Annotated in this window: 41 protein-coding genes and 1 pseudogene; 15 read left to right on the forward strand and 27 right to left on the reverse strand. The window is 36.3% G+C overall.

Annotation, left to right across the window (positions count from 1 at the left end):
• The first annotated feature begins 190 nt into the window (after positions 1-190).
• Positions 191-643 carry an HIT family protein gene (locus HNR27_RS17455; protein ID WP_429340641.1) on the forward strand — a complete coding sequence of 151 codons (453 nt, stop codon included), beginning with the start codon at positions 191-193 and terminating at the stop codon, positions 641-643.
• A 115-nt stretch (positions 644-758) separates the two neighbouring features.
• Here HNR27_RS17455 and murB read toward each other — a convergent pair whose 3' ends face one another.
• From murB to fni, 9 genes are all read right to left on the reverse strand, one after another.
• Positions 759-1,676 carry a UDP-N-acetylmuramate dehydrogenase gene (gene murB / locus HNR27_RS17460; protein WP_429340642.1) on the reverse strand — a complete coding sequence of 306 codons (918 nt, stop codon included), beginning with the start codon at positions 1,674-1,676 and terminating at the stop codon, positions 759-761.
• A gap of 779 nt (positions 1,677-2,455) precedes the next feature.
• Positions 2,456-3,145 (reverse strand): SurA N-terminal domain-containing protein, encoded by a 690-nt coding sequence (locus tag HNR27_RS17465; protein ID WP_429340643.1) that lies wholly within the window; start codon positions 3,143-3,145, stop codon positions 2,456-2,458.
• A 155-nt stretch (positions 3,146-3,300) separates the two neighbouring features.
• Positions 3,301-4,266, reverse strand: a complete 966-nt coding sequence (locus tag HNR27_RS17470) for a siderophore ABC transporter substrate-binding protein (RefSeq protein WP_429340644.1) — start codon at positions 4,264-4,266, stop codon at positions 3,301-3,303.
• A 382-nt stretch (positions 4,267-4,648) separates the two neighbouring features.
• Positions 4,649-5,404 carry an iron ABC transporter ATP-binding protein gene (locus tag HNR27_RS17475; protein ID WP_212920682.1) on the reverse strand — a complete coding sequence of 252 codons (756 nt, stop codon included), beginning with the start codon at positions 5,402-5,404 and terminating at the stop codon, positions 4,649-4,651.
• Positions 5,398-6,348 carry an iron chelate uptake ABC transporter family permease subunit gene (locus HNR27_RS17480; RefSeq protein ID WP_212920683.1) on the reverse strand — a complete coding sequence of 317 codons (951 nt, stop codon included), beginning with the start codon at positions 6,346-6,348 and terminating at the stop codon, positions 5,398-5,400. Before HNR27_RS17480 ends, HNR27_RS17475 begins: the two co-directional genes overlap by 7 nt.
• The gene (locus HNR27_RS17485; protein WP_212920684.1) at positions 6,338-7,291 is read right to left on the reverse strand and encodes an ABC transporter permease; all 954 of its coding nucleotides are present in this window, start codon (positions 7,289-7,291) and stop codon (positions 6,338-6,340) included. The genes HNR27_RS17480 and HNR27_RS17485 overlap by 11 nt, the downstream gene beginning before the upstream one ends.
• Before the next feature lie 216 nt (positions 7,292-7,507).
• Positions 7,508-8,221, reverse strand: a complete 714-nt coding sequence (locus HNR27_RS17490; protein ID WP_429340645.1) for a DsbA family oxidoreductase — start codon at positions 8,219-8,221, stop codon at positions 7,508-7,510.
• A gap of 84 nt (positions 8,222-8,305) precedes the next feature.
• Positions 8,306-9,148, reverse strand: a complete 843-nt coding sequence (locus tag HNR27_RS17495) for an MBL fold metallo-hydrolase (RefSeq protein WP_429340646.1) — start codon at positions 9,146-9,148, stop codon at positions 8,306-8,308.
• Between the two features lie 130 nt (positions 9,149-9,278).
• Complete coding sequence (gene fni / locus HNR27_RS17500; protein ID WP_429340647.1) at positions 9,279-10,337, reverse strand: type 2 isopentenyl-diphosphate Delta-isomerase; 1,059 nt, start codon at positions 10,335-10,337, stop codon at positions 9,279-9,281.
• Positions 10,338-10,475: 138 nt separating this feature from the next.
• On the opposite strand from fni, the gene HNR27_RS17505 reads away from it, so the two are divergent.
• Positions 10,476-11,015, forward strand: a complete 540-nt coding sequence (locus tag HNR27_RS17505) for an HD domain-containing protein (RefSeq protein WP_212920688.1) — start codon at positions 10,476-10,478, stop codon at positions 11,013-11,015.
• A gap of 130 nt (positions 11,016-11,145) precedes the next feature.
• On the opposite strand, the gene rsgA is transcribed toward HNR27_RS17505, so the two are convergent.
• The 3 genes from rsgA to HNR27_RS17520 form a co-directional block, all read right to left on the reverse strand.
• Positions 11,146-12,201, reverse strand: coding sequence for a ribosome small subunit-dependent GTPase A (rsgA, locus tag HNR27_RS17510; RefSeq protein WP_429340648.1), 1,056 nt, complete (start codon positions 12,199-12,201; stop codon positions 11,146-11,148).
• Between the two features lie 442 nt (positions 12,202-12,643).
• Positions 12,644-12,967 (reverse strand): hypothetical protein, encoded by a 324-nt coding sequence (locus tag HNR27_RS17515; protein ID WP_429340649.1) that lies wholly within the window; start codon positions 12,965-12,967, stop codon positions 12,644-12,646.
• A 156-nt stretch (positions 12,968-13,123) separates the two neighbouring features.
• Complete coding sequence (locus HNR27_RS17520) at positions 13,124-13,948, reverse strand: aldo/keto reductase (RefSeq protein ID WP_429340650.1); 825 nt, start codon at positions 13,946-13,948, stop codon at positions 13,124-13,126.
• A gap of 150 nt (positions 13,949-14,098) precedes the next feature.
• On the opposite strand from HNR27_RS17520, the gene HNR27_RS17525 reads away from it, so the two are divergent.
• On the forward strand, positions 14,099-14,881 hold the full coding sequence (locus HNR27_RS17525) for a helix-turn-helix domain-containing protein (RefSeq protein ID WP_429340651.1): 783 nt from the start codon (positions 14,099-14,101) through the stop codon (positions 14,879-14,881).
• A 50-nt stretch (positions 14,882-14,931) separates the two neighbouring features.
• Positions 14,932-15,684, forward strand: a complete 753-nt coding sequence (locus HNR27_RS17530; protein WP_429340652.1) for a DUF899 family protein — start codon at positions 14,932-14,934, stop codon at positions 15,682-15,684.
• Between the two features lie 303 nt (positions 15,685-15,987).
• Here HNR27_RS17530 and HNR27_RS17535 read toward each other — a convergent pair whose 3' ends face one another.
• Positions 15,988-16,500 carry a GNAT family protein gene (locus HNR27_RS17535; protein ID WP_212920694.1) on the reverse strand — a complete coding sequence of 171 codons (513 nt, stop codon included), beginning with the start codon at positions 16,498-16,500 and terminating at the stop codon, positions 15,988-15,990.
• A 172-nt stretch (positions 16,501-16,672) separates the two neighbouring features.
• Here HNR27_RS17535 and HNR27_RS17540 point away from each other — a divergent pair, with 172 nt between their 5' ends.
• Entirely contained in the window at positions 16,673-18,451 is a 1,779-nt protein-coding gene (locus tag HNR27_RS17540; RefSeq protein WP_429340653.1) for a methyl-accepting chemotaxis protein, read from the forward strand.
• A gap of 44 nt (positions 18,452-18,495) precedes the next feature.
• Here the strand turns inward: HNR27_RS17540 and HNR27_RS17545 are convergent, their stop codons facing one another.
• Both HNR27_RS17545 and HNR27_RS17550 read right to left on the reverse strand, forming a co-directional pair.
• Entirely contained in the window at positions 18,496-19,062 is a 567-nt protein-coding gene (locus tag HNR27_RS17545) for a DNA-3-methyladenine glycosylase I (protein WP_429340654.1), read from the reverse strand.
• A complete protein-coding gene (locus tag HNR27_RS17550; RefSeq protein WP_429340655.1) occupies positions 19,062-19,904 on the reverse strand; it encodes a sulfurtransferase in 843 nt (280 codons plus the stop codon). Before HNR27_RS17550 ends, HNR27_RS17545 begins: the two co-directional genes overlap by 1 nt.
• 146 nt (positions 19,905-20,050) lie before the next feature.
• Between HNR27_RS17550 and pepT the strand changes: the two genes are divergently transcribed.
• Positions 20,051-21,280 carry a peptidase T gene (gene pepT / locus HNR27_RS17555; RefSeq protein WP_212920698.1) on the forward strand — a complete coding sequence of 410 codons (1,230 nt, stop codon included), beginning with the start codon at positions 20,051-20,053 and terminating at the stop codon, positions 21,278-21,280.
• A gap of 17 nt (positions 21,281-21,297) precedes the next feature.
• Here the strand turns inward: pepT and HNR27_RS17560 are convergent, their stop codons facing one another.
• The gene (locus HNR27_RS17560; protein WP_429340656.1) at positions 21,298-22,485 is read right to left on the reverse strand and encodes an MFS transporter; all 1,188 of its coding nucleotides are present in this window, start codon (positions 22,483-22,485) and stop codon (positions 21,298-21,300) included.
• Between the two features lie 67 nt (positions 22,486-22,552).
• Complete coding sequence (locus HNR27_RS17565; RefSeq protein WP_429340657.1) at positions 22,553-23,566, reverse strand: serine hydrolase domain-containing protein; 1,014 nt, start codon at positions 23,564-23,566, stop codon at positions 22,553-22,555.
• 195 nt (positions 23,567-23,761) lie between these two features.
• Here HNR27_RS17565 and HNR27_RS17570 point away from each other — a divergent pair, with 195 nt between their 5' ends.
• Positions 23,762-24,817: a D-alanyl-D-alanine carboxypeptidase family protein gene (locus HNR27_RS17570; RefSeq protein ID WP_429340658.1), complete on the forward strand. Its 1,056-nt coding sequence runs from the start codon at positions 23,762-23,764 to the stop codon at positions 24,815-24,817.
• 26 nt (positions 24,818-24,843) lie between these two features.
• On the opposite strand, the gene HNR27_RS17575 is transcribed toward HNR27_RS17570, so the two are convergent.
• Positions 24,844-25,410, reverse strand: a complete 567-nt coding sequence (locus HNR27_RS17575; RefSeq protein ID WP_429340659.1) for a histidine phosphatase family protein — start codon at positions 25,408-25,410, stop codon at positions 24,844-24,846.
• Between the two features lie 96 nt (positions 25,411-25,506).
• Entirely contained in the window at positions 25,507-25,959 is a 453-nt protein-coding gene (locus HNR27_RS17580) for a DUF2269 family protein (protein WP_429340660.1), read from the reverse strand.
• A gap of 268 nt (positions 25,960-26,227) precedes the next feature.
• Between HNR27_RS17580 and HNR27_RS17585 the strand changes: the two genes are divergently transcribed.
• The gene (locus tag HNR27_RS17585) at positions 26,228-26,785 is read left to right on the forward strand and encodes a nitroreductase family protein (protein ID WP_429340661.1); all 558 of its coding nucleotides are present in this window, start codon (positions 26,228-26,230) and stop codon (positions 26,783-26,785) included.
• Between the two features lie 867 nt (positions 26,786-27,652).
• Here the strand turns inward: HNR27_RS17585 and ddlA are convergent.
• Positions 27,653-28,753: a D-alanine--D-alanine ligase gene (ddlA, locus tag HNR27_RS17590; RefSeq protein ID WP_212920704.1), complete on the reverse strand. Its 1,101-nt coding sequence runs from the start codon at positions 28,751-28,753 to the stop codon at positions 27,653-27,655.
• Between the two features lie 225 nt (positions 28,754-28,978).
• Between ddlA and HNR27_RS17595 the strand changes: the two genes are divergently transcribed.
• From HNR27_RS17595 to HNR27_RS17605, 3 genes are all read left to right on the forward strand, one after another.
• A complete protein-coding gene (locus HNR27_RS17595) occupies positions 28,979-29,521 on the forward strand; it encodes a hypothetical protein (protein WP_212920705.1) in 543 nt (180 codons plus the stop codon).
• 274 nt (positions 29,522-29,795) lie between these two features.
• Entirely contained in the window at positions 29,796-30,305 is a 510-nt protein-coding gene (locus HNR27_RS17600; protein WP_429340662.1) for a CotY/CotZ family spore coat protein, read from the forward strand.
• A 113-nt stretch (positions 30,306-30,418) separates the two neighbouring features.
• Positions 30,419-30,754, forward strand: a complete 336-nt coding sequence (locus HNR27_RS17605; RefSeq protein ID WP_429340663.1) for a thioredoxin family protein — start codon at positions 30,419-30,421, stop codon at positions 30,752-30,754.
• A 21-nt stretch (positions 30,755-30,775) separates the two neighbouring features.
• Here the strand turns inward: HNR27_RS17605 and HNR27_RS17610 are convergent, their stop codons facing one another.
• From HNR27_RS17610 to HNR27_RS17635, 6 genes are read right to left on the reverse strand one after another with little or no spacing between them, the layout of a single operon-like run.
• Complete coding sequence (locus tag HNR27_RS17610; protein ID WP_429340664.1) at positions 30,776-32,107, reverse strand: ABC transporter permease; 1,332 nt, start codon at positions 32,105-32,107, stop codon at positions 30,776-30,778.
• Complete coding sequence (locus tag HNR27_RS17615; RefSeq protein ID WP_429340665.1) at positions 32,104-32,796, reverse strand: ABC transporter ATP-binding protein; 693 nt, start codon at positions 32,794-32,796, stop codon at positions 32,104-32,106. The genes HNR27_RS17610 and HNR27_RS17615 overlap by 4 nt, the downstream gene beginning before the upstream one ends.
• Positions 32,797-32,810: 14 nt before the next feature.
• Positions 32,811-34,097 (reverse strand): hypothetical protein, encoded by a 1,287-nt coding sequence (locus tag HNR27_RS17620; protein ID WP_429340666.1) that lies wholly within the window; start codon positions 34,095-34,097, stop codon positions 32,811-32,813.
• Positions 34,098-34,101: 4 nt separating this feature from the next.
• The gene (locus tag HNR27_RS17625) at positions 34,102-34,932 is read right to left on the reverse strand and encodes a hypothetical protein (protein WP_429340667.1); all 831 of its coding nucleotides are present in this window, start codon (positions 34,930-34,932) and stop codon (positions 34,102-34,104) included.
• Entirely contained in the window at positions 34,929-35,618 is a 690-nt protein-coding gene (locus tag HNR27_RS17630; protein ID WP_212920712.1) for an ABC transporter ATP-binding protein, read from the reverse strand. Before HNR27_RS17630 ends, HNR27_RS17625 begins: the two co-directional genes overlap by 4 nt.
• The gene (locus tag HNR27_RS17635; RefSeq protein WP_212920713.1) at positions 35,615-36,004 is read right to left on the reverse strand and encodes a GntR family transcriptional regulator; all 390 of its coding nucleotides are present in this window, start codon (positions 36,002-36,004) and stop codon (positions 35,615-35,617) included. Before HNR27_RS17635 ends, HNR27_RS17630 begins: the two co-directional genes overlap by 4 nt.
• Before the next feature lie 255 nt (positions 36,005-36,259).
• Between HNR27_RS17635 and HNR27_RS17640 the strand changes: the two are divergent.
• The 3 genes and pseudogenes from HNR27_RS17640 (at position 36,260) to mnmH (ending at position 39,170) form a co-directional block, all read left to right on the forward strand.
• Positions 36,260-37,015 (forward strand): annotated as a pseudogene (locus HNR27_RS17640) (exodeoxyribonuclease III).
• A 31-nt stretch (positions 37,016-37,046) separates the two neighbouring features.
• Positions 37,047-38,093: a selenide, water dikinase SelD gene (gene selD / locus HNR27_RS17645; RefSeq protein WP_429340668.1), complete on the forward strand. Its 1,047-nt coding sequence runs from the start codon at positions 37,047-37,049 to the stop codon at positions 38,091-38,093.
• Positions 38,094-38,108: 15 nt separating this feature from the next.
• Entirely contained in the window at positions 38,109-39,170 is a 1,062-nt protein-coding gene (mnmH, locus tag HNR27_RS17650) for a tRNA 2-selenouridine(34) synthase MnmH (protein ID WP_429340669.1), read from the forward strand.
• Positions 39,171-39,220: 50 nt separating this feature from the next.
• Here mnmH and HNR27_RS17655 read toward each other — a convergent pair whose 3' ends face one another.
• On the reverse strand, positions 39,221-40,168 hold the full coding sequence (locus tag HNR27_RS17655) for an MBL fold metallo-hydrolase (protein ID WP_429340670.1): 948 nt from the start codon (positions 40,166-40,168) through the stop codon (positions 39,221-39,223).
• A 199-nt stretch (positions 40,169-40,367) separates the two neighbouring features.
• Here HNR27_RS17655 and HNR27_RS17660 point away from each other — a divergent pair, with 199 nt between their 5' ends.
• Positions 40,368-40,991: a spore coat protein gene (locus HNR27_RS17660; RefSeq protein ID WP_212920718.1), complete on the forward strand. Its 624-nt coding sequence runs from the start codon at positions 40,368-40,370 to the stop codon at positions 40,989-40,991.
• Positions 40,992-41,085: the final 94 nt, after the last annotated feature.

Raw genomic sequence — 41,085 nt, forward strand, 5'->3', positions numbered from 1 at the left:
TATTGAAAACAAACCAAAAAAAATGGTTCCAAGCACCAGTTTTTAGATGATTGGAACCATTTCTATTTATTTTTGGCTAGTTATGTCCCAGCCTCTTTCTGTATAGATAGATAAAAAATGAAGATACTTATTCCAATATCAGACTGATTATACTATAATTTTGGAAATATTTAAAAAGGGTGATGCATAAATGGAAGATTGCTTTATTTGTAATAAACACGTAGGGAATATTCAGACTTCTGGTGCAGTGATTTATGAGGATGAATATGTATATGTTGGCCATATTGATAGAAATGGAAACCCAAACTATTTGGGCCATATCATGATTGATTTAAAGAGACATGTTCCAACACTTGGGGATATGAATATGGAAGAAGCAATGGCATTTGGCAAAGCAATGGCTAGAATGAGTAGAGCGTTAATGGAAGTTGAAAAGGCAGAACATATCTATTCCTATGTCACAGGGCACGCAGTCCCCCATCTTCACATGCACTTAGTTCCGCGGTATCCAAATACTCCCAAAGAATTTTGGGGACCATTTGCTGTATATGATTGGAGCGATGCACCATTTGGAGATAACAACGAAGTCATTACTCTTTGCAATCGTATAAAATCACACCTTGAGAATAATCAAAGTGAGTAACCTTTTCGACGATTTCAGTTGGGCTGGCAGCCAGACTATAAATAAAAATAAAAGAGATGCATTGGTACTGCACCTCTTTTATTTTTATTTGTCTTGCATTAAACAACGCGGTTTTCTATTCTAGATCCTCGCCAATAATTCGTACTTCTCGCTCTAAAGCAACACCAAATTTTTCCTTAACAGTCGCTTGGACATGATGAATCAGACTTATATACTCTTCTGCAGTTGCATTGTCTTTATTCACAATAAATCCTGCATGTTTTAAGGATACTTGCGCCCCACCAATTTGCGTTCCTTGTAAACCACTATCCTGGATTAACTTACCTGCAAAGTATCCGGGCGGTCGTTTAAACACACTTCCACAGGAAGGGTACTCAAGAGGTTGCTTGGACTCTCGTTTAAATGTCAAATCATCCATAACAGCTTTTATTTCGTCATAATTGCCTTCCTTTAATGCAAACGTTCCTTCTAAAACAATATATCCTTTATCCGGAATATTACTTCTTCGGTATTCTAAATCTAACTCCTCCGCACGTAACGTTAATAAATTTCCATTTGGTTCTACAAGGATTGCGCTTTCTAAAACATCCTTAATCTCTCCACCATAAGCACCTGCATTCATATAGAGGGCTCCACCAACTGAGCCAGGAATCCCACAAGCAAATTCAAGGCCAGTAAGTTTTACGTCTAAGGCAGCCCTTGATACATCAATAATACGGGCACCACTTTGGGCAGTGATTTTAGTATCTGTTGTTCGAATGTCATTTAATTTATTCAAATTCATGATGATTCCGCGAATACCGCCGTCTTTAACTATTAAATTGGATCCATTACCTAGCAAGGTAAAAGGAATCTCTTCTCGATTCGCCAGTTTAACAATGAGTTGAACTTGTTCATAAGTCTCTGGAGTTACAAGAAAATCTGCATTTCCACCAAGACGTGTATACGTATGATTCTTCAAAGGCTCATTAACCATTACATTTTCCTTTGATGTAATGTTAATTAGTTCCTCGAATACATGATGATTGTTCACTTAAATCATTCCCTTAATCAAATTCCTATACATCGTTCCCATCTGTTTCATTTTAAGTTATTTTCCACTTTCTTGCCACTTATTAAGAATATAATAATCTAAATAAATCCATACCTTTTTATTCCAGCGTTTTTATCATTGTATATACTTTCGGACAAAACATATAAGATGTGCTACCGGGTAACAGGTTTTTTAATTTAGTCTTCCAGAGTCGTCTATTGGACTCGTTGCCGTGTTTTTCTTTGGTTTAGTCTTTTAGAAACGTTCTATTAGACTAAATGCTGCGGTTTTCTGCAACTAAGTCCATTAGAAGCATTCTATTAGACTAAATGCTGCGATTTTCTGCAACTAAGTCCATTAGATTCGTTCTATTAGACTGAACACTGCGGTTTTCTGCAACTTAGTCTATTGGATATGTTCTATTAGACTGAACACTACGATTTTCTGCAACTTAGTCCATTAGATATGTTCTATTAGACTAAATGCTGCGGTTTCCCGCAATTTAGTCCATTAGAAGTGTTCTATTGGACTAAGTGCTGCGGTTTTCTTTAACCGTGTCTATTAGAGCACTATGCTTCAGCATAAATTCACCAACTTGTATCGAAACCAACGAAAAATAGTACATATAGAAGCAGCCCCCAACAAAACTACATCAATTACTTTTGCAGACAATCGAATTCCTTTACCATAAACACGTATATGAGCGATTCTAGTCAACCAAAAAACAAAATAGAAGCACATGATTTCACTGTCATGTGCTCCTTTGACCTATAGGAAATTTATATATGTTTTTCGATAGTTGCCGTCTCTTTTAATTCTTCCACTTTCACCTGTAAAGCATCTGCTTCACGTTGTTGTTTAAGATTAGCTTTTATAGTGGATTCTGCATCCTCATACTTTGGAATATCATCCATTTCTTTTTTCAGCTTGTCATAGGCTTCTTTTGCGTCTTCCTCCGTTACCTCATCAATTTGGATTTCCTTATCCACATATTGATTAAGGATATGAGTAAACAGTATTTGTTCCTTGACAATTTTCTCTGTTAATTTATATTGCTTTAAATACTCTTTAAACTTCTTTTCATCCTCTGACTTTAAGTCATCATATTCCTTCTGAATATCTTCCTCTGAGACTGTTATACCTTGCTTATTGGCATCTTGTTTAATCAACTCTTGAGCAATTATTTCGTTCAATGCTAATTCCTTCATCTTTTCCTTCTCACTTATGTCTTGTCCAAATTGTACAGCGCGTAGCTTACCTTGTAGGTAGACGGCATTATATAAATCTCCAGTTATATCCTTGTCATTTATACGAACAACTACTTTATTGTTATCTACAACCTCGTCTTTATCCATTGTTACTTCTTCTGGCTTTACTTCTTTATTTGCATTTTCTTCCTTATCTTCTTTTCCACACGCAGCAACAAGTAAGAGAAGGGCTATTGCAAGGATGGCTATTACTTTTTTCATGTTATTCCTCATTTCCTAACGTAGTATTTCTATTCAAACATAATTGATACTGCCAATGCAAGAATAGGGTACATGTCTATATCGAGACTCGGGCATTTCCATTGAAAAAAGAGCAATTCACAACAATGCGAATTGCTCCCACCCTTACGATAAGATTATTTTAGACTTGCATCAATCTCATCAATCATTTCTTGGACTGACTCAAGTCCACCACCAGAAAGATACCAGTAATCTGGGTTTAAATAAACAATATTATCATTTTTATAGGCTTTTGTATTTTCCATTAGCTTATTTTCAACTAATTGTTTGGCAGAAGATTCTCCTCCCACAACTGCACCACGGTCAATAACATATAATAGATCTGGATCATTTTCCAATACGTATTCGAAGGACACATTATTACCATGGGTTGAAGCTTCGATGTTCGGATCCACTGGTGTTACTCCAAATACATCATGAATAATACCGAATCGAGAATTAGGGCCATACGCACTAATTTTGTCATCATTAGCTAAGATGATTAAAGAATTTTTCCCACTAGCTTCTGCTTTTTCTTTTAAGTTAGCAATAGACTCTTCAATTGTAGAAAGCACTGTTTTGATTTCATCTTCTTTATTGAAAATTTTACCAATTACATCCAAGTTTTCTTTAAAAGAATCCATATATCTTGTAGTATCTACGCCAAGGTAAATAGTCGGTGCTAACTCAGTGAATTGATCATAAAGCTGTGATTGTCTTCCAGAAATGATAATTAAATCTGGATCAATCTCTGCTAGCTTGTCAAAGTCTGGCTCCTTTAGTGAACCAACATTCTCGTATTGATCACTTTCATATTTCTCAAGATATGAAGGGATATTATCTTGCGGTAGACCAGTTACCTCAATCCCTAATTTATCCAAAGTATCTAATGTACCAAAGTCGAACACAACTACTTTTTTAGGATTTACAGGGACATTGTCAGTAGTCCCTAGTTCATGCTTAACTGAAATTGTTTTTGATTCTTCAGAAGATGACTTATCGGATGAAGCATTGTCTGTGGAATTCTCATTATCAGAGTTACCACAAGCTGCAAGAAATAGCAGTAACATGGCTATACTAAAAAACAGTGTAAATTTCTTCATATGATAGTACTCCTTTATAGATGATATATTTTAAGCTAGTGTTATCTTTCATCGATATAGTCGTTAACTACTTTCCCCTCAATATGTAATCGAGTTCATTCCTTTCCATCAACCAGCAAATGAGCTGTTCTATTGGTTTGAGCGCTCCAAAACCATGTCGAATATACAGGCTTGAATGAACATAAAAAATGGGCATAATCATTTACCTACCAAACGTTATAAGGTAAGATAAGAATGTGAGTACCCTTTATAATGGTTTGGTAATGTAATTATTGCCCCATTATGAAGGGGTTTTTTTTATGGTGTTTTTATTTATTTAAACCGCCATAATATTGGGTATCTAAGACTATATCTGCTCATGACACCACTAGTTCTTAAACAATTAGTAATAGACACAGATACGTTTATCGCCAACTTCTTGAATTTCAATATCCATGTCATATAATTCCTTCAGGACACATGCATCTATAACATCACAAGCGCGTCCTTGTTTTACAATCTTTCCATCCTTTAATGCAACAATATTATCGGAATAGCAGGATGCAAAGTTGATATCATGAATAACGATTAGAATAGTTTTTCCTAATTCATCCACTAATCGTCGCAATATCTTCATGATTTGTGTGGAATGCCGCATATCTAAGTTGTTAAGCGGTTCATCCAGGAAAATATACTCGGTATCCTGAGCGATTACCATTGCTATATGTGCTCGTTGCTTTTGACCACCACTAAGCTCATCAAGGAACTTATTCTCCATATCCTTTAGTTCCATATATTCCAAAGCTTCATCTATTTTCTTCTCATCTTCCTTTGAAAGCTTCCCTTTTGAATAAGGAAAACGTCCAAAGGAAACTAATTCGCGAACCGTTAGCTTCAGATTGATTGTATTTGACTGTTTTAGTACAGATATTTTTTTAGCCAATTCATTGCTATCTGTTTTCAACATATCTTGCCCATCAATTTGAATTTCTCCGGAATCTTTTGCTATTAATCGAGTGATTATAGAGATTAACGTACTCTTTCCAGCACCATTGGGGCCGATAAATGATGTCATGGTTCCTTTTTCAATTTTTAAGGTAACATCATCAACGACATTTTTATGGTTGTATGTCTTTAACAGGTTTTTTACCTCTACCATGATCGATTCTCCTTTAACAAAAGATATAAAAAGTAAGCACCACCGATGAAGTTGATGATAACACTAATAGTAGTTTGAAATGTAAATATCTTTTCCACTATAAACTGCCCACCAACTAGTGCAATAATACTTATAAATACTGACGCTAGCAGTACATATAAGTGGCGGTAAGTCTTCATAAATTCATACGTTATGTTCACAACCAACAAGCCTAGGAAGGTTATTGGACCTATTAGAGCTGTCGCAACGGCAGTTAAAATAGAGACAATGATTAGTAATCGTTTGACCACATAATCATAGTTTACCCCTAAATTAATAGCGTCATCTTTTCCTAGAGCTAAGACATCAAGATATTTGTAAAAACGCATAAAGTAAATAAATACAATTGCGATTACTCCTAAGGATAGATAAACAAGATTCTTGTTAACATTATTAATACTTGCAAAGCTTCTATCCTGGGCAACCATAAACTCATTTGGATCAATTAGTACCTCCATAAAAGAGGTAAAGCTATTAAAGAATGTACCTAAAATCATTCCTATAAGTAATAGAAAATAAATATTATTTTTCTCTCCCTTAAAGAGGAAACGGTACAGAATTAATGAAAATAAGACCATTGCTCCAATGGAAAGCAAATAATTTATACTACTGTTCATCATTACAATAGATGTTGAGCCGAAAATAAAAATGATAAACGTTTGGATCAACATATATAAAGAATCAAGTCCTAAAACACTAGGAGTTAGGATACGGTTATTGGTTATCGTCATAAATACCGTAGTCGAGAAGGCTATAGCCCCACCTGTTAATATAATGGCAAGAACCTTAATTATTCTTCTAGGCAGAATATAACCGATATTTCCCTTTAAATCATATAACAGATACAGTAATGTAAGAGCGACTGCAACACTAGCAAGAATGATTGTTTTTTTCTTATAGCCCATATTTCTTTCTCCTTAATAATAGGTAGATAAAGATAGCACTACCTATTACACCAACCGTTAAGCTAATCGGGATTTCATATGGATAGATAATCGTTCTGCCGATAATATCACATAACAGGACAAACACCGCGCCAAGCATGGCTGTATGCATAAGCGTTTTCTTCAAATGATCTCCCTGATAGATGGTTACAATATTTGGAATAATTAATCCTAAAAACGGAATCATACCAACGGTTAGTACGACAGAGGCAGTCACTAGTGCTACGATAACAAGCCCTAAATTGACAACCTGCCGGTAATTTAGTCCCAAGTTCTTAGAAAAATCTTCTCCCATTCCTGCAATTGTAAATTTATTCGCATAAAGAAATGCAATTGCTAGTATTGGTATACTAAGATAAATTAATTCGTAGTTGCCACTCATAATCATGGAAAAATCGCCCTGCATAAAAGAAGACATATTTTGAATTAAATCTTCTTTATACGCTATAAAGGTAGCCATGGAGCTGATAATATTCCCAAACATTAGACCTACTAAAGGGATAAATATAGCATCTTTAAATTTAATGCGATCTAGTACCTTCATAAAGACCATTGTACCTGCTAAGGCAAATAGAAAAGCAATCACAATTCGTAAAAGTGGACTTGCTGCAGTAAAAAACAATAAGGACACCAATACACCTAATCTAGCAGAATCTAATGTACCTGCTGTTGTTGGTGACACGAATTTATTTCTGCTTAGTTGCTGCATAATCAATCCAGCAACACTCATGCTCATACCCGCTACCAAAATACTAATTAATCTTGGAATTCTACTAATAAACAGAATCTGCGCCTGTTCTTCGGTAAGATTGAAAATATCAAGAGGAGAGACATTGGAAACCCCAATAAAAACCGAAACAAATGATAGAATTACAAGGACGATTACCATATAACGTAATTTCATTATGAAAATTCCCTTTTTACTATTAATAATAATCATTATTAACTTTAATTTATTCTAAATAAGAATGAGATTCATTATCAATTAACTTTCTAACACGAGTATAGCATATTTGACAGTCTCGTCAATATAAATAAGTATACAATTTTCAACAATTTATTAGCTGCAAAAGAAAAAGCTTGCACGGAATTCTACTTTCCTAGCAAGCTTTCATTCATATTATTCATTCATTTCACAGCCTTCACCCGTGCAATAGGATGTTTTAGCCTTGGATTTAGAAGGGTTCTTAGAATTGTCACATTCTTCTTTCCATACTTTATTTAATATGCTTATAAAGACCTCTTTAGGTTGTGCACCAGATATGGCATGTTTTTCATTGAAAACGTAAAAGGGCACAGCTTCTATCCCTATTTGCATTGCAATATCCTCATCTTCTCTAACGCGCTTACCATATCTGTTTGTAGTTAATAGTTCCTCAACGTCCTCTTTCATTAGACCAATCTCAGTGGCTATATTCAATAACGTATGAAAATCACTAATTAACATTGAATCAGTGAAATAAGCCTGTAAGAGTTTTTCTGTTATTTCCAATCCAAGCTGCTGTGTTTCTGCATATTTCGCTAGTCGATGAGCATCGAAAGTATTCGTATGCTGCATTGTATTAAAATTAAAAATTAATCCAATTTCGTTTGCTTGGCTTTTCAGTTTTTCATTCATTTGTCTCGCATATTCTATCGGTATTCCATTTTTGGTAGCGAGATATTCATGGATATCTTGATTAGGATCCTTTTTAGCTTTTGGATCAAGTTCATAGCTTTTATAGACAATTTGCACATAATCCTTGTGTTCAAATTCATCTAGTGCCAACTCTAACCTACGTTTTCCGATATAGCAATATGGACAAACAAAGTCAGACCACACTTCTATCTTCATGTAGTTGCACCCCACTATCTTATAAATATTTTAGCACAACATTAGATTGCCGAGGTAATGTTGTGCTTTAGATAGACTTAATGCTTACACGTATTTTCCATAGTCTGGTACTGCAACTTCATCGAAATGATCTACTAAGTGGGAGAGACCGTGTTCCAATTCGTCCCCTTCCATATAAATGCCATGACCTGATATCATGGTCTTAGGGCGGAGCTCATAGAGAGCAGTAACCGATTGCCTTGCTGCATTCCAGTCCGGGGTTAAGTATCGTGGTGGTCCACATACCTCTGGTTTCTGAGTAAGGACTTTGTAAAAAGAATCTTGCTTTACAGTAATAACTGCGTCTCCTGAAATTAGAAGCCCATCCTTTTCCCGATAAAAGGAAACATGACCTTCAGAATGCCCTGGGGTATGAATCCACTTCCATTCTTCTAATCCTGGTACTTGGTGATCCTTTGGAAGTGCCTTTAAATACCTTCCAATAGTAATGGGTTCATTTGGGTAGATGGAAGAAATCTTGGCTAGCATTCCCCCTTCTACTGTTATATCTGGCTCTGGATAACTCTTTTCACCTGTTAAATATGGAAATTCTGCTTCATGAGCAAATACCGGAACATCCCAGTCAACGAGTAAATCAACAAGTCCTCCTACATGATCGAAATGACCGTGGGTTAAAATAATTGCTTCTGGCTTTGCACCTTGGCCAAAACGTTCTTCAGCCTGTCGTCTTATCTCAGAAGCAGAATTAGGCATCCCAGCGTCAATTAAATACCATTTATCATCTCCGGCTTTACCAATGAAAATGATATTTACTATTTGAGTAGTATAATAATACACATCCTCTGCCACTTCCTGACCCATCATGTTTTGAATAGATGTCATCGGAATAAACCGTGAATCCTTCATATCATGTATTTCCTTATCCATGCAATAACCCCTTTCTAATTTGTTATGTTTATTATTGGTTAAAGAAATCTATCTAATGATGGAAATTTTTATGTCATAGGAAAATATTCTACGTTTCCATATAAAAAAGAACAAGGCTAAGCTTTTTACTTTAGCCCTGTTCTTCTAATAAAGACCTACCCATAATGGTTACTCGGTTTGTATTCTTTAATGCTTGTAAGTCCTTTACCCCTATACCGAACATTGTGATTTTCAATTCGAATTCAATTTGTTCCATTACTTGTAGCACAGCTTCTACAGAATCGGTTGCTGCCTTTAATAAAGAGCGAGCAAAACCAATAATATCAGCACCTATCGTAATGGCTTTTGCAGCATCTAATCCTGTCTTCATTCCACCACTTGCAACTAATGGAACTCCTGGCAATTCACTTCGTACGGAGACGATACAATCCTTTGTCGGGATGCCCCAGCTATTAAATGCTTCTGCTGCTGCTTTGCGTAGTGGGTCTTTGGAGCGTAGCTTTTCCACTTGACTCCATGATGTTCCCCCTGCCCCAGCAACATCGATAAAGGCTACACCGGCTTCAGATAATTTTTTCGCAACAGTTCCATCAATCCCAAAGCCCACTTCCTTAACACCAACTGGTACCGTTAATGCTTTACAAACAGCCTCTATCTTAGGGAGCAGCTGGTCGAAATTTAAGTCCCCCTCATCTTGAATAACTTCTTGAAGGGTATTTAAATGAAGATAAAGTGCATCTGCTTCTGTTAAATCAACAATTCTTTGTGCATGCTCTGGACCATAGCCATAATTTAATTGAACTGCACCAAGATTTGCAATTAAGGGGACTGTCGGTGCTTGATTTCGGATTAAGAATGATTCCTGATGTTTGTCACCTTCAAGCAATGCTCTAGTTGATCCTAAGGCTATCGCCCAGCCTCTCTGTTCAGCAGCCTCTGCTAAATTTTGATTAATCTCTGTTGCTAATTCTGAGCCACCAGTCATGGAGCTTACAAGAAATGGAGCTTTTAAAGGTTTCTTAAGAAAGCTTGTATCAATCGTAATATCATTAAAATTAATTTCTGGTAGTGCATTATGAATAAAGGAAATTCCTTCTAAACCAGTACTCTTATTGACACCCTCTACTTGGTCTGTCAAACATAAGCGAATATGCTCTGTCTTGCGTTTATTAATTCCTTGCTCAGCCATGTTCACACTTCCAATCCTTATGTCCTACCTATAGTTTACTTGTTTCCCTTATCAAATGAAAGTAAAGTGATAGGTTTTCACTATGTATTCAATTCTATATAATAAAGTAAAAATAAGTGTAGAAGGAGAGAGCTATTCTTGAAAACAGAAGCCAAAGAATTTGCCACGAAGGCACATACAGGTCAAAAGAGAAAAAATTCTAATGATGAATATATTACACACCCGATTCGTGTTGCTGAACGACTTGAAAGAGAAGGGTTCTCAGAGGAGTTAGTCTGTGCAGGCTACTTACATGACGTAGTAGAGGATACGATATATGAATTAGAGGATATTAAAGAGAGGTTTGGAGAAAGAGTAGCTTTTCTTGTTGCTGCGCATACGGAGGATAAATCAAAGTCATGGAAGGAGCGTAAACAACATACCATTGATACTATCAAACATGCTGACAAAGAGGTAAAATATTTAATCGTTGCAGACAAGCTCGATAATTTATTAGGACTCGAATTAGATTTGAAGCTTCATGGTGACTCTGTTTGGAACAACTTCAATGCTGGTAAAGAAGATCAAAAATGGTATAACACATCTATTGTCGAGAACATGAAAGTTGGATTACAAAAGCAAGAGGTTCCAATGTATTTTGATGAATACGAGAATTTAGTGAAGCGAATTTTTAACTGATTTCTCTATAGAAAGTATATTACTTATAAAGCCAAAATAGTGATGTAGGTAGTTTTTGGTAACAATCTGGCTATTATTAATGATCCCCATTGAAAAAGGCACGTACATCCTATACGTGCCTCGCCTTTTATTATACTCTATATTTATAATTTTCCTTTTGTTGCTTTGAAATCTTTTTCCATTTGTTTTTCTCTTCCATTTTTGCTTTCAAATTTTGTTTGCGCTCTTCATAAGCTAATTCTTTCTGAAGCTTTAAATAGCTTTGGAATCTTTCTTCGGATAATTCTCCAGTTGAAAGCGCCTCTTGCACGCGACATCCAGGTTCTGTAGTATGGCGACAATCCGAGAATCGACAATCCTTTTCAAGTAATTCGATATCCTGAAAGGTTGTTTCTATGGCAGTTCCCCCATCCCATAATTGAATCTCCCTCATCCCAGGAGTATCAATAAGCATGGAGCCGTTTGGCATCATGAACATTTCACGATGTGTGGTTGTGTGTCGACCTTTACTATCATCTTCTCGGATATCTTTTGTTTCCTGAACCTCCTGGCCTAATAGGGAATTTATTAGTGTAGATTTCCCCACGCCAGAAGAACCTAATAGTGCAGCAGTCTTTCCATCTGACAAATAGCCTAACAATTCCTCTATTCCCTCTCCATTCAAGCTACTGATAGGAATAATCGGAACACCGATTGCTACTTCACTGACAGATGCTATAGCATCTTCTATCTCATCGATAGTGGATTGATCTCTTTTCGTTAATAAAATAATCGGTGTCGCACCACTTTCATATGCCAATATCATGTAACGCTCTATTCGTCTCAGATTTAAATCATGATTAAGTGAGTTAACGATAAAAACTATATCAATATTTGCTGCAACTATTTGTGCTTCTGTTCGGTTCCCTGCTGCTTGTCTGACAAATTGACTTCTTCTTGGTAAAACACGTTTAATAACTGCTTTGTTCTCCTCAGGTATCTTTTGCACCTCAACCCAATCCCCAACAGAAGGGAAATCTAGCGGGCTGTTGGATTCATTTAAGAACTTGCCACTTAAGTGGGCTAAATACTCCAAATCACCGTCTGATATACGGTAGCTATTTTTCTGCACACTAATAACTCGTGCAACATTATCTTCTAAAACATCATATTCCTTTTTCCAACCTAATTTTTCTAAATTATGCAAGTATTTTCCTCCTTGATATTAGCGGAGGAAACGCTCTATTATGCCGACCGTTCCTCCATTTTAACTGTTTTATACGGATTAACTGAATTTGTTTTCATTTCTCTCATAAAACATCACTCCTTTAAAATGGATGAACCATATATTTTCTTTTATAGTTTACTACAATTTTTCTGAAAAGCTACACTTATTTTAAAGAATCGGAAATTTTTAGAGCCTTTTTAATTGTAATAGATGAAAAATGCTTAAAGAAGAATATTCCAAGTACTATTCCCTTAATTAAAAAATATATACCAGTGGGTACAGAAGTTATCATAGATTGTCATAAAATTTTTGAAGTATCCGGTAAAAGATACATATGTTATTTCAAGGATATAGACTCAAAAGGGAAAGAATAGGATAGTAGTTTTTAAACCAATAAATGGACGAATGAAAAGTAAAGGACTCATTCAATATTTTGGTTAAATAATTGATCAAGCAAAGTTTGATAATCTTGTTCCTCAAATGAAATAGTAATTCTATCTACTTTTCCTGAGCTTGGGATTAAAAATGGTGTTTGACTAAATTTAACTCCTATAGAACCAATTACATTATAAATTAGGTTCATAACTCTAAAGCAATTTGTATCTAATCCATCTTCTGATTCGTTTTTAATATTTACCGTTATATAGTTATTATGTTTTGTAAATCTTACTTTTCTTGGCGGAATATTTTCTACTCTACAAAATGTCCGAATAATTTGTTTAAAATAGTCTTTTTCCGATTTCATAGATTATACGCCCTCTTTGTAAATTTATGTTTATCGATTATAGTATAAACAAAAAAGGGATAATAGGTTGTTTTTATCTACCTCTGTTCCGCAAATGAAGCTTTAGAGTCAATAAAAAGAGATGCAAGGAATCCTTCCCTTACATCTCTTCTATTATTAACGCATATGAAATTCATTTGGATCGGCATTAATTCTTCTATTTTCGTTAAGACCCTCAATTTTCTTCATATCTTCAGCACTTAACTCAAAATCAAATATGTTGAAGTTCTCTTCCATTCTAGAAGGAGTTACTGTTTTAGGAATGACGATATTGTCATACTGTAGATGCCAACGAAGGATTACCTGTGCTGGTGTTTTACCATGCGCTTCAGCAATCGTTTGAATAACTGCATTATTTAGTATATCGCCCCCATTAAGTAACGGGCTGTATGCCTCTAACCAAATATCATGCTCTTTACAGAATGCTTTCAGTTCTGCTTGTTGTAAAAATGGGTGACATTCAACTTGGTTTAAAACAGGTACAACATCACATTCGTTTAAAAGGCGCTCTAGGTGCTCAACATTAAAGTTACATACACCGATAGCCTTGACACGACCATCATGATAAAGCTTTTCAAGTGCCTTATAGGTTTCGATATATAAGTCAAAGTTTGGTGTTGGCCAGTGAATCAAGTATAAATCTACATAGTCGAGACCTAACTTCTTAAGACTTTCATCAAATGCCTTTAATGTATTTTCATACCCTTGATCAGAGTTCCAAACCTTTGTGGTAATAAATAGTTCCTCTCTTGGTACATCCGTTGCAGCAATTGCACGGCCAACTCCCTCTTCATTGCCATAAATTTTTGCAGTATCGATGGAGCGATATCCAACCTCAATTGCTTTTTTTACAGCTGTTTCAGCTTCATCATCTTTTACCTTCCATACACCAAAACCTAATTTAGGCATTTCCAAACCATTATTTAATGTTACAAATTCCATATTATCGGCTCCTTCTATGTAAATTTTATATCATTTTACCATATGAAACCTGGAAGAAAAAATTTTCAGCTCTATTCTTTAAAAGAGGAATCTTACTATAAATGTCGAATTGTATACTCTACAAATACTATAGATCATAGGGTGTTTACCATGCAAAACGAAAAGGAAAAAATTATTATTCAGGCAATTGAATACATGAAACACCATTTAGATGAAGACATAACATCTGAATCATTGGCACAGTATGTTGGTTATAGCCCATTTCATTTTAGTCGGATGTTTAAAGATGTTACAGGGGTTTCACCTCGACTTTATTTATCTGCATTACGAATTGAAGCAGGTAAACAGATTTTAATTGACTCCTCTGATTCTATTTTAAAAACATTATTAAATGTTGGCTTTCGGAGTGTTGGGACATTTAGTTCAAAGTTTAAGCAATTTGTGGGACTTCCACCTAAACAGTTCCAGCGAAATATCCACTCGTTACATTCCTATTTGAACGAATATGATTTTTCAAAAGAACTGGAACCACTCGAAGTATTAGCACCCTCTGTCACTTGTCATATCATCAAGCCACAGCAGTTTAAAGGAATGATCTTTGTTGGGCTGTTTCCCAGAGCCATTCCAGATCAAGCACCAATTGTTGGAACTGCCATTCATCACAAAAAGACAAGCTGTACATTTTCTAAAGTTCCATTAGGCACGTACTACTTGCTTACTGCAGCCATCCCTAGGAGCATAAATCCTAGAACCTATTTTGTACTAGACGAGGCATATAGAGGAAGGGTTGAGCAACCTATTCTTATAGAGAAAAACACCATGATTGATGTTGAAGTAACGTTAAGGGAACCTCTACCATATGATCCCCCAATTTTAATTAATCTACCAAAGCTTTTATTTGAAAGAGAAAACCGCAAACAAGAAGAAAAATAAATGTTATCTCTTTGATAAAGTAATTTTAAAAATAATTGGAGGATTCACTAATGAAAACTGTAAAAATATTATCTGAAATAGAAGCATTAGAGCAGGAAATACATGAAAAGAAAAAATTACTAATGGAATTACGAAAGTCTGTTCCACGAACAGAAATGAAAAACTATCTTTTTCGTGATCAAAATAATCATGAAGCAAATTTATTCGATTTGTTCGGTGATAAAGATGAATTAATTGTCGTCCAAAACATGGGAAAATCCTGTTCCTTCTGTACAATGTGGGCAGATGGGTTCAATGGTGTTTATCACCATATCATCGAAAAAGCTGCGTTTGTTGTGGCAACTCCTGATACACCAGCAGTCATGAATGCATTTGCTGCGGAGAGAAAATGGCAATTTCCAATGATTTCGACCCTTGAAACTAGTTTCAAAGAGGATTTAGGTTTTGTGAAAGATGGATATCTCTTCCCAGGTGTTTCAACCTTCATTAGAGAGGGAGAACAAGTATTTCATGTGGCAAATGCTCCTTTTGGTCCTGGGGATGAATTTTGTTCTGTATGGTACTTCTTTGATCTACTTCCATCAGGGCGAAAAGGCTATCTTCCTCAAAGAAAAATTAATAAAGCTTCCGATTTTGAAATTACGAATAATATTGCTATCAACATCAAAAACCTTCCAGAAGCTGTGGAATTCTATACGAATAGTTTAGGAATGAAAAAATCCTGGTCGAATGATACAGAAACAAAGCTTTTATTCGGTGGGTATAATTTCTATTTGGAGGAAGGGAGCGAGAATAGGGTGTAATTCGAATTTGCTGTGGAAGACTTTCATGTGGCAAAGGATATTCTAGTACAACACGGCTGTCAAGTGACACATATTTTTAATGATAAGAGTGTAATAATAGCTGACCCGTTTGGTTTGAACTTCCATTTATTTGAGCGTGCATAACTTATTTTAACTATAGGCTCGACTGTGTATATGCACAAACAACATAGGAGTGTAAAACTCTATACTTAATATGGAAGCAATCCTGTATAGGGTTGCTTTTTTTATCGTAAAGTAGAAAAAAAATAAGACCGCTCTTATCATAAAAAGCAGTCTTATCCATCAATCGCCTTTCCAGATGATTTCTCCACATTTTTCGTCATGGTCTATCGTTACATCAAAATCATGTTTTTGATAGAAATGCTGTAGTCTATCAACATGACCATAGTCTCTCTTTACTAGATCACCGGTAATATATTGCACATTTTCCTCTTGAGCAATTTCCTTTAAGTGTTTCATTAGCACAGATCCGTAGCCCTTATTTTCTTCACCCTTAATAGCAGCAATATGAATCGTGCTATCATCCTTCATTTCTGCTTGAAGTGCTGAATCCCATGTTCCACGATAGGTTCTCATACAACTATGGAGCATAATTTGCCACGCATTCTTTCCCTTATCTGCGTAAACAACTACCCATTCTTCATCCGGTGTCTGGTCAATACTGATTACCTCAGATTTTTTAGCAATCTCTTTGATATTACTTTGCATCCGAAATAACTGTGTTTCAATCGAATCTAATTCTTGCTGTAGCTCTTCCTTGTTTTTTTCTTCCTGTAAAAATGCCGATTGATACATCTTTCCACCTCCTTTTTTAGAACGTACCTAAAGAAACACACAGTTTGCTATTTTACTAGAAGAGAAGGATTCCATCAACCTTTCATTATTTATTTTCTGAAAATACTTAATGAATTTTAAAAATTGCCGATATATAGAGAAAAATGTTCATTTTAATAATTGGGGGATCGCAATGAAAAACAAAAAAATTAAAATACCTAAAGTGAAAAAAGTGAAGAAAAATATGCGGAAGAAAATTGCCCTTCAATCACTTTTAGACTGGAACAATACCAAAATAAGCCGAAAGTATTTATTTGTTTTTTTATTCACAGCGGTTCTTTTTCTTATTGCAGGCGGTGTTGTTTTTCTTCAACTAACGAAGGGACAAAAGGACGTTCAGGCAATAGACCAATATAGCTCTCGAGTAAATGATATGGCGGATATGGCTGCCTTAATACAAACGAAGGATGTACAGATAGCAGATTATCTACTAACAAAGAAAAGCCGTTTTGTAGATTCATTTGAAGAATACCAGGCTCAGTTCGATGAATTAAAGGAAAAAATAGAGCCCTCTTTAACAACAGATGAGCAAAGGGAAATTTTCAATAAAATAGTAGAAAACGATGCAAAAGTAAATGAAATGTTCTATGGAGAGATTAGTGATGCAGTAAACAATAATCAAGAATATATGGCCATGTCCATACGGGCACAATCCTCTGAGCTTCGTTCATATACAATAGAACTCGTCACAGAACTAATGGACATTGTCAAGAAAGATCAAAAGAAAGTAGTGTTACAATCAAAAAGCAGCTTACAAGCTGGAATTACAACACTAAGTGTTGTTAACATCGCAGCTATTATATTAGGTGTTATTCTTTTATTATTAGTTAGCAAACGAATTTCAATAAGTTTAACAAAAGTGGTCGATATGACAAAAGAAGTAGCAAATGGAAACCTGAGAGTTCATTCTATAGACTACAAAGGGAAAGACGAGATTGGTCAGCTTGCAGATGCAGTTAACCAAATGAAGGATAATATTCAAGGAATTCTGTACAAGGTTGCCTCTGCTGCCAACACACTTTCAAAACGCAGTGAGGAATTAACTCAATCTTCAGTTGAAGTTCGTGAAGGAAATGAGCAAATTGCTTCCACCATGGAGGAGCTATCCTCCGGTTCAGAAAACCAGGCAAATAGTGCTACAGATTTAGCAGAGCGAATGAATAGCTTCGTACAGAAGGTTCATCATTCCGAGGAGGATGGACTAGAGATTGCAGGTACATCCAATAATGTCCTTACATTAACAAATGAAGGACAAGTACTAATGAAGTCTTCGGTTGTTCAAATGGAACAAATTGATACCATTGTTTCCGAGGCAGTTGAGAGAGTACAAGGGCTTGATAAACAATCTCTCGAGATCTCTAAACTCGTATCAGTAATTAAAGACATAGCAGATCAAACAAATCTCCTATCACTGAATGCTGCTATTGAGGCTGCTAGAGCAGGTGAACACGGAAAGGGATTTGCCGTTGTAGCTGAAGAGGTAAGAAAACTTTCCGATCAAGTGTCAGCGTCCGTTGGAGAAATTACCACCATTGTAAACAGTATTCAAAATGAAACAGGTCATGTAGTAAATTCTTTAAATAAAGGTTATACAGAAGTAAAAGAAGGAACAGCGCAAATTGAGGAAACTGGAAGAAACTTTGCTTCTATTCATAATTCCGTTAGCGAAATGGTTACAAAGATAGAAACAATTTCTAAAAACTTGAGAAATATAGCAGATAACACCAACGATATGAATAATTTAATCGAAGATATTGCAGCAATTTCAGAGGAATCAGCTGCAGGCGTTGAGCAGGCTGCTGCTTCAGCACAGCAAACATCAAGCTCCATGGAAGAAGTATCAATGAGTGCTGCAGAGCTTGAGAAGCTTGCAGAACAACTGAATAACGAATTAAAAGTATTTAAACTATAGGTCCCCTAAAGAAAAAAAGCTACTTTCTCAATGGAAAGTAGCTTTTATTTTGCGTGGTATAAAAAACAATCTACTGTATGATCATTCACCATTCCAGTAGCTTGCATAAAGGCATAGCAAATGGTTGGACCGACAAAGCTAAATCCACGCTTTTTTAAATCCTTACTCATTTTTTGAGATTCCTCTGTTTGTGCAGGTACTTCGTTCGCGCTTTTCCAATGATTGATTATGGGCTTTCCACCAACAAATTGCCATATATAATGTTCAAAGCTACCAAATTTTCTTTGAATGTCCAAAAATGCCTTTGCATTTGTGATAACAGATTCTATTTTTCGCTTATTACGTATAATTCCTTCATTCATCATTAGGGTTTTAATCTTTTTTTCATCGTAGTGCTGAATAATATTTGGATCAAATCCATCAAATGCCTTACGATAATTCTCTCTTCTTTTCAGAATCGTTATCCAGCTAAGACCAGCCTGCGCTCCCTCTAAGATTAACATTTCAAATAGCTTTTGATCTTCATGGACTGGTCTTCCCCACTCCTTATCATGATAATCACGATAAAGCGAATCTTCCTCTGGTACCCAAGCACATCTAGTTATTTCCATTAGTTTTCATCCTTTGTTTCTACTTGATTCTCATCATACGAAATCCAATCACTAAAGCTACCAGGATATAGTTTTACATTTTGATAACCTGCCATTTTCAATGCAAGAATATTAGGGCATGCTGAAACGCCTGATCCACAAGAAACTATGATGTCTACATCTTTATCTAATTTAGAAAAGTGCTGCTGTAGTTCCTTTTTACTTTTCCAGCCCCCATCCTTATTCAAAACGTCCATCCAAAAATAACTCTTTGCCCCTGGAATATGGCCCGCTTTTTGATATAACGGTTCCACTTTGCCCAGATATCGGTCATAGCTTCTCGAATCAATTAAAGCAGCACTACTTGTCTTGATATTACTCTTAATCATTTCGATATCTACTACTTCATTACTACGTATTTCAGGCCAAAAGGATTTTGTGTTTATAATTGGTTTTTCATTTGTTACAGCATATCCTGCCCGTACCCAAGCATCATAACCGCCATCTAAAATAAATACCCTGTCATGGCCAAGAAAATGTAATAACCACCAAAATCTTGCTGCGAACATATCATTTTGTTGATCATACACCACAACCTCAGTATCTCGGTCAATACCTGCTTGTCCTAATTTTTCTGCTAACACATCTGGTTCGGGTAATGGATGATTGCCTCCATGCTCACCTATATCTCCTGACAAGTCATTTTCTAAATCAAAAAAAACGGCGTTTGGAAGATGTGATTTCTCAAATGCCTTTCTTCCCGCTTGCGGATCATTCAACTGAAAACGTGTATCAACAATAATAACTTCTTGTCCACTCTCTATTTTTTCTTTCAATTCTCTTACACTAATTAAAAATGACATGCTTAAATATCCTCCTTACAAATAGTATTCGCTATCAACTACTCTATTTCCTTTAATCTTATCACTAAAATTTCCTAATTATTTCGAAATACGGTATAATTATTTGCATATTATAAACAAATTTCCTACATAAGGAGAGAATTAAGTTGAAAAAGGACATCATTAAACGCTTTACAACCTATGTTAAAGTGGATACACAGTCAAACGAAGATAGTCAAACTACCCCATCCACTCCTGGTCAGTTGGAATTAGCCAATTTATTAGTAGATGAATTAAAGACTATTGGTATGGATGAAGTAACCATTGATGAAAATGGGTATGTCTTTGCAACTTTAGCATCGAATACAGACAAACAGGTGCCTACCATTGGATTCCTAGCTCATGTTGATACAGCAACTGATTTCACAGGGAAGAATGTTAATCCACAAATTATTGAAAACTATGATGGTAAAGATATTGTCCTAAATAAGGATTTAAATGTCGTACTTTCAAGCAAAGATTTCCCAGAACTGCCAAGCTATAAGGGACATACGTTAATTACCACAGACGGCACCACCTTACTTGGTGCAGACAACAAAGCAGGTATAGCGGAAATAATGACAGCTATGGATTATCTGATTAAGCATCCAGAAATAAAGCATGGGAACATTCGTGTCGCCTTTACACCAGATGAGGAAATTGGCCGCGGACCACATAAATTTGATGTAAAACGATTCAATGCTGATTTCGCATATACGATTGATGGCGGCCCACTTGGAGAGTTACAATATGAGAGCTTTAATGCTGCCGCTGCGAAAGTAACATTTAAAGGGAATAGTGTCCATCCAGGAACAGCGAAAAATAAAATGGTAAACGCCGGAAAAATGGCTGCTGAGTTTGTAAGTAAGTTTCCAGAGAATGAGTCTCCTGAACAAACAGAGGGCTATGAGGGATTCTATCACCTAATTTCTATCAATGGTGATGTGGAAAGAACTCGTGTTTACTATATTATTCGCGACTTTGACCGTGATAGCTTTGAAAATAAAAAAGCGACCTTAACACGGTTTGTTGATGAAATAAAAACAAAATACGGTGAAGACAGTGTTGAGTTGGAATTGAATGATCAATACTACAATATGCGGGAGAAAATTGAACCAGTAATGGAAATCGTTAATGTGGCAAAACAAGCAATGAAAAATCTCAATATTGAACCCGTAATTGAACCAGTTCGTGGAGGTACAGATGGATCGCAGCTATCCTATATGGGATTGCCAACACCAAACATTTTCACTGGCGGGGAGAACTTCCACGGTAAATTTGAGTACATTTCGGTTGATAACATGGAAAAGGCAACAAATGTAATTATTGAAATTTGTAAGCTATTTGAAGCTAGATAAGGGGGAGGAATGTCCCCCTATATTTTTATTTTTAATGACAGCAAAAAGCTTCCTACTAGGAGCAGAGATAAAATTAAAAACGTAGTAAAGTATGTTCCAATCGATAAAAGTGAGATAGCAATAATAGGACCAAGCATAGCACCAATGAACAAAATAAAAGCGTAGTACGTATTCACTAAAGCCCTTATATTCCCACCTAATTCTCCTATTAATACCATAATAGAAGGGAATGTGATAGATATTCCCATGACATAGACAATACTCATTCCAACTAGAAATAGAATGTGATTTCCTCCCCCTAGTAGAAACAACCCTAAAGCAGAAAGTCCAATACCAGTCCTCAACGTAACGAGAACTCCTAGCTTATTCACGATTTTACCTGCAAATGGCGAAATAATCATACCTACTATCCCTAGCGCACGAACACCTAGGATTTGTTTTTCATTTAGTTGGAAAGGTTCATGACTAAAGAAGTCCCCTAGTAAGGTGTACATTCCCATGAAGGTTAAAAGAAGTGTGATCGTAATGAAGTAAATTAAGATAAAGTTCCGTTCGCTAAAAATTTTTTTACTATTGATTATATAATAGCGAACCCCCTCCTTTTCTCCCGATTTAGCTGGTGTCGGAAAATAAATGGATGCAGCTATAAAGGTCATGAAGTATAAAAAACCAAAAAGGAAAAAGACTGTCTTCCAGCTCGCCCATTGATATAACAAATCCGCAAGCACTTGACCGAAAATACCAGACGTCACATAGCCAAAGCTGATAAAACCAATTGTAGTAATGAGCCGATTAGACGGAAAAACATCAAAGGCATATGCTAGTGCCGAGGGAGCAAAGGTTGAAGCAACAAAACCTTGTAATCCTCTTAAGATTACAAGTACTGAAAAACTTGTACTAAGTCCAATTAATGGAGTTGTTATTGCTAGCGAAAGGAGACCAATTAAGATTACTGTTTTTCTACCAATACGATCTGACAAAGGACCAAATAGCAAAAATCCTATCGCATAAAAAAAAGAAAACGAGCTGCTCGTCCAAGCAGACATCGTTTTTGAGACTTGAAACTCCGACTCAAATACATGAAGAAGTGGTGTTGTAACATATGCACCGGATACAACAATTAATGCACACCAGAAAAGCATAAAAGTAAGCCAGCTATACGGGGGCCTTTTCCATTCATTCGATAAACTAATTGTCTCAGCCATATGTCCCACTCCTCCATTATTATCTCTTAGTTAACGATATGAAATATTGGAGAAATATGTGCCTATCCTACAGGCTATCCTCAATTGCACGCATAATTGTAAATGCGCCATCATTTTGATTAGATAGGATGACTATTTGTAGCCCATTGTCATAGACAGCAGAACGGAAATTAACTCCTGGGTCATAACCCATCAAATGATGCTTATGAATGCTATCGCCCTGTTTCTTAATCCAAACACCATAGCCATAATAATCTTGCTCATCGATGTGAATGTGGGGCGTCATAAGAATCTGAGTAGTAGCTTGGGATAAAAGCTCGTTTGCAAATAGTGCATCCCAAAATTTCACCATATCACTTGCAGTAACAAATGCCCCACCGTCAGCTCCACCTGTAATTGGCATAGAGTATATATTCGTTTTCCAGCGTCCGGTTGGTTCATCATCAATATAGCCAATAGCTGTACGCTCAGGTAAGCTATCTAATGAGAAATAACCTGATTCCATCATCCCTGCCTTCTTAAACACTTTAGCTTCTATGAACTCTGTAAACTTCATTCCAGATATATGCTCGATAATGAGACCTAATACGATATAACCTGCATTATTATAGTGGAACTTTTCTCCAGGCTTAAATAGCATCTGTTGATCCTGAAACAATGGTAAAAAGTCTGCTAATTCTCTCATTTTATACATCGGTCTGTTTTCCCAAAGCTCCTCAAAATCGCCCATAATGTCTTCGTTAAAATAATCTGGTATTCCAGAGCTATGGGTTAATAGTTGATGAACTGTGACCTCCTCTGCAAAATGAGGAAATGAAATATCCAAACAATCCTTTAATTTTGTCTGAAATGTTAGCTTCCCTTCATCAACTAGGACACTAATCCCCACTGCTGTAAAGACTTTGCATCCTGAGGCAATGCCGAATCTAGTGTGAATGGTGTTGCCTATCCCGTCTGACCGATTAGCATATCCAAAAGCAGATTCATAAATAACCTTGGCATTTTTTCGAATGGTTACTATTCCGGAAAAGTCCACCTCCGAAATTGCCTTCATTAGCTTTTCTTTTAAATGTTGATACATATACGTTTCTTCCTATCTATACTGAAAAAACACAATTAATACCTGCGGAATAAGTATAGCATGTATACCAGAATAAAAATTGCTGTATTTTACCAATTTAGGAAGTATTTTTTCAAATGTTGTTTTAGATGTGGAATCAACTTCATAGTATAATAGATTAATATGTCTATATACCCTAAAGGGAGAGAAGCTTTTATGCTGAAGAACAAAATTTTATATGTATTTGTTGCTTGTAGTTTCATACTAGTGCTGGGTGCGTGCAATGCCTCCAAGCAAGATACAAATACAATCAATCAAGAAGAGCCTAAAACCGACGTAAATGGTAAAAATCCAGACCAAGAAGAAAATATTGATGAAGCAGAACAAGAACTAGCTCTACCAACGGTGAGTTTACAGAAAGGTGACAAGGGGGAAGATGTTCTTAAACTACAAAAGGCACTACATCAACTAGGTTACCCGATTACTGAATCTAGCCAATATGATCGAAAAACGGTTTGGGCAATTACAGATATTCAGATACAGACTGATGTTTCTGCAATTACTGGAATATATGATGAAGAAACCATGCATATCCTTGAAAAAGCATTTACTAAGGAGCGAAGTATTACTCCGGAAGAGGGATTACCCTTACAAGATGATAAGAAGATAGAGGATGATACCGTAACAATTGCTAACCCATATGAAATTCTAGCACTTGTCAATAAACAAAATGCCTTACCACAAGACTATGAACCTATTGATTTGGTCACTCCAAATGTTCGTTTTCCATTTGTTGAAGATTTACCAAAGAAGAAGATGAGAAAGATTGCAGCTGATGCACTAGAAAAAATGTTCGCAGCTGCTGACTTAGAAGGACTTGATCTATTTGCCCAATCTGGTTATCGATCTTATGAAAGACAAGTTTCACTATTTGCAGTATATGTTACCAAGTACGGGGAAAAAGAAGCTAATAACTTTAGTGCAAGACCTGGGGAAAGTGAACATCAATCTGGCCTTACAATGGATGTCACAAGCCCACACGTAAACTATGATTTAGTAATAGAATTCGGAGAGACCGAGGAAGGTAAATGGTTACAGGAGCATGCAGCAGAATACGGCTTTATCATACGATATCCGAAGGGCAAAGAAGAAATTACACAATATCAATATGAGCCTTGGCATTTACGTTATGTAGGAATAAAAGCAGCAAAAGAAATAATGGACCGTGGAATTACATTAGAGGAATATTTAGAAGAGATACTTCCAGAATAAAAAGATGCCTCTCATAGGATTTATGCTTACCTATGAGAGACATCTTTTTTCTCATTCCAGAGATGGTCAACAGTACTCTTTTTTGAATCTATTTCAATAAGGTACACATCTGGATTTTGCAGGGTCTTCCAGCCATCAAAGCCAAATCCAGGTGAAAAATGGCTTATCATTAATGCCATTAAATTTCCATGCGTAGCAATTAATATGTTTTCCGAAGAACCTTGACATACCTCTTCAAGGACATGCAAGCCTCGTGCCATCGCCTCTCTGCTTGATTCTCCACCTTGATAGGTGACATCAAGGTCTTGAAAAGATGTCTCAAGCTTTTCCTGCCAATCATCCAGATTTATGGCGCTTAAAACTCGTTCAGAAAGTCTATCATCAAGCTTTAGTTCCAACTCTTTTTGGCGAGTAAGCGGAGTAACCGATTGAATAGCACGATGATATGGGCTAGAGATGACAGAATCAAGATCAATCGTAGAAAAGAATTTTGCTAGTTTCTCGGCCTGTTTCTTCCCCGTTTCCGTCAACGGAGCATCAAATTCCTGGCCTTCTGCTTGGCAATGTCGAACCAAATAAATTCGCTTCCCCATTATAACCTCCCATTAAGTATGCCTTACACTACTATTTTTTTAGTTAAATACATATTAGCACAATAGCAAAAAGTCATCCAATTACTAGGCAATTTTTTAGAAGGGCTTTAAAATCATTAGTACAATAATCACTAGGAAGATGAGATTCTCCAATCGCTCAAAAAAGAATAGTTTCTTAGACATTTCTTCGTACTCTGCCGGAATTTCTTCTCCTTCTGCACTCTTTAGTAGCTGTTTAATCGGTTTTGACCGTGGAGATAGTAGGAGTGGTCCAAAAGCTAAAGCAATAAGGAATAGTACCAAGCTTGTAACATACCATCCTTGATGGAATAAACTGTTATTAATAGCCCCCATTAATAATCCGGTGATTAAAAGCAAAGTGCCACCAACCATCGTAAAAATATGTAGCTGATTTCGTATCCGATATGAATGTTTCAGCTCGGTCAAGTTGGAAGCTTTAGAAACCGTTAATATCATCATAAATCCAGGTCCCATTCCTACTATCGCTGAAAAAATATGAATAAAAATAAGCAGCTCATAAAATGACATCGATAAACCTCCCTTACCACTTTCCTATTTTCATCATACACCTTTTTAACAAAAAACGAACGTGATAAATATCACATAATGTATTGCAATATCAACAAAAATCCTTATTTATTTGGCATGGAGGATTTATGATGAACCTATGGCAATGTCTTTTAATCATTATTTCGACAATATTTGCTTTTCTGCTGTCATTCCTTTACTATATTGATTGAAAATGATTATCAATCGCAATTTTGAACGTAATTATAAACAAAGAGGGTGAAGTATTTTGCAGGTCATTAAGCAGAACACTCAATTAGCAAAATTAATACGGGAACGCCGTTCAATAAAAAAAGGCTACAATAATCAAGCTGTATCAGAGGAACTAATTATTGAGCTATTAGAGGATGCCGTTTGGGCTCCTACTCATGGTATGAGACAGCCATGGAGATTTCTATTTGTTGGGGCAGAACAAAAGAAGAATTTCGCTAAAACAATTGCAAGTACCTATCCAGAAGAAAGAAAGCAGAATAGAGAAGACTATTTAAATGTTCCAAGCGCAATCCTTGTCGTCATTATGGAAGAGGGAGAAAACCAAAAGCAGCAGGATGAGAACTTCGGTGCTACCGCCTGTATGATTCAAAACTTTCAATTACTTGCATGGGAGCAAGGACTCGGTGTTGTCTGGAAAACTAATCCACATATTTATGACCCACAGGTAGAAAAAATGCTCCATGTTGGAGAAAAAGAACGTATTATCGGGTTCCTACACATGGGGTACTTTGATGAAGCACCAGAGAAAAAGGAACGCATTCCTGTTCGGGATAAATTTTCAATATATAAATAGCACCTTACAAATGTCCTTCTAGAATTAATCAGCTATTCAGTAAGTCGTTTTATATAGAAAGCTGCAATGAAATGCTGGCATCCTAAGTATTTAGAATAGTTCTATTGGACTGGCTTTTAGACTTTTGCCTAATTGGGGTAATAGGACGGTTCTATTAGACAGGTTTTTGGGATTTTTGCTAATTTAGTCCATTAGAACAGTTCTATTAGACTAAAATCGGGAGTTCTCATCATTTCAGTCCTTTAGAGCACTTCTATTAGACTAAAATCGGGAGTTCTCATCATTTCAGTCCTTTAGAACACTTCTATTAGACTAAGCTCGGGAGTTCTCACTATTTAAGTCCATTAGGACGGTTCTATTAGACTAAAATCAGGAGTTCTCATCATTTCAGTCCTTTAGAACACTTCTATTAGACTAAAATCGGGAGTTCTCATCATTTCAGTCCTTTAGAGCAGTTCTATTAGACTAAAATCGGGAGTTCTCGCTTTTTCAGTCCTTTAGAACAGTTCTATTAGACTAAAATCGGGAGTTTTCACCTTTTCAGTCCTTTAGAACAGTTCTATTAGACTAAAATCGGGAGTTCTCACTATTTCTGTCAATTAGGACGGTTCTATTAGACTAAGTTCAGGAGTGCTCGCCTTTTCAGTCCTTTAGAACAGTTCTATTAGACTAAAATCGGGAGTTCTCATCATTTCAGTCCTTTAGAACAGTTCTATTAGACTAAAATCGGGAGTTCTCACTATTTCTGTCCATTAGAACGCTACTTTTAGATTGTTTATACGGTAATACAGACTTTGTCCCTTAACCATTCTTTGATATACCATCTAAAATAAAGGAGTCTGCCTATTTGGCCAGACTCCCTTTTTGCTATTCCCATACGTTGCTTTTTAGTTTGGAATCATTTTGGTGACGTTCAATTGCTAAATCAATTAGTCGACTGATTAACTCTGAATAAGGAATGCCACTTATTTCCCAAAGCTTTGGATACATACTAATCTTCGTGAATCCAGGTAATGTGTTCACTTCGTTTACATAAAGCTCATCATTTTCGGTTAAGAAAAAGTCAACTCGTGCAAGTCCTTCACACTCTAAAGTTTGAAAAGCCTTAACAGCTGTCTTTTTAACCTTTTCGATTTGTTCATCTGTTAGATTAGCTGGAATCGCTAGATCGGCACCCTTTTCATCAATGTATTTCGATTCATAGGAATAGAAATCCGTATTAGGTAGAACCTCCCCTGGGATTGAAGCGATTGGATTGTCATTTCCTAAGACAGCACATTCTATTTCACGACCAACAATGCTTTCTTCAATGACAACTTTATGATCATATTGAAAGGCAGTTTCCAAAGCTGCATCAAATTCTTCTTTTGTCTTCACTTTACTCACACCAACAGAAGAACCTTGGTTAGCTGGTTTGATAAACATTGGAGTTCCTACAATCTCACTCGCTGTTTCAAAATTAATTCGTTCTTTGTTAGCTCGCTTAACCGTAATACCATTAGCAACATTTATACCAGCTGCCTTTAATAACCGCTTTGCAATATCCTTATCCATACAAACTGCAGAACCTAGAACATTAGGACCTACAAAAGGTAGATTTGCTAATCGTAACATCCCCTGTAGGCTTCCATCCTCTCCTAGTGTCCCGTGCACAATTGGAAATACAACATCAAGCTGCTCTAGATTAACTGCGTTGTCTGCATGTATTAGCTGATTAGTTGACGTACCTGGCACAATCGCGATATTATCCTCTGACTTGTTTAGTGCGATTAGTTTAGGATTTTCTGCGTTTAATAAATAGGTTGACTGGTCATTTAAATGCCACTTACCTTCTTTATCAATACCAACTAGAACCACTTCATATTTTTCTTTATCAATTGCATCAACAATATTTTTGGCTGACTGTAAAGAGACCTCATGTTCTGCAGATTTTCCACCAAAAATAATACCTACTTTAATTTTTTTCAATTTGGAACGTCCTTTCATTCACAATCTCATACAAATAATTTTAAACTTCCATATCATTAAAATAGCACAGTTTTGCCTGTCATTCATAGTACTATCACAAAAATTTCCGTTATACCCTGTTTATAAAGGAACTATCTAACACAAGAAAGATGAAATAGCATATTTTTAATGAAATACAAATATAGTTAAACATGGACAAACCAATGTTTGGCGGGAGTTGAAAAGATGTCATTTCCATTGATTGTTATTCTTACTATATGCATTATGCAAATTATTGGGATTATATCCCTCAATACGTTATACCGAAAACAGCTTTCCACCATGATTGGGATGGTGGTTTCAATGGCACTTGCAATGATGGGCGGGGTTTTTTTTGGTCTATTAATTGGCTTATTTCTTCACGGAAATCTATTTGCCTCTACCACGATTTCGATTCTTATTGGAGTCACAATTGGACTTCTTGCAGGGCTACCATATGGAATGGTTGCCGTACTTGATGGTAGTATATCTGGACTAATGGGAGGCATGATGGGTGCAATGATCGGAGAAATGATTCCCATGTCCGATCCAGACTCTATGGTAAAATTATTGGCTTACTTTTTCATTATGCTATTACTCCTAGTTTCCTATTTAGTAGAAAGCTCCATTACATCCAAAGGTGAGAAAGCTATATTATTCGTAAAAAAATACCCCTTCCTATATCTATTCGGAATCACCATTATTTTTTATATCCTAAAAAATATAAAAATGATATCCATGCATCATTAACCAAAAAAAGGAAGCTAGTAATTATCACCTAGCTTCCTTTTCATAGGTTGTGAAGGGCTTCTATCTAGTAAAAACCCTTGTGGTAGTAGTAATACATATTATGCATTCAATCCTTATCCATGCTGGCTTTTGACTTGATATAACTACACATTTTTCTAGTATTCATAGGATATATTACTTAATTTTGCTAGAAAATAGACTAGTAAACAACCATGATATTTACTCCAACATAGATTGTAGTGTAAGTAAAAATCATATGATAAGGAGAGATAGCATGAGTTGTTCACATGGCAAACAATCTGGTGAATGTGTTTGTGATGTTGTTCGAAAAATAGTCCGAGCACAAAACGAAGTAGCCGAAGCTCAAGATGATTGCTGCACTACCGGATGCGAACAATCAATTGAACAATTACTTGCTCCGACTACTGCAAATGGGCCAACAACCATTCCATTCCTTCTATACTGTAAAGGTGATTGTGATCTATTCTTCGCAACAGGAGTAAGACCTGACAACAGTACTTTTGATTGTATCGAAACACCAGTCTTTAAAGCTAAGAAGTTCAAAAAGAATTGTTGTGTTGAACTAGAGCTGTTAGAGTTTGAGACAAATGGATCGGGAGGCTTACTATCGTCACATCAACATAATAAGGATTGTAGTTTCATTCCATCTAATACAACTGGTAATTTTGTAGAAACTGGCGTCTGTATTACTGTAGATCTACATTGCTTCTGTGCAATCCAGTGTCTAAATCCAGTAACCCCTGTAGCCCCAGGAGGCTGCTAATAACAAATAACCTCAGTTGTTTGATAGCTGAGGTTATTTGTTTTATGTCCTAGTAGCAAACAAATGGATACCACACTTCACTCTAGGTTATAGTATCAATAGGAGGAGTTGCAATGAGAGAATTTATAGAATTAAAGACACTCCAAGAAATTGATACATTCATTGCGGAGAAAAAATTAGCCTTCTTATATATTTCACGTCCAAATTGTAGCGTCTGTCATGGCCTTTTTCCTCAAGTAAAGGAATTAATGGTAAAGTATCCTAAAATAAGTCTTGGTCATATTGATGCATCAGTAGTCGAAGCTGTGGCTGGACGTTTTTCTATTTTTACTGTACCCGTCCTTTTATTGTTTGTAGAAGGTAAAGAGTATATCCGTGAGGCGCGAATTGTACATTTAGATTTAATGGAGGATAAAATCAAAAAAATATATAATAATGTGGTTGGATGATAACCAACCACATTATTTTCCCTATATTTCTCTTCGCATTGCTTTTAAAACATCTATCTGTGTTGCCCTTTTCGCTGGTCTCATTCCAGAAATAACTGTGACTACTAAACAGATTACAACTGAAATCAGTACCAGACTCCATGGAATAGCGGAGAATTGTAGCCCTTCAGGCATTTCTTCATCAAAGGCCATTTCTAGTATTACTGGTAAACCAAGATTTACTACTACACTTATTACATATGCTACTAGCGTTCCAATGAATGCACCAATAATACCAATATAGCAACTTTCTAATAGAAAGATTTGCTTGATGGTTTTCGGATTAGCCCCAATAGCTTTCATTATCCCTATATCTGGAGCCCTTTCCGTTACAGCCATTGTCATCGTATTATAAATACCAATCGAAGCTATGATTAATGCAATCGTTCCAACAAAAATTAACCCCGCTTTTGCAATTGTAAATAGCGTATTAATTTGTTTCATCTCACTTACTACAGAATATGTCGCATAATCTTCTTCCTCTAACGTATCGACAATACCTTGAACCGCTTCTAAATTGTCGGCATATACATAAACCTCGTCGTATGATTCAGATTGAGTTGTTTCCAATCCCTCTGGGTCTAATCCAAGCTCTCCACTAGGAGTGCCCGTATACGCTACTACCTCCTGAAAAACCTCCTGAGAAATATATACATTTTGATTAACCATCCATTCTCTAGTCGGCTTCTCTAAAACACCGACAATTGTTAAGGGAATCTCCATCGTTTCATCCGACTCTACGTCCTTTTGTATGGTCATAGAAATTGTCTTACCTATTAAACTATCCTTATAGCGATATTCATCCTTAACCTTACCAGATTCTTCATCAAATGCATCCTTTTCAGAACCTAGCATTAGCGTATCAATAAATTGATAACCAACGACTACTTCATTCGCATTCTCCGGCAATTTACCTTCTTCCAGCTTCAGCCCTGCTTTAACTTCAGAAGGAAAATGTGTTGAAACAGCAACTGATTCTGTTTGATACTTATCCAAATGAAACATCGGTATTTGAGCTAGTTGTTTTTTTCTAGTAACTGCTTTTACGTGGTCTACCTTCTCTAGAAAAGTAATTTCATCATTCGTAATCGGATAATAATTATCATCTTTTATCTTGCCATGTACATTGATTTCGGTAACAACCTGATCCTCTAACGTCTCTTTTACAACACTTTGTTGTAAACCATAACCAACAGAGGCTAATACAATTAGAAATGCACAGCCCATTGCTGTTGCTAGAATCGTCATAAAGGTACGTGCTTTATTCTTCTTAATATTTTGTCGTATAAAACGGTATTTATCTTTCAGCTTCAAACTGCAACCCCGCCTTCCATTAGGCGTCCATCTTTAATTACTATTGTTCGATGACCGATTCTGGCTACTTCCTCATCATGAGTAATAATTAAGAATGTAATTCCTAATTCCTTATTTAATTTTTGGATTATCTGTAAAATCTCTTGCTCTGTTTCACTATCTAAACTACCAGTTGGTTCATCAGCAAGGATTAGTGTCGGTTCTAACACTAATGCCCTTGCTATACTAACTCGCTGCTGCTGTCCACCAGACAATTCACTAGGATAATGATCCTTATATGTGACCAGACCTACCTTTTCTAATAACTGATTGACAATTTGTTTTCGCTTTGATTCACCTTCACCTTTTAAGATTAAAGGTAGTTCAATATTTTGGTAGGCAGTCATCGTTGGAATTAGCTGAAAGCTTTGAAATATAAAGCCAATATGCTGAAGGCGAAAATCTGCAAACTTCGCTTCCGAGAATTCTGTTACTTCCTGACCATCAATCCAAATTGTTCCTTCAGTTGGTCGAATAAATCCACTAATTAGATTCAATAATGTTGACTTACCTGAGCCACTTTTTCCAACAACGGAGACAATTTCCCCTTTTTTGACCTCCATCGTAATGTCTTTTAATACTGGTAAAACTGTCTTTTGGCCTTTTTTTCCTAATTCAAAATGATGATTTAGTTTTTTAATTTCTATCAAAAAAACTCCTCCAATTACTGTACGATAAGATCATACATTTCTAAATGATAGGTATCTTCGTTGTCTTTTGTGTTCTTAGCTTCTATTTCACCTTGATACAAGACCTTACCAGAGGTCACGTCACCAACAAATACATTTGCTGTGGTTAGATTATCTTTATATAATCCCAGCGCATAGACCTTGTCGTTCTTCAATGTGACATCACTTATATTTTCTACTCCCATTTCTTGTACGTCGAAGCTGACTTTCGATTCTTCCTTATAAGTTTCTAGATTAAATCCTAGCACTGTCAGTTTTCCATCTAGTAAATACGCCAAATATACCTGATTGTCGCTTATCATTACATCAGAGTATAAATTTGCATTAATTAATTCTTCCTTTAAAGTCTCTGACACCTTAAGCTCTTTCATCTCCAGAGAATCGAGATTAAATATATATAAAGAACGATTAATTATTTCAGACGCAGTATCATCTTGAGCAATGTTTTCATCCACAGATGCCTTTGATTCCTCTAATTCTTCCTTCATTACAAGTAGATTTTTTTCTTCATGCATATCATTTAAATTATTTAACAATTCAATGTTGTGCCAGCGAATGACATTTTCTTGATTTTCTTCCTCAGTGCTTCCAATCGTTTCATCACCAATAAGTTTCTTTGAGGAAGGATCAATTGTATAGACATTTAGCTTAGCGAAATTCTGACCACCATCAACGTAGGATTGTATCTTGATAACCACTTTTAATAATTCATCTGTCATTTGAACATCTACTAAATCGAAGTACTCAGACCCTTCTTGTCCAGGTATCGTAACTTTAAATTCACTAGAGTCATTCGTAGATTTGTTTAATACATCAACATATAGTGAATAATCCTGATGATAATTTGTTTGCAATACTCTCGTTGAGAATTGTAAATCAACATATGCAAGGAACTTTTCATTCTCGAAGTAAGAAGTAGGATAATCCCACTTTCCTCTCATAAAGCCCCGATATTTTTCTTTTAACTTTGAAACTTCATTTCGTGGGAAACTTGATTCTAATCTTTGAAAATAAGACTGCTCTGCAAAATAGAATGATCCAGTATTAGAGATTGTTACAGGGCTAGAATATTGGTCATTACGATAATAGTCTCCGTATATTTCTACATTCTTTATTACCGATTCATCACCTTCTACAGTCTTTATGATAAACTCTGGAAATTGACCAGCTACTACTAATCCCGTGTGAACAAAGTACGTCACAAGAACAACGACAATAACAATGATTAACGAAATAAGTCTCCAAAATTGCTTGACCAACATCCTATCACACCCTTATCTTCTTATTTAGTAGATAATTACTCATCAGAATCGACCCTGTCATCACTATTAATCCTGTTAGAACCATTAGAAAGAAAAGCTCAGTAGGATAAAAGAATTGCACCAACACAAATTCTTGGATAATTACTGGCAAGAAAAATACAATTAGGCTAATCCCTGCAAACAATACGCCTAGAAGTATCCCCTTCCAACGGAAACATCTTTCAAATAGAACCCCCGTAAATACTACTAGTACAGCCATTAACCCTACTCCATAATGGGTTAAGTATTCAATAAATGTTGTAGGGTATAGAATTCTTAGCGAATCAAAACTACTAATCATTTGATTTATGCCTTGCTCCTCTAAATACGGAGCTGGAACGATAGACTGTAATAAATGACTTTCAATCGGTAGAAATGCAATCTGTAGTGATATAAGTCCCAGAACCATCAGAAAGATTGCTGTCGCTTTTGCAAAGTAAACATTGATTCTCGCTGTAGGTAGCATTAATAATCGATAGGCAAAGGTATTTTTACCAAACCAATCTCGATACCAGATAAATAACACATAAATTAATAAGCTAGCCGCGCATAATGCTACCGGTGCGAAAAACCAAAAGGAACTTGTTACATTATAAAAAGAGAATGGCCCCCATTGCTTAAGCGCCTCCTCTTGTGTCATACCACTTTCTAATAACTCCTTAATTGCACTTAAATATTTATTTGAGGTAAAAACAACACCCAGCAATTGCATGACGAATGTAACCCCAATTAACACCAAATAAATTTTAAAGAAGCGACTTAACTCAAAGTTTGTCAGTTTTAAATAACGCATCATTTTAGGTACACCTCTCTCATCACATCAATTACTGATTTCCCTTCACTTTCACGTATTTCCTCAGCGTTAAATTCCTTTAAAACGACTCCTTCATTTAGAAGAACAGCTTTATCGATTAAATGTTCAATGTCATTAATTTCGTGTGTTGTGATAATTACTCCACGATCCTCCACTAAATGGCTTGTAAAGACATCTGCAATTTGCTCCCGACTAAAAATGTCAATACCAGAGAATGGTTCATCCATTAAAATATAGTTAACATCCATTGCTAGACCAAGCAGCATATTAACCTTTGCTGTATTCCCTTTTGAAAGTGTTGAGATACGGTCATTCGGATTAAGCTTGAAAAAACCAATCATTTCATCTGCTCTTTTCTGGTTCCAGCATTGATAGTAATCAGCCATAAACCGCATAGCATCCGATATTTTCATGTTTGGAAGCATTGTAATCGCATCTGGGATGAAGGCTATTTTTTCGTAGCTGTGCTTATTAATTCTTTCTCCATCAATCAATATTTCACCACTATTGAGCGGTGTAAGGTTCATAATCGCATTAAGAATGGTCGTTTTTCCAACTCCGTTAATCCCAATAAGACAAGTAATTTCACCCTTATTTGCTGTAAAAGAAACCCCTTTTAATACAGGTTTTCTTCCAAATTTTTTTGTAACATCTTTAACTTCAATCACAGGCTCTCCTCCTGTTCATTCTTGTTTCTTTGATAATTTTCCTTCACCAGATGTAGTGCCTCTTCCAGTGGCACATTTATGGATTGTACGGAAGCAACAAATGAATGGACTGCTTCGAGTATCAATTCTTTTCGTACATTTCGAATTACTTCCGGATCATTTGTAATGCGACTTGGTAAATTCCCTTCTGTAAATATCAAGCCCTCTTCCTCCATTTCTTTATAAGCTCTTTGCGCTGTATTTGGATTTATTTTTAAATTATTTGCCAGTTCTCGTCTGGATGGAATCTCTTGACCTGGCTCATAGCCACCGGTAGCAATCTTCTCTTTGAAGTGCCGAATCACTTGGATATACACCGGGTCTCTGTTATTGAACTTTACATCCATATCCACAACTCCCATTTTCAAGATGAAACTCACTTGTCTACAGTGTATTAATCACTTAATACGCATCTTGCAAAAAAATATGTATTAACCTCTTAATACACACCACTTGACTGTATTATATGATTAATACACCTCATCGTCAACATATTTTGGAAAATTTTTTTAAAAACGCTATTCATGACCGATTTTTCATTAGGTGTTATGATAAATAGTATAAAAATAGACGTTTGAATATACGATAGAGAAGGAGAACCAATGAAACTAGTATCATGGAATGTGAATGGTTTACGCGCTTGTGTGCGTAAAGGATTTTTAGATTATTTTCAGGATATTGATGCAGATATATTTTGTGTTCAAGAAACAAAGCTTCAGGAAGGTCAGATTGAGCTGGATTTAGATGGCTATTATCAATACTGGAATTATGCTCTTCGAAAAGGGTACTCCGGAACCGCCATTTTCACTAAACAAAAACCACTATCCGTGAAATATGGCTTAGGTGACAACCCAGCACAGCCAGAAGGAAGAATTATTACATTAGAATTTCAAGACTTTTTCTTAATGAATGTGTATACACCAAATTCCCAACGCGATTTAGCCAGATTAGATGTACGTTTAGAGTGGGAAGATGCATTATTAGAACATGTTTTAGCACATGATAAGCTAAAGCCTGTCGTGCTATGTGGGGATTTAAATGTTGCCCACCAGGAAATTGACATTAAGAACTATAAGTCCAATTATGGGAATTCTGGTTTTACTGATGAAGAACGCGGTAAAATGACTCGCTTCCTAGAGGCTGGATTTATTGATACCTTATGATACTTTTATCCTAATGAGGAAGGAATCTATACGTGGTGGTCCTATATGAAAACGGTACGTGAACGGAATATCGGCTGGAGAATCGATTATTTCATCGTGTCGGAAAGACTTAAGGATCTTTTAATTGATTCCCATGTACAGCCCACTATTCTTGGCAGTGACCACTGTCCAATAGCTCTTGAAATTAATATTTAAGTATATTTATCAAATAGAAAGGTTGATAAACATGGACGATAATCAAATTAAGCTTACTTCGTTAACGACTAAAGGAGGCTGCGGCTGTAAAATTGGCCCCGCTGACCTTGCTCAAGTATTACGCAACATCCCTGCGCCAGTTGCAAGTCCGAATTTATTAGTTGGACTTGATACTAGTGATGATGCAGGCGTATACAAATTAACTGATGATATTGCACTCGTTCAGACACTTGATTTCTTTACACCAATCGTGGACAATCCCTACGACTTTGGACAAATCGCTGCAACGAATGCCCTTAGTGATGTGTATGCGATGGGTGGAACGCCATTAACAGCATTAAATATTGTTGCATTTCCAATCTCTACATTAGATAAAAATATTTTATCTGAAATACTTCGAGGTGCAGGAGATAAGCTGAGAGAAGCTAATGTTACACTCGTTGGTGGTCACTCCATTGATGATAAAGAGCCTAAATTTGGATTAGCTGTTACTGGAATTGTCCATCCTAATAAAGTAAGAAGCAATGCAGGAGCTAAGCCTGGAGATAAGCTCATCCTAACCAAACCAATAGGTGTTGGCATTCTCACTACTTCCATTAAAAAAGATTTACTAACCGAAGATGAAATCAAGCGCGTCACATCTGTTATGACGACCTTAAACAAAACGGCAGCCGAAGTGATGGAGAACTATGATGTCCATGCAGCAACTGATGTAACAGGCTTCGGTTTACTTGGTCATGGTTCAGAAATGGCTACTGGCAGTAATGTTGGCTTAGTCATCTATGCTGACCAAGTGCCAATTCTCTCTCGAGTTCGTGAGCTAGCAGAAGCTGGTTCGATACCAGGCGGTACAAAAAACAACTACAAACATATTGAAAATATAGTCATCTATCCAGAATCCATGGATTCAATAGACCGACATATCCTTTGTGATGCGGTGACCTCAGGGGGCTTGTTAATCTCTGTCAACGGCAATGAAGCAGATCAATTACTCTCCGAACTGCAAAAGAAAGGTGTCGAAGCAAGCATGATTGGAGAAGTTATAGCAGAAAATCCAGGAAAAATTATAGTTCGTTAGGATGAAGGTGTAAGAATGTTTCAGGATATTTCCTTACCTGAGTTATTGGAAAAACGAAATACTCAAAATCATACATTAGTTGATGTTCGATCTCCAAAGGAGTTTGAGGAGGGGACCATCCCAGGCAGTATTAATATTCCCATTTTTAATGATGTGGAGCGGGCTGAGGTTGGTACACTTTACAAACAAGTCGGTCCAGATGAGGCCAAACAACGGGGGCTAGAGATCTTTTCAAAGAAACTGCCTGCATTTATAAGTGCATTTAAAAAAATTGATACCCCTATAACCGTTTTTTGCTGGCGTGGTGGGATGAGAAGTAAAACAGCGGCAACAGTACTTGAATTGATGGACATTCATGCTACACGTTTGTCTGGTGGAATAAGATCCTATCGACATTATGTGGTCGATGTCCTTGCTATGGCAGAATTCAAACCAGAATTCCTAGTATTGAACGGCTTTACTGGTACAGGAAAGACTGCCATTTTAAAAAAACTAGCAGACAACGGCTACCCTGTTCTTGACTTTGAGCGGATGGCCAAACATCGTGGTTCTATTTTTGGTCATATCGGTTTAAACCCTAGCAACCAAAAGCGCTTTGAATCCCTACTAGTAGAAAAAATGAAGGAAATGGAAGATGAATCCTATATCTTTGTTGAAGGGGAAAGTAAAAGAATAGGAAAGGTCGTAATTCCAGATTTTATTTATGAAAAAAAAGAGCGGGGCTTACAGTTTGTCATCCAAATGCCTGTGGATGAGCGAGTACGAAATATTTTAGATGATTATCAGCCATGGAGCAACCCTGAAAAGTTTGTGGAAGCATTCCGAATCATCCAAAAGCGAATTCATGTTCCAATTGCAAAGGAAATCGATGTTTTTCTTCAAGAACAGAACTTCAGTGAAGCAACGAAATTATTATTAAGCCATTATTATGACCCTCGTTATGCGTATGCTACAAAGGATTTTAAAGGGGAAAAAGTAATCATTGAAGCAGAAAACGTTGAGGATGCTTATGGAAAAATTCTATCCTTTTTACAAGCAAAGGGGATTGAGTTTCAAAACCAAATAATCAACCATTAATAAATAAGCGGTGTTCCCAAGAAATGCAGGAATGCCGCTTATCTATTATATTAATGCTTCAGCTTTTGAAAATAATCAATTATTCCAAGTGAACTTATCTGCATATCTAAATTAATCAAAATATAAACTTGATGATCATCTGGCACGTGAAGGGATCGTAAATGCTCCCTTACTCGATTCAGCAATCGTTGCGCAAGCACATCGTAGCCCTTACCTTCCGCAATAACCCTTTCCCCTTCTGCTACAAAAATGTCTAGCCATTCCGATACCTGGTGCAATGCAGCAGTAGTCTTCATCGTCATACCAAAATGACCGTAAAAAATGAAATCTAAATTCATATCTAACATACGATTAATTGATTCATGCATGGCATCTGGATCAAAATGATTAGGAGAAGTAGACGGTAAAAACAGGTCCAGTCCAAGCGAATCTAATTGATCGTAACGAACTCCGACAGTATCTCCGGTAAACATTCCATTACTTACTGGGTCATAGATACTTAAATGGTGTCTAGCATGACCTGGTGTATCCAAAAACTGTAATGTACAGCTTGATCCTATAGAAAGAGTGTCCTCATCACCTTTAACAATTAACTTATCCTCTGGTACGGCCTCTACTGGATCAAAAAACTCTGAAAAGCTCTCTCCATATATCGCCCTAGCTGCACCAGTTAATCTTAGAGGATCCATGAGGTGACGTTTTCCACGGGGATGAACCACTACCTTTGCATGTGGACAAAGCTTTAAGAGAACGCCTGCACCACCAGCATGATCTAAATGAATATGTGTAACAATTATGTACTTTACTTCATTCAAGGTATGTCCTAATGCTTCCAAGCCCTTTTTAATATACTTAATGGAAGGACTAGGGCCAGTTTCTACGATGGTTAACTCCTCTTCATCAATAACATAAGTACCGGTTCTAGAAGGAATCCCCATATCAAATCCATCGATTAAATGAATACGATCGGTTAACTGGATTGGCAATCTTCCTATCATTTTTTTCTCTCCCTCCAACGTAATTATCACCATCGTAGCATTGATGCTAAAAAAATTCACGAACAAACCTCTATAATATTGTGTGTAAAATTGTAGATAAAAGACTGGCAATCATACACATTTTGACTAATTTATGACGGGGAATATTTCTGCCAGAATAGACAATAATATACGTGATTCTTACTAAGGAGGGATTTGTATGAACATGAATATGAACCAACCACAAAACCAAAACTTAACAGGTACTTCAGCAATGCCTGCCAAAATGAGTCATGGTGGACACGAGTTATTGGATGCACATGAGGCTATAGGGGGATTAGTTGGGGGATTAGAGCAATATATGATTTATGAACAGCATGTTCAAGACCAACAGTTAAAAACAATTATGCAGCAACATAAAACATTTTTAACCCAAATGTATAACACACTTGTGGAAACACTTAAAACTGGTAATGAACCGTCTGTTAAAACACAAACATACAATATGACAACAAGTAACGATGTCGTGTATGGCATGACCCCATCTCAACCGAAGAAACCTGCACAATCTATTAATGAAATAAATGATGAGTGTATTACAAGCTTCATGATGGGCTGCTTAAAATCAAGTGCATCTGCATTTACAATGGCTGCTCTTGAATCCACGAATCCAGTAATGAGAAGAGTATTTGCTGACAGTATTCCAAACCTTATTGAAATGGCGTATGAAGTATTCTTGTATCAAAATAAACATCAATACTATCAGGTGCCTCAGCTAAATGAAGCAGATATGCAAAATTATTTAAACGGGTTTGCACCTATACAGGGAAAAATGCCACATTAAATAATTATCCGCCCGTAAAACGGGCGGTTTTAGTTTCGCCCTATAAGGGCACTTTACCAACGTGGCCCCTAAAGGGGCTTTTTGAATTGACCGT

Source organism: Ornithinibacillus bavariensis, assembly GCF_050433565.1.
Classification (GTDB): Bacteria; Bacillota; Bacilli; order Bacillales; family Amphibacillaceae; genus Ornithinibacillus; species Ornithinibacillus bavariensis.

What these genes read in the sequence shown, in the direction of transcription:
- HNR27_RS17455 (WP_429340641.1), top strand. Translation starts at nt 191, where the DNA reads ATGGAAGATTGCTTTATTTGTAATAAACACGTAGGGAATATTCAGACT.
- HNR27_RS17465 (WP_429340643.1), bottom strand. Translation starts at nt 3,145, where the DNA reads ATGAAAAAAGTAATAGCCATCCTTGCAATAGCCCTTCTCTTACTTGTT.
- HNR27_RS17470 (WP_429340644.1), bottom strand. Translation starts at nt 4,266, where the DNA reads ATGAAGAAATTTACACTGTTTTTTAGTATAGCCATGTTACTGCTATTT.
- HNR27_RS17475 (WP_212920682.1), bottom strand. Translation starts at nt 5,404, where the DNA reads ATGGTAGAGGTAAAAAACCTGTTAAAGACATACAACCATAAAAATGTC.
- HNR27_RS17480 (WP_212920683.1), bottom strand. Translation starts at nt 6,348, where the DNA reads ATGGGCTATAAGAAAAAAACAATCATTCTTGCTAGTGTTGCAGTCGCT.
- HNR27_RS17485 (WP_212920684.1), bottom strand. Translation starts at nt 7,291, where the DNA reads ATGAAATTACGTTATATGGTAATCGTCCTTGTAATTCTATCATTTGTT.
- HNR27_RS17490 (WP_429340645.1), bottom strand. Translation starts at nt 8,221, where the DNA reads ATGAAGATAGAAGTGTGGTCTGACTTTGTTTGTCCATATTGCTATATC.
- HNR27_RS17495 (WP_429340646.1), bottom strand. Translation starts at nt 9,148, where the DNA reads ATGGATAAGGAAATACATGATATGAAGGATTCACGGTTTATTCCGATG.
- fni (WP_429340647.1), bottom strand. Translation starts at nt 10,337, where the DNA reads ATGGCTGAGCAAGGAATTAATAAACGCAAGACAGAGCATATTCGCTTA.
- HNR27_RS17515 (WP_429340649.1), bottom strand. Translation starts at nt 12,967, where the DNA reads ATGAAATCGGAAAAAGACTATTTTAAACAAATTATTCGGACATTTTGT.
- HNR27_RS17520 (WP_429340650.1), bottom strand. Translation starts at nt 13,948, where the DNA reads ATGGAATTTGTAACATTAAATAATGGTTTGGAAATGCCTAAATTAGGT.
- HNR27_RS17525 (WP_429340651.1), top strand. Translation starts at nt 14,099, where the DNA reads ATGCAAAACGAAAAGGAAAAAATTATTATTCAGGCAATTGAATACATG.
- HNR27_RS17530 (WP_429340652.1), top strand. Translation starts at nt 14,932, where the DNA reads ATGAAAACTGTAAAAATATTATCTGAAATAGAAGCATTAGAGCAGGAA.
- HNR27_RS17535 (WP_212920694.1), bottom strand. Translation starts at nt 16,500, where the DNA reads ATGTATCAATCGGCATTTTTACAGGAAGAAAAAAACAAGGAAGAGCTA.
- HNR27_RS17540 (WP_429340653.1), top strand. Translation starts at nt 16,673, where the DNA reads ATGAAAAACAAAAAAATTAAAATACCTAAAGTGAAAAAAGTGAAGAAA.
- HNR27_RS17545 (WP_429340654.1), bottom strand. Translation starts at nt 19,062, where the DNA reads ATGGAAATAACTAGATGTGCTTGGGTACCAGAGGAAGATTCGCTTTAT.
- HNR27_RS17550 (WP_429340655.1), bottom strand. Translation starts at nt 19,904, where the DNA reads ATGTCATTTTTAATTAGTGTAAGAGAATTGAAAGAAAAAATAGAGAGT.
- HNR27_RS17560 (WP_429340656.1), bottom strand. Translation starts at nt 22,485, where the DNA reads ATGGCTGAGACAATTAGTTTATCGAATGAATGGAAAAGGCCCCCGTAT.
- HNR27_RS17565 (WP_429340657.1), bottom strand. Translation starts at nt 23,566, where the DNA reads ATGTATCAACATTTAAAAGAAAAGCTAATGAAGGCAATTTCGGAGGTG.
- HNR27_RS17570 (WP_429340658.1), top strand. Translation starts at nt 23,762, where the DNA reads ATGCTGAAGAACAAAATTTTATATGTATTTGTTGCTTGTAGTTTCATA.
- HNR27_RS17575 (WP_429340659.1), bottom strand. Translation starts at nt 25,410, where the DNA reads ATGGGGAAGCGAATTTATTTGGTTCGACATTGCCAAGCAGAAGGCCAG.
- HNR27_RS17580 (WP_429340660.1), bottom strand. Translation starts at nt 25,959, where the DNA reads ATGTCATTTTATGAGCTGCTTATTTTTATTCATATTTTTTCAGCGATA.
- HNR27_RS17595 (WP_212920705.1), top strand. Translation starts at nt 28,979, where the DNA reads ATGTCATTTCCATTGATTGTTATTCTTACTATATGCATTATGCAAATT.
- HNR27_RS17600 (WP_429340662.1), top strand. Translation starts at nt 29,796, where the DNA reads ATGAGTTGTTCACATGGCAAACAATCTGGTGAATGTGTTTGTGATGTT.
- HNR27_RS17605 (WP_429340663.1), top strand. Translation starts at nt 30,419, where the DNA reads ATGAGAGAATTTATAGAATTAAAGACACTCCAAGAAATTGATACATTC.
- HNR27_RS17620 (WP_429340666.1), bottom strand. Translation starts at nt 34,097, where the DNA reads ATGTTGGTCAAGCAATTTTGGAGACTTATTTCGTTAATCATTGTTATT.
- HNR27_RS17625 (WP_429340667.1), bottom strand. Translation starts at nt 34,932, where the DNA reads ATGATGCGTTATTTAAAACTGACAAACTTTGAGTTAAGTCGCTTCTTT.
- HNR27_RS17635 (WP_212920713.1), bottom strand. Translation starts at nt 36,004, where the DNA reads ATGGATGTAAAGTTCAATAACAGAGACCCGGTGTATATCCAAGTGATT.
- selD (WP_429340668.1), top strand. Translation starts at nt 37,047, where the DNA reads ATGGACGATAATCAAATTAAGCTTACTTCGTTAACGACTAAAGGAGGC.
- mnmH (WP_429340669.1), top strand. Translation starts at nt 38,109, where the DNA reads ATGTTTCAGGATATTTCCTTACCTGAGTTATTGGAAAAACGAAATACT.
- HNR27_RS17655 (WP_429340670.1), bottom strand. Translation starts at nt 40,168, where the DNA reads ATGATAGGAAGATTGCCAATCCAGTTAACCGATCGTATTCATTTAATC.
- HNR27_RS17660 (WP_212920718.1), top strand. Translation starts at nt 40,368, where the DNA reads ATGAACATGAATATGAACCAACCACAAAACCAAAACTTAACAGGTACT.